Origin of the sequence: Shewanella sp. NKUCC01_JLK (assembly GCF_019345615.1) — a bacterium.
GTDB lineage: Bacteria > Pseudomonadota > Gammaproteobacteria > Enterobacterales > Shewanellaceae > Shewanella > Shewanella oncorhynchi.
In genome coordinates this window covers 1-57,671 of sequence record NZ_JAHKRD010000018.1, presented here as the reverse complement: position 1 = coordinate 57,671, position 57,671 = coordinate 1, and the positions used below count along the sequence as shown (strand labels likewise).

48 protein-coding genes and 1 pseudogene are annotated in these 57,671 nt (G+C 44.2%); 23 read left to right on the top strand and 26 right to left on the bottom strand.

The genetic code is table 11. The features are described 5' to 3' along the window. The first annotated feature begins 49 nt into the window (after positions 1–49). A complete protein-coding gene (astB, locus tag KO537_RS18150; protein WP_173244483.1) occupies positions 50–1,384 on the top strand; it encodes an N-succinylarginine dihydrolase in 1,335 nt (444 codons plus the stop codon). Positions 1,385–1,487: 103 nt separating this feature from the next. Here the strand turns inward: astB and KO537_RS18145 are convergent, their stop codons facing one another. Then, on the bottom strand, positions 1,488–3,929 hold the full coding sequence (locus KO537_RS18145) for a hypothetical protein (protein WP_173244480.1): 2,442 nt from the start codon (positions 3,927–3,929) through the stop codon (positions 1,488–1,490). A 222-nt stretch (positions 3,930–4,151) separates the two neighbouring features. On the opposite strand from KO537_RS18145, the gene KO537_RS18140 reads away from it, so the two are divergent. The 4 genes from KO537_RS18140 to KO537_RS18125 all read left to right on the top strand — a co-directional run bounded on the left by KO537_RS18140 (position 4,152) and on the right by KO537_RS18125 (position 8,203). After that, entirely contained in the window at positions 4,152–5,474 is a 1,323-nt protein-coding gene (locus KO537_RS18140; RefSeq protein ID WP_105252686.1) for a dicarboxylate/amino acid:cation symporter, read from the top strand. A 171-nt stretch (positions 5,475–5,645) separates the two neighbouring features. Next, complete coding sequence (locus KO537_RS18135; RefSeq protein ID WP_105252687.1) at positions 5,646–6,005, top strand: hypothetical protein; 360 nt, start codon at positions 5,646–5,648, stop codon at positions 6,003–6,005. A 183-nt stretch (positions 6,006–6,188) separates the two neighbouring features. Further along, positions 6,189–6,863, top strand: coding sequence for a response regulator (locus KO537_RS18130; RefSeq protein WP_028759714.1), 675 nt, complete (start codon positions 6,189–6,191; stop codon positions 6,861–6,863). Next, positions 6,854–8,203, top strand: a complete 1,350-nt coding sequence (locus tag KO537_RS18125) for a sensor histidine kinase (protein ID WP_028759713.1) — start codon at positions 6,854–6,856, stop codon at positions 8,201–8,203. Before KO537_RS18130 ends, KO537_RS18125 begins: the two co-directional genes overlap by 10 nt. Positions 8,204–8,218: 15 nt before the next feature. On the opposite strand, the gene KO537_RS18120 is transcribed toward KO537_RS18125, so the two are convergent. Further along, positions 8,219–8,914 (bottom strand): 2OG-Fe(II) oxygenase, encoded by a 696-nt coding sequence (locus tag KO537_RS18120; protein WP_173244477.1) that lies wholly within the window; start codon positions 8,912–8,914, stop codon positions 8,219–8,221. Between the two features lie 118 nt (positions 8,915–9,032). On the opposite strand from KO537_RS18120, the gene KO537_RS18115 reads away from it, so the two are divergent. Continuing rightward, on the top strand, positions 9,033–10,295 hold the full coding sequence (locus KO537_RS18115) for an HD-GYP domain-containing protein (protein WP_028759711.1): 1,263 nt from the start codon (positions 9,033–9,035) through the stop codon (positions 10,293–10,295). A 188-nt stretch (positions 10,296–10,483) separates the two neighbouring features. Here the strand turns inward: KO537_RS18115 and corA are convergent, their stop codons facing one another. From corA to cobB, 4 genes are all read right to left on the bottom strand, one after another. Further along, the gene (gene corA, locus KO537_RS18110) at positions 10,484–11,431 is read right to left on the bottom strand and encodes a magnesium/cobalt transporter CorA (RefSeq protein ID WP_028759710.1); all 948 of its coding nucleotides are present in this window, start codon (positions 11,429–11,431) and stop codon (positions 10,484–10,486) included. Positions 11,432–11,558: 127 nt separating this feature from the next. Continuing rightward, entirely contained in the window at positions 11,559–11,930 is a 372-nt protein-coding gene (locus tag KO537_RS18105) for a hypothetical protein (protein ID WP_028759709.1), read from the bottom strand. Positions 11,931–12,250: 320 nt separating this feature from the next. Then, positions 12,251–12,700, bottom strand: a complete 450-nt coding sequence (locus KO537_RS18100; RefSeq protein WP_173244474.1) for an ATP-binding protein — start codon at positions 12,698–12,700, stop codon at positions 12,251–12,253. Then, positions 12,697–13,428, bottom strand: coding sequence for a Sir2 family NAD+-dependent deacetylase (gene cobB, locus KO537_RS18095; protein WP_028759707.1), 732 nt, complete (start codon positions 13,426–13,428; stop codon positions 12,697–12,699). Before cobB ends, KO537_RS18100 begins: the two co-directional genes overlap by 4 nt. A gap of 257 nt (positions 13,429–13,685) precedes the next feature. Between cobB and fur the strand changes: the two genes are divergently transcribed. Further along, positions 13,686–14,117, top strand: a complete 432-nt coding sequence (fur, locus tag KO537_RS18090; protein WP_028759706.1) for a ferric iron uptake transcriptional regulator — start codon at positions 13,686–13,688, stop codon at positions 14,115–14,117. A gap of 83 nt (positions 14,118–14,200) precedes the next feature. Here the strand turns inward: fur and KO537_RS18085 are convergent, their stop codons facing one another. The 10 genes from KO537_RS18085 to sdhC form a co-directional block, all read right to left on the bottom strand. Further along, complete coding sequence (locus tag KO537_RS18085) at positions 14,201–14,698, bottom strand: GNAT family N-acetyltransferase (protein ID WP_028759705.1); 498 nt, start codon at positions 14,696–14,698, stop codon at positions 14,201–14,203. A gap of 95 nt (positions 14,699–14,793) precedes the next feature. Continuing rightward, entirely contained in the window at positions 14,794–15,201 is a 408-nt protein-coding gene (gene rnk, locus KO537_RS18080) for a nucleoside diphosphate kinase regulator (RefSeq protein ID WP_028759704.1), read from the bottom strand. A gap of 400 nt (positions 15,202–15,601) precedes the next feature. Then, a complete protein-coding gene (sucD, locus tag KO537_RS18075) occupies positions 15,602–16,474 on the bottom strand; it encodes a succinate--CoA ligase subunit alpha (RefSeq protein WP_028759703.1) in 873 nt (290 codons plus the stop codon). After that, on the bottom strand, positions 16,474–17,640 hold the full coding sequence (gene sucC / locus KO537_RS18070) for an ADP-forming succinate--CoA ligase subunit beta (protein WP_006081976.1): 1,167 nt from the start codon (positions 17,638–17,640) through the stop codon (positions 16,474–16,476). Before sucC ends, sucD begins: the two co-directional genes overlap by 1 nt. 105 nt (positions 17,641–17,745) lie before the next feature. After that, a complete protein-coding gene (gene odhB, locus KO537_RS18065; protein WP_105252694.1) occupies positions 17,746–18,936 on the bottom strand; it encodes a 2-oxoglutarate dehydrogenase complex dihydrolipoyllysine-residue succinyltransferase in 1,191 nt (396 codons plus the stop codon). Between the two features lie 31 nt (positions 18,937–18,967). Then, the gene (gene sucA / locus KO537_RS18060; RefSeq protein WP_028759702.1) at positions 18,968–21,799 is read right to left on the bottom strand and encodes a 2-oxoglutarate dehydrogenase E1 component; all 2,832 of its coding nucleotides are present in this window, start codon (positions 21,797–21,799) and stop codon (positions 18,968–18,970) included. A gap of 214 nt (positions 21,800–22,013) precedes the next feature. Next, the gene (locus KO537_RS18055) at positions 22,014–22,721 is read right to left on the bottom strand and encodes a succinate dehydrogenase iron-sulfur subunit (RefSeq protein WP_028759701.1); all 708 of its coding nucleotides are present in this window, start codon (positions 22,719–22,721) and stop codon (positions 22,014–22,016) included. Positions 22,722–22,732: 11 nt separating this feature from the next. Beyond that, a complete protein-coding gene (gene sdhA, locus KO537_RS18050) occupies positions 22,733–24,499 on the bottom strand; it encodes a succinate dehydrogenase flavoprotein subunit (protein ID WP_105252695.1) in 1,767 nt (588 codons plus the stop codon). Continuing rightward, on the bottom strand, positions 24,500–24,847 hold the full coding sequence (gene sdhD / locus KO537_RS18045; RefSeq protein ID WP_028759700.1) for a succinate dehydrogenase, hydrophobic membrane anchor protein: 348 nt from the start codon (positions 24,845–24,847) through the stop codon (positions 24,500–24,502). After that, on the bottom strand, positions 24,841–25,236 hold the full coding sequence (sdhC, locus tag KO537_RS18040; protein ID WP_012089416.1) for a succinate dehydrogenase, cytochrome b556 subunit: 396 nt from the start codon (positions 25,234–25,236) through the stop codon (positions 24,841–24,843). The genes sdhD and sdhC overlap by 7 nt, the downstream gene beginning before the upstream one ends. Positions 25,237–25,650: 414 nt before the next feature. On the opposite strand from sdhC, the gene KO537_RS18035 reads away from it, so the two are divergent. The 4 genes from KO537_RS18035 to KO537_RS18020 all read left to right on the top strand — a co-directional run bounded on the left by KO537_RS18035 (position 25,651) and on the right by KO537_RS18020 (position 34,608). Next, complete coding sequence (locus tag KO537_RS18035) at positions 25,651–26,937, top strand: citrate synthase (RefSeq protein WP_105252697.1); 1,287 nt, start codon at positions 25,651–25,653, stop codon at positions 26,935–26,937. Positions 26,938–27,235: 298 nt separating this feature from the next. Next, positions 27,236–28,300 carry an efflux RND transporter periplasmic adaptor subunit gene (locus tag KO537_RS18030; protein WP_105252698.1) on the top strand — a complete coding sequence of 355 codons (1,065 nt, stop codon included), beginning with the start codon at positions 27,236–27,238 and terminating at the stop codon, positions 28,298–28,300. Positions 28,301–28,312: 12 nt separating this feature from the next. Then, a complete protein-coding gene (locus KO537_RS18025) occupies positions 28,313–31,564 on the top strand; it encodes an efflux RND transporter permease subunit (protein WP_219235224.1) in 3,252 nt (1,083 codons plus the stop codon). Next, positions 31,561–34,608, top strand: a complete 3,048-nt coding sequence (locus KO537_RS18020) for an efflux RND transporter permease subunit (protein ID WP_131523310.1) — start codon at positions 31,561–31,563, stop codon at positions 34,606–34,608. Before KO537_RS18025 ends, KO537_RS18020 begins: the two co-directional genes overlap by 4 nt. Before the next feature lie 124 nt (positions 34,609–34,732). Here KO537_RS18020 and yqfB read toward each other — a convergent pair whose 3' ends face one another. Next, positions 34,733–35,050, bottom strand: coding sequence for a N(4)-acetylcytidine aminohydrolase (gene yqfB / locus KO537_RS18015; RefSeq protein ID WP_173244456.1), 318 nt, complete (start codon positions 35,048–35,050; stop codon positions 34,733–34,735). 338 nt (positions 35,051–35,388) lie between these two features. Between yqfB and KO537_RS18010 the strand changes: the two genes are divergently transcribed. Then, on the top strand, positions 35,389–35,586 hold the full coding sequence (locus tag KO537_RS18010) for a DUF2986 domain-containing protein (protein WP_028759693.1): 198 nt from the start codon (positions 35,389–35,391) through the stop codon (positions 35,584–35,586). A gap of 226 nt (positions 35,587–35,812) precedes the next feature. Here the strand turns inward: KO537_RS18010 and KO537_RS18005 are convergent, their stop codons facing one another. Then, a complete protein-coding gene (locus KO537_RS18005; protein ID WP_173244453.1) occupies positions 35,813–37,354 on the bottom strand; it encodes an MATE family efflux transporter in 1,542 nt (513 codons plus the stop codon). Between the two features lie 45 nt (positions 37,355–37,399). Beyond that, a complete protein-coding gene (locus KO537_RS18000) occupies positions 37,400–38,257 on the bottom strand; it encodes an ion transporter (protein ID WP_028759691.1) in 858 nt (285 codons plus the stop codon). A 172-nt stretch (positions 38,258–38,429) separates the two neighbouring features. Between KO537_RS18000 and KO537_RS17995 the strand changes: the two genes are divergently transcribed. The 3 genes from KO537_RS17995 to KO537_RS17985 all read left to right on the top strand — a co-directional run bounded on the left by KO537_RS17995 (position 38,430) and on the right by KO537_RS17985 (position 40,353). Continuing rightward, positions 38,430–38,942 carry a L,D-transpeptidase family protein gene (locus KO537_RS17995; protein WP_028759690.1) on the top strand — a complete coding sequence of 171 codons (513 nt, stop codon included), beginning with the start codon at positions 38,430–38,432 and terminating at the stop codon, positions 38,940–38,942. A gap of 174 nt (positions 38,943–39,116) precedes the next feature. After that, entirely contained in the window at positions 39,117–39,800 is a 684-nt protein-coding gene (locus KO537_RS17990; protein ID WP_173244450.1) for a VOC family protein, read from the top strand. A 292-nt stretch (positions 39,801–40,092) separates the two neighbouring features. Continuing rightward, entirely contained in the window at positions 40,093–40,353 is a 261-nt protein-coding gene (locus KO537_RS17985) for a DUF5062 family protein (protein ID WP_006081993.1), read from the top strand. 154 nt (positions 40,354–40,507) lie between these two features. Here KO537_RS17985 and KO537_RS17980 read toward each other — a convergent pair whose 3' ends face one another. Further along, complete coding sequence (locus KO537_RS17980; RefSeq protein ID WP_173497902.1) at positions 40,508–41,365, bottom strand: M23 family metallopeptidase; 858 nt, start codon at positions 41,363–41,365, stop codon at positions 40,508–40,510. Positions 41,366–41,744: 379 nt separating this feature from the next. Continuing rightward, on the bottom strand, positions 41,745–42,617 hold the full coding sequence (locus tag KO537_RS17975; protein ID WP_105252704.1) for a 6-carboxytetrahydropterin synthase: 873 nt from the start codon (positions 42,615–42,617) through the stop codon (positions 41,745–41,747). Between the two features lie 469 nt (positions 42,618–43,086). On the opposite strand from KO537_RS17975, the gene KO537_RS17970 reads away from it, so the two are divergent. After that, the gene (locus KO537_RS17970) at positions 43,087–44,085 is read left to right on the top strand and encodes a cytochrome-c peroxidase (RefSeq protein ID WP_105252705.1); all 999 of its coding nucleotides are present in this window, start codon (positions 43,087–43,089) and stop codon (positions 44,083–44,085) included. A gap of 156 nt (positions 44,086–44,241) precedes the next feature. Here KO537_RS17970 and yejK read toward each other — a convergent pair whose 3' ends face one another. Further along, positions 44,242–45,270, bottom strand: coding sequence for a nucleoid-associated protein YejK (yejK, locus tag KO537_RS17965; protein ID WP_006081997.1), 1,029 nt, complete (start codon positions 45,268–45,270; stop codon positions 44,242–44,244). Positions 45,271–45,347: 77 nt separating this feature from the next. On the opposite strand from yejK, the gene KO537_RS17960 reads away from it, so the two are divergent. Further along, positions 45,348–45,566 (top strand): YejL family protein, encoded by a 219-nt coding sequence (locus tag KO537_RS17960; RefSeq protein WP_011847036.1) that lies wholly within the window; start codon positions 45,348–45,350, stop codon positions 45,564–45,566. A 66-nt stretch (positions 45,567–45,632) separates the two neighbouring features. Beyond that, on the top strand, positions 45,633–47,420 hold the full coding sequence (locus KO537_RS17955) for a DUF3413 domain-containing protein (RefSeq protein ID WP_219235222.1): 1,788 nt from the start codon (positions 45,633–45,635) through the stop codon (positions 47,418–47,420). 243 nt (positions 47,421–47,663) lie between these two features. Here KO537_RS17955 and KO537_RS17950 read toward each other — a convergent pair whose 3' ends face one another. After that, a complete protein-coding gene (locus KO537_RS17950) occupies positions 47,664–48,770 on the bottom strand; it encodes an NADH:flavin oxidoreductase/NADH oxidase (RefSeq protein ID WP_219235220.1) in 1,107 nt (368 codons plus the stop codon). A 118-nt stretch (positions 48,771–48,888) separates the two neighbouring features. On the opposite strand from KO537_RS17950, the gene KO537_RS17945 reads away from it, so the two are divergent. After that, on the top strand, positions 48,889–49,755 hold the full coding sequence (locus KO537_RS17945) for a LysR family transcriptional regulator (RefSeq protein ID WP_219235218.1): 867 nt from the start codon (positions 48,889–48,891) through the stop codon (positions 49,753–49,755). 82 nt (positions 49,756–49,837) lie between these two features. Here KO537_RS17945 and trmY read toward each other — a convergent pair whose 3' ends face one another. Together trmY and KO537_RS17935 are read right to left on the bottom strand one after the other, a co-directional pair. Beyond that, the gene (gene trmY, locus KO537_RS17940; protein WP_028759682.1) at positions 49,838–50,434 is read right to left on the bottom strand and encodes a tRNA (pseudouridine(54)-N(1))-methyltransferase TrmY; all 597 of its coding nucleotides are present in this window, start codon (positions 50,432–50,434) and stop codon (positions 49,838–49,840) included. A gap of 609 nt (positions 50,435–51,043) precedes the next feature. Next, entirely contained in the window at positions 51,044–51,316 is a 273-nt protein-coding gene (locus KO537_RS17935; protein ID WP_346729637.1) for an ATP-binding protein, read from the bottom strand. 203 nt (positions 51,317–51,519) lie between these two features. Between KO537_RS17935 and KO537_RS17930 the strand changes: the two are divergent. Beyond that, positions 51,520–51,858 (top strand): annotated as a pseudogene (locus KO537_RS17930) (efflux RND transporter permease subunit); the annotation flags it as partial. Between the two features lie 466 nt (positions 51,859–52,324). Here the strand turns inward: KO537_RS17930 and KO537_RS17925 are convergent. Then, positions 52,325–54,094 carry a flavocytochrome c gene (locus KO537_RS17925; protein WP_173496814.1) on the bottom strand — a complete coding sequence of 590 codons (1,770 nt, stop codon included), beginning with the start codon at positions 54,092–54,094 and terminating at the stop codon, positions 52,325–52,327. Positions 54,095–54,320: 226 nt separating this feature from the next. Here KO537_RS17925 and KO537_RS17920 point away from each other — a divergent pair, with 226 nt between their 5' ends. The 3 genes from KO537_RS17920 to KO537_RS17910 all read left to right on the top strand — a co-directional run bounded on the left by KO537_RS17920 (position 54,321) and on the right by KO537_RS17910 (position 57,598). After that, on the top strand, positions 54,321–55,349 hold the full coding sequence (locus KO537_RS17920; RefSeq protein ID WP_219235216.1) for a porin: 1,029 nt from the start codon (positions 54,321–54,323) through the stop codon (positions 55,347–55,349). A gap of 123 nt (positions 55,350–55,472) precedes the next feature. Then, positions 55,473–56,354, top strand: a complete 882-nt coding sequence (locus tag KO537_RS17915) for a LysR family transcriptional regulator (RefSeq protein ID WP_028759678.1) — start codon at positions 55,473–55,475, stop codon at positions 56,352–56,354. 38 nt (positions 56,355–56,392) lie between these two features. Continuing rightward, complete coding sequence (locus KO537_RS17910; protein WP_251071150.1) at positions 56,393–57,598, top strand: DUF819 family protein; 1,206 nt, start codon at positions 56,393–56,395, stop codon at positions 57,596–57,598. Positions 57,599–57,671 lie beyond the last annotated feature (73 nt).

The following is a 57,671-nucleotide window of genomic DNA, read 5'->3' as shown; positions in this document are numbered from 1 at the left end:
CAGGGACCATATGAACAAATAATAACTTTCCCTATCACAAGGATAAGCAATGAAGCACTTTGAAGCGAATTTTGATGGACTCGTTGGACCAACACACAATTACGCAGGGTTGTCTTTTGGCAATGTAGCCTCACTTAGCAATGCCGCCTTAGTTTCCAACCCCAAAGCTGCAGCAAAACAAGGACTCCAAAAAGCCAAAGCACTAGCCGATATGGGCATGGTTCAAGGAATATTAGCTCCTCAAGAGCGCCCAGATCTCTATACATTGCGCCGAATTGGATTTTCCGGCTCTGATGCTAATGTATTAAAACAAGCGGCAAAAGAAGCGCCTATGTTACTTAATGCCTGTTGCAGTGCTTCCAGTATGTGGACAGCCAATGCCGCTACCGTCTCACCAAGTGCAGATACACGTGACGGCAAACTGCATTTCACCCCAGCAAATTTAGTCGACAAACTGCATCGCAGCATCGAGCCTTTGACAACGGGGCGCATATTAACAGCAACTTTCAGTGATCCCCACTATTTTCATCACCATAGTCACTTACCTGAGCATAATAGCTTCGGTGATGAAGGTGCCGCAAACCACACTCGTCTCTGCAATGAATACGGCCATGCTGGTGTTGAGCTGTTTGTTTATGGACAAGAAGCCACTAATCCCAATGCACCTAAACCGCAAAAATATCCAGCAAGACAAACCTTAGAAGCGTCGATGGCAGTCGCACGCTTACATCAGCTGGAAGACGATAATTGCGTCTTCATCCAACAGAATCCTGATGTGATTGATCAAGGTGTATTCCATAACGATGTTATCGCAGTAGGTAATCAAAATGTCCTGTTCTACCACGAACAAGCCTTCTTAAATACCCAGAATAAGATCGATGAAATTAAACGTAAACTCGACACTGAGCTGTATTTCATTGAAGTGCCAACCGCGAAAGTAGCAATTAACGACGCAGTCAAAAGCTATTTATTCAATACTCAAATTATTACGTTGCCATCCGGTGAAATGGCGATTATTGCCCCAACAGATTGCCAAGAAAATCCCGCGGTATTTGCCTATTTGAACGAATTACTCACGTTAAACACGCCGATTAAGCAAGTGCTTTATTTCGACGTAAAACAAAGCATGCAAAACGGTGGCGGTCCTGCTTGTCTTCGTTTACGTGTCGCCATGAATGAAGTGGAAGTCGCAGCGGTAAATCAACACACTCTGATGAATGATGCTTTATTTACTCGTTTAAACCTTTGGGTAGACAAACATTATCGAGACAGATTAACCACCCAAGATCTTGCAGACCCTCAGCTAATCATCGAATCTCGAACAGCTCTGGATGAACTGACACAGATTATGAAACTAGGCAGCGTGTATCAGTTCCAGCGTTAGGAATTATTCCTAACGCTGGAACTACATCATTATAAAATTCGACAGACCTACAATAGAAAAGAGCACCTTAGATGCTCTTTTTATTTGGATAAGGTCCTTAAAACTAGCTGATTCTAATCGGAATAGATAGAACCTGAGTCACTGACCCATTAGGGGTTTCAACCTCAACAATAAGAGTACCTGCATTAGGTTGCTCTTCACCTTTCAGTGTCACACTAAACTCACGTCCCGCGTTATAGTTACTACTTGGCCAAATATATTGAGCACTGCTAGCAACAGAACCTGCGCTTGCTTTAAATCTAACAATACTACCAGCAGGCATTTGTTGGTTATGTAAGTCAGATATAGTGAAATAAACAGTAGCGGCATCTTTACCTATTAAGTCAATACGTTGGTCTTTGCTGATGCTGTAACTATCGTCGATAAGCACATCAGCAATCGGAGTCGCATAAGCAGTACTTCCTGACATGACAATCACTAAACTGCCTCTCACATATAGTGATTTTGAATCTGTAATACCATCAGCACAAGCAGCATGTGCAGGCTCAGAGCAGAGTACACCGTTATATTTACTATCTTTTATATCAAAAACACCATTAGAATTAAAATCAATTAACTCTTCTAATTCCCCACCAATTTGTCCACCCGCTTGCTGAGGATTAAAAATGCCATCTTCATTATAATCATTGAAAGCATCATCCAAATCAAATGGCTTACCACTTACATCTTTTTGAGTTAAAAATGCTGTTGCTTCAGAAGAATCAAAGCGACCATTGCCATTAAGATCTGGGAAGGATTCTTCGCCAATCGCAGTAGCAGTAATAGTTGCTCGACCACCATATTTCTGGCCATAATAATTACCTAAATTAGGCGCAAGTGTCGCAATAGGATTGCGAATTAATGCGCCTGTTGCGTCAATAAGAGACTGCCCTTCAGGCCTAGTTAACTGACTCGTCCAAACAACACTACATGTACCTTTAACAGTCTGACAAGCATCTTCAATAGAGCCACCTTCAGTGGTAAAAGATACTGTTGTGCCATCTGGAACAGGGTTATTGAATGCATCGGCTAGGCGTGCAGTAACGGTCACTTTGGTGCCATCAACGTTCCAACCTTCAGCATTGAGTACTGTTGCAGAAAGTGAAAAACTGTCTTGATCGGGTATCCCTGTCGAGATGATGAGCTGACTTGATTGACTTGAAATAACTGGCGAAGAGCCAGCAATAGTGCCTGTTACTCTTACCGAAGTAGCAACAGTCCCTGTTCTTACAACTGTCTGAACAATGCCTTGATTGTTAGTCGTTGCACTTGATGGGTCAAGCACTATGCCTCCCGTCGTAGTGTTCAAACTAAAGTTAACTAACTGGTTACTTACCGGATTACTATTTGTGTCAAGTACCTTAAATTTAACTTCAGAAGATTCTGAGCCACCTGTACCTAAAATGGCGATATTTTGCGGTGTCGCAGACATAAATATAATGCTTCCCACGTTAGCAGGAAGTACTTTAATAGTGCCCGTAGCTGAAAGATTTAATCCACCTGCGTTAGCAGTAACATTAATAGGATCATCTCCAACGCAGCCCTTTGCAAGGTAAGTCGTTGTAGCTACGCCATTCACAGAGGGTACGGGTGAACTTATTATGGCTTCTGGTGATGATTTAGTTGAACAGGCCGATGAAAACTTAACATCCACAGGTTGGGTAAAAGGCTTACCTTGATCGTCCTGGATAACGACAGAAATAGTCGCGGTGCCACCTGCAGTTAAATCACTTGAACTAACACTTGCTTTACCAGCAACAAAAGGACTTCCACTACCCATGACTACATTTGTAGCACCAACCACCACTACTGTATTACCTTTTTCACCACTAGCTAAAGAGGCAACGATAGTTCCTGCACCTAACGTATTACCAGCATAAATATCAACACTAGCCTTTCCCTGACTATTTGTTACAGCAGTTTTGATAGGAAGGTCCCCAATATCATTGTCAAAGGTCACTATCGTGGGTTTATTAATGCCGGTGATAGTAGCAGTTAACTTACCTGGATTTAAGGATGTAATAGTTTGAATAGGTAAGCCTGTAATATCAGTTAAGGCTAAATTAACTTGTGCACCTCCACCCGCTTCACCGCCATCACCTTTCATCACAAAACCAATTTTCCCAGACTCCCCAGTATCAACTTTGCCAGTGACAGTACCTGCACCCGCAATAGTTGCTGTATTTAAAATAATAGTAGCAACACCTTCGGTATTCGTTAATGCCGTTGCCGTACTAGGATCAAAAGACCCAATATTAGAATTACTCAGAGTAAAAGTAACTAATTCACCAGCCAAGGAACCGAGTTTCGAATCAACAACTTTAGCTGATACTGTGGCAGGTGCTAAAGCAGAAATATCCGTATTAGTAATACTCAGAGTGACAGTGACGACACTTGGCGTCGGCGGAGTACCGGAACCATCATCAGAGATACTGCCCCCACCACCACATGCTGATAATAAAAGCGAACACAATCCTGCGAGAAAAACCTTATACGCTGACTTCATTGTCAGGCTCCCTGTTACTCTGATGATAATACCTAAGCGAGACGCTTATTACTTATAGGCTAACATTACACAATTTTCACGCAACTTTCCCATAACTATCTTATTTTATTTCGCAAATCTGATAAATACTTTAACATTAATTGTCATTTCATCTTCACGATTTTCTTGCTAGTCTTGTGAGCGCCAAAAAATAGAATGTATAAAAAACACACAGGACTCTCTATGGCAATTTCTATAAAAAATAAACTCGGCCTTACAAGTAAAATTCTGATCGGTATGGGAACAGGTATTGCTTTAGGCCTCATTCTCCGCAATGCCTTTCCAGAAAGCGATATAGTAAAAGATTATATTACTGAAGGTTTCTTGCATGTTATCGGTACTATCTTCATCTCCAGCTTAAAAATGTTAGTCGTTCCTTTAGTCTTTATTTCATTAGTTTGCGGAACTTGCTCATTGAGTGAACCTTCAAAATTAGGCCGCTTAGGGGGGAAAACCCTCGCCTTCTATTTATTCACAACCGCCATTGCCTTAGTGATTGCGATTGTCAGCGCAGTCCTTATACATCCTGGAAACGCCTCACTGGCGTCAGAAAAAATGGAGTACGTCGCAAAAGAAGCCCCAAGTCTTGCTGATGTGCTGATAAACATAGTGCCTACCAATCCGATGCAGGCATTGAGCGAAGGTAATATGCTGCAAATTATTATTTTTGCGGTCATTTTTGGCTTTGCTATTGCCCATATTGGTGAGCGCGGCAAACGTATTGCGGCGTTGTTTGAAGATTTAAATGAAGTCATCATGCGTGTCGTGACACTGATCATGCAACTCGCGCCTTATGGTGTGTTTGCGCTGATGGCAAAACTTGCATTAACACTCGGTTTAGAGACCTTTGGTAGTGTGGTTCAATATTTCTTCGTGGTCTTAGGTGTATTACTGGTCCATGCGTTTATCGTTTATCCAATCCTTTTAAAACTTTTCTCAGGCCTCAACCCCTTAATATTCATTCGTAAAATGCGCGATGTGCAGTTGTTTGCTTTTTCAACCGCCAGTTCAAATGCCACTTTACCCATTACCATAGAAGCGTCTGAACATAGATTAGGTGTCGATAATAAAATCGCCGCTTTTACGCTACCGTTAGGCGCTACCATTAATATGGATGGCACAGCAATCATGCAAGGCGTTGCCACTGTGTTTATTGCGCAGGTTTTTGGCATTGAGCTCTCACTAACCGATTATGCCGTTGTTGTTGTGACAGCCACGTTAGCATCAATTGGTACCGCGGGTGTTCCAGGTGTCGGACTTATCATGCTGGCCATGGTGTTAAATCAAGTTGGCTTACCAGTGGAAGGGATTGCCCTGATTATCGGTGTCGATCGCTTACTCGACATGGTACGTACTGCTGTAAACGTCACTGGTGATTGCGTAGCAACTGTAATTATTGCTAAATCAGAGGGCGAATTTAACGAGCAAGTGTTTAACAACACTCAAGCGGGTAAAGTTGCTAGAAGTTTTGATGAGCAAGTTCATCATTTAGATAAATCGAACTAAACCTCACAAAGACCAAAATGACGCCCAGCTTCAGTGTTGGGCGTTTTTGTTTGAACGCAATACAGTTAACATGTCTATTGTTAGCAAAATGTGAACGCACCAATAGTACGGAAGTTTGTTTTTAGATACATTATGTTTACTATTTTAATACGTTTAATGGGAGGGGTATAAATGTGGTGGAGAAGTCTTTGGATCCTGATTGCATGCTGGTTATTGAGTGCCCACTTCGTACGTTACGAACAAATTAACTTTGCTATTCCTTTTGCACTTGCGCCTTTGGTCTTATTTTTTAACTCAGTTTACTTACTTCGTTTATTACAAATTTTATTATTTATAAGTGTCTTTGCCGTATGGGGCGTCACAACCATTGAAGCGATACATCTGCGATTAGCGCAAGAAATGCCTTGGTTGAGATTGTCTTTTATCATGATGGCGGTGATGTTATTTACCTTAGGCGCGATTATGTGTGGCAACGGCATTTTGCGGATCAGAAAACAAAAATCGCCTTGGGGAAATTCCCCGATACGCTAACACTTTAACGGAAAAACCTTCTTATTCAACAATTAATTAGTACTTATTTTGACCACAAGTTCAACTCGGTCAGCAAAGGTTAAGTTCAACTAAGATATGCTGATCCTCTATTTGGTTATCAGTGTGATTTTGCGTAGACTAGTTTGCTAAAGCTTTAGCTCATACACTTTAAGGCATTATATTATGAGAATTTTGGTTGTTGAAGACGATCCTATTTTATCCCACCACTTAAAAGTGCAATTAAGCGATCTCGGCAATCAAGTTCAAGTGGCACTGACTGCCAAAGAAGGTTTTTATCAAGCCACTAATTATCCCATAGATGTCGCCATTGTCGATTTAGGGCTACCCGATCAAGATGGTATTAGCTTAATTCAACAACTCCGTGAAGCGGGTCTTAAAGCACCGATATTAATTCTCACGGCACGAGTTAATTGGCAGGATAAAGTTGAAGGCCTAAACGCCGGAGCCGATGACTATTTAGTGAAACCCTTTCAAAAAGAAGAGCTTGTCGCAAGGCTTGATGCCTTAGTGCGCCGTAGCGCAGGTTTTGTTAAACCCGTGATTTGCAGTGGAGAATTGAAACTCGATCTCGCCGCCAAACAAGTCACTCTGGGTGACGAAGTCATGGAGGTCACTGCCTTTGAATATTTAATCCTCGAATATTTGATGCGCCATTGTCATGAGGTTGTCGCCAAGCAACGTTTACTCGATGTGATTTATGGTGATAAGGAAGGCGATCCCAATACGATTGAAGTCATGGTCAGCCGCCTGCGTAAAAAACTGACCCGCGATGGTATCGATAACCCCATAGTGACCATCCGCGGCCAAGGATATAAATTTAACCTGCCATGCAATTAAGATTAAAATTCAAGAAACGTCTGCTGACACGGATGTTTCTCACCTCGCTATCAATTATTACCTTAGTGGGTTTTGGTCTCGCATGGATGGTTAATATTCTGCATGCGCAAAATAGTTATAACGAAGAAACTGCCCAACTCATTGCCGAAATTCCCCAAGTCGCCGCCGAATTACGGGAGCACGATCTTATCCCCGATACCAGTGCTTGGTTAGAAGAAAATAATAAACAAGAGCGCTATGTAATAGCGAGTTGCGATGACAAATTTAAGCAGGTTTGGACCTCATCCCTCGCAGTAGATCGTGGCTTATTTGATACCTGTGAGCGTTTTAACGAAATCCGTAACGACTCCCCGCCCTACTACCTCACCATGGCTGACGACAGAGGTTATTTCGTCTATTTGCTCGCGGTCGAAATTGCCAGTGTGCATTACAACCTCCTCGTCATGAAAGATGCCGCCAAACTGGAGCAAGAATACAGTAAGTTCAGTAAACGTACTTATATTCGTTTAGCTATGGTATTGGCCTTAGCCTTAATTCTATTGGTCAGCGCCGCCTATTGGGGCATGCGTCCCTTGGTACGGATGCAAAATGAACTGCAATCAATTAACCAAGGTAAGAGTAAATCACTTTCTGAGGGCTATCCTGTTGAACTTGAAGGCGTAACGCAAGCACTCAACCAGATGTTGCAACAATCTAGTGCCCAACAACAGCGCTATCAAAATGCTATGAATGACTTGGCACACAGTCTTAAAACCCGCTTAGCCGCCGTGCATGCCATTACAGATGACGCCAGTTTGAGTAAACAATCGGCAAGCGAAAAGATCATGGAACAAGTCAGCCAGATGGATCAGCTGGTCAAATACCAATTAAAACGGGCCATGTTAGGCCGCCAAGGCCTGAAGCAAGAACAAACTGTTATCGCGCCCTTAGTCGATCAATTAGCACAAATGTTGTTTAAAATTTATCGAGAAAAACAAGTGCAGTTCTCGGCCAACATCTCCCCCTCTTTGATGTTCCCCGGTAACAAGGGTGACTTAATGGAGCTTTGTGGCAACCTTATGGAAAATGCTTTCCGACTGTGTATCAGCCAAGTGCATGTATCGGCTAAAATTAACTCACAAGGTGAGTTTGAACTCATTGTTGAAGATGATGGCCCTGGTGTTGAAGAAAGCTTAAGACAGAAGATTATCCAACGTGGCGTGCGTGCCGATACTCAGTCTCCTGGGCAAGGGATCGGATTAGCTGTCTGTGATGAAATCGTTCACAGCTACGGTGGCAGCTTAAAAATTGAAGAAAGTCGCTTAGAAGGGGCACTCTTTAGGATCCGTATCCCAGTGTAATAAACTGGGATACTATCAGGCAATCACCGCATATAACTGTTCGGCTCGATTAAACATGATCCAAGAAGTGGCAATATATTTGTCACCACTCACAGGTTTATTTCCCCGATGTGAATGAGTAAATCCCGCAGGCGCTATCACCATAGTGCCTTTTTTGGGGGAGATTTTACGCTGTTGATAATAAAATTCGGTTTCGCCGCCCTCTTCCACATCATTTAAATAAAACATATAGAGCACGACGCGATGCAGAGCTTCATTGTGGCCATTCTGCGGGAATTGCTCCGAATGCCAATGGGGATAACCGCCTTTATTTTGCTGATACTTTTGAATATTAATACTGCCACTGCGATACAAATACTTCACTAAGCCATCGGCCCTAGGCGCACCCAGCGTCGCAAAATTAGTCGGAGTTAACGTCACTGGTTGGCCCTGCTCATCACTCACTGACACAGCAACCGCACCCATTAATGCCATTGAATATTTTGTAAAATAATCTACTGCGCCCTTTAAGGTATAACCTAAGAGTTCGTTTCTGATGGGCTGCAGGTCGACGAAACTATCTAAGGTCAAATCGCGGCTGATCTTCTTCTCCAAATCGACGCCATTGCCCGTTTGTCCATCAACAACGCCAGCATGTTGCTCAAATGCCAGAATGAGACGGTCACACAAGTCATTCGGCAACGCATTAGGGTATACTTCAATAAAGTCCATACTTCCTCAATGGAGTGGCTACTTTCTAGGCTTACTATGCTGACATGTTAGTTAAGTAATTGTAAAGCAGCATCATTGAGATAAAATAACCCACATTACGCTTCACGATAACAAGAATATGAAAAAAAGCTGTAAAGTTTCAGTCCATCAACTTCAAGTCGGCAACTTTGTGCGTTTGCCCGTGGCTTGGAAAGATCATCCCTTTTTATTCAGTAGCTTTCATATTAAACAAGCTGCGCAAATTGAGTTGATTAAAAATCTGGGCATCGAACATGTCATCGTCGATTTAGAACGCAGCGACGTCGCCCCGATACATGCTGATGCGGTCAACCCTATCAAATTGCCGCCAAGTGCTGAAATCAATGTGCTTAAAAACGACATGGATCAATACAAGGCTGAGCAAATCGAAGTACAAAAAAAATTACGCCGTGACATTAATAAAACTGAGCAAAATTTTACCCGCTCAGTAGCCATGATGCGCAGCCTCATCTCTAAGCTACGTAATCGCCCCTTAAATGCGGTCGATGACGCCAAAGATTTAGTTCACACCATAGTCGAACAGCTGCTCAACTCAGATAACTTAGTGCTGCATTTGATGAGTGATGCTAAGCAGGATGAAAGCATTTACTACCACTCCTTGAATGTTGCGATCCTCTCTATGCTGATCGCCAAAGAAATGGAATGGGATAGAAGTGAAATCGAAACGGTCGGTCTCAGTGCCCTGTTCCACGACGTGGGTAAATTAAAAATCCCACCACAAATTCTAAAAAAATCGACACCTTGGTCAGCACCAGAGCTTAATTTTATCAAGCAGCATCCATTACTTGGGATTGAACTGCTCAAATTAGCCGATAATTTTCCCCAAGCAGCCTTACCTGCAATCACCAATCACCACGAGTTTCTCGATGGCAGTGGTTATCCCAAAGGCCTAAAGGAAGAGGCTCTCGATAAGGTATCGCAACTGATTGCGGTAGTGAACGAATATGACTCCTTGTGTTACCCAAGCCAACAGGGCAAAGCCAGAATGCCCTACGCCGCACTAGGGCATTTGTATAAGCAATATAAAACTAAGCTAAATCAAGAGTATATTGGCAAGATGATCAAGATGCTGGGCATTTACCCCCCAGGCAGTGTGGTGGAATTATCCAGCGGTCAATATGCCATGGTGATGTCGGTTAACTTAACTAAACTGCTATGTCCAAAAATATTGGTTTACGATGCCTTAGTGCCTAAAGATCAGGCGCCTATCGTTGATCTGGAAATTGAAGGGATCAGCATAGTGCGCTGCTTACCACCTGCGGCGCTTCCTGAAAAAGTCCACGAGTATTTGAATCCGCGCGAGCGAGTGAGTTACTACTTTGGCGGCGATAGTCGTAAGTAGTTGATTAAGAAACTGGCTTAACGATTATGTCTAACGAGCTTCACTCATTTAAGCAAAGTCATCGAGTCTCACTCATTGAATAAAAGTCATTGAATGAACATGATTAATAAAAGTGATAACAATAAGGGTCGAATATTGCATTCGACCCTTATTGTTAATTCAAGAAATAAACACAGCTCGCGCCAGGCTTATAACCAATGCTTACGTTTAAAGAAGAAGTAAGTACCTGCGGCACTGGCTAACATCATCACAATCGCCATAGGATAACCGTATTGCCACTCAAGCTCAGGCATGCTGGTAAAGTTCATCCCATAACTACTGGCAATCAAGGTCGGTGGTAGAAACACCACTGCGGCAACCGAGAAGATTTTGATGATTTTGTTCTGTTGCAGACCACTGAAACCCATGGCCGCATCGAGCAGAAAGTTTAACTTATCGAAAATAAACTGACTGTGGGGCATCAGCGACTCGATATCCGACAACATTTCCCGCAAGTCCTTTAAATGTTCATCGGATAACTGGCCACGATAATAACGCTGCATATAACGCAGTGAACGCTGAGTATCGAGCAAACTTAATCGAATTTTACCATTAGAGTCTTCTTGCAGAGTGATGAGCTTAAATACATCGTCAAGTTCATCGTTATCAAATACTTGCTCACCGACATTTTCAAGTACAGTGTAAACGTCTTCAATTAAGTCAGATAGATAATCCACTTTCAGATTAAATAATTCGAGAAACAATTCCTGCGGTGTCGATACTTCTAACCGCCCTAAACGCAAATAGTTACGCAGCAAACGGATAAGACCTACGTCTTCTTCACGAATTGTCAGTAAAAAATTGCTACGAAGGTTGAAGGAAACGTTAACGCCGCGCACATCTTGGCCGACACGCTGTGGGAATAACGAATTAATATGCAAGCCGTCACTGTTTTGATAAAAACGTGCTGAGGCCTCAATTTCATTGATATCTTCTTCGTCAGGCACTTCTTCAACAGAAAAATGACTTAACCACTCTCGCTCCTCATCATCGGGTTTATACAGATCTAACCAAATGGTCGACGCGGGAATACTGTCCAGTATGCCGAGCTCTGTCACAGTAAGGTGACGATTATCATAGACATAAGCAGTAATCATTTGTCCTCCTGAAAAAAAACTTAAGTTAACGATTCCACTTAAGTGCAGGCTAAAAAATTGTCGCTAGTTTACCGCATAAGTTGGCAATGAAAAGGCGTGCAAGGTAATTTAGTAAAATAAATATGCCTTAATCGGTTTCGATAATTGCCAACCGTTCTTGGGTCGAAAAGCGAATATGGATGCCATCGATAGTGACCATTTTCGAGTCTGAGATATCCCCTTTTCGCACACGATACTCGCCGTTATTGTCGGCATTCGGTGACACAATTCTCACAGTGACAATTCTATGCTGATCGCGCCAATACCAAACACTGTAACTCAGCAGGCTAAATCCAATCACCACAAACACACCCGTCAACAGGTATCGGCGCCACAGCGGTTCACTAAAACGCTTTGAACTGAGATTAACAGCCTGAGGTTCAATCTGACGCTTGCGTTTCACCAGCAAAAACCAAGCGCCAGCAATAACTAAGACTGTTAGTAAAATTTTAATGAGCATGGCTCTTTCCTCTGATAAACGTCCGCTTGTGCTCAATGGTATCGATCAAGCCAGCAGCAATCTTGCATTGGCCCTTCAATGCCACACAAGTTAGCGCATTATACGCAGACTTATATGGATAAACTGTCTTTGGGATCAAGCTTAAAGTGCACAGTCAAATAGATAAGGCGAATGTATGAGCCACACACATGCACATAGACAAAGCAGAACGTTGAAACAGAGTACAACAGACTTATGACAGGGCGAAAACACTGCGGGACCCATGCTTAAAATTGATTGCTACAGATCACAATACTCAACAATTAAGTAAGTACCTGACATTAAAAATCTTCAAATCCCTTCGCCATCCGCTGAATTTGTGCCAAAGGAACGCCATGGCGATTACGTTTCGCGCATTCCTGCTGATGAGCCAGACTGCTTAGTTCACCCACAAGCACAATTCTAACTTGATAACCTAAGGCTTTTGCCGCCGCTTCATAGGCCATGTATTCCCAGTGGCACAGATTGGTATTATCACAAATCACCACAGGCTCGCTTGAAGAAAGTGCCTGAATAAACCCCGTCAAATTACATTGATGAAACTCAGGTAATTTCTTGGCATCGAAACGGTATTCATCTTCATGGTAGAAAAAACTATCGGTCGAAAATACGCCACGTTGCCGCACGCCAATGGCTTTTTCTAAAGGAAGGGAAAGAATGTAAGTTTCAACCCAGTGTGACTTACCACTGCCCGGTAAGCCACGCATTATAATCGCAACTTTTTCGCTCATGTGTTCGACTCACTGCCAATCACTCGACCCGCTAAAATGGTATCAACCAACTGAGGCACTAACTCCCCCGCTTTTCCTGTGAGGTGATATTGAAACTGACTGTGTCTATCGGGTGCCATCATATTCACTTCGACTGTTTGAGCCCCATGATGGTTAGCAGTATCCACAAAGCCCGCGGCAGGATACACAGTGCCAGAGGTGCCAATGGCAATAAACAAGTCACAGTTATCGAGCGCATCGTGAATTCGATCCATCCCTAAGGGCATTTCACCAAACCACACCACATGGGGGCGTAATCGCTGAGCCGGAATACAACAAGTACAGCAATTATCGGCACCAAAGGGCTCACGTAAAATAAAGGTCTGACGTGAGCGCGGACAACGGCCTTTGGATAATTCACCGTGCATATGCAATAGACGGCGCGAGCCCGCACGCTCATGCAGATCATCAATATTTTGTGTGATGATAAGTAATTGACCTTTAAAGTCCGCTTCCAACTTTGCCAAGGCCACATGCGCTGCATTGGGTTCAACCGTGCCACTGTGCAGTTGCAACCAACGACTATTGTAAAATCGCTCTACCAATTCAGCATCACGCTCATAACCTTCTGGTGTAGCAACGTCTTCAATATGATGCTCTTCCCACAGACCATCTTGATCGCGAAAGGTGCGTAAACCCGACTCAGCAGAGATCCCTGCGCCGGTTAACACCACAATTTGCTGGTACATGCCGATTCCTTATTATTTTATTTATTTGAATTATTCTCACTGACTTTGGCAGCCGTGAATATTATTCCTTGGTATAACCATACAAAAACTATGCTTGAATTGCCGCAAAATATTGTGATTTAACGCCTATTGACACAATTTATCTGCATATCGCCCTAGAAAGCCAGAACAAAGGTTTAAGTTTTCAACCTGAGCACCTATAATGGCAAACACTATCCACGGATGAACCTATTGGTTCTGCAATCAAGAGATTAGCAATGACAGATGGAAATCAAGCGCTAAAAAAAGCGGGTTTGAAAATTACCCTGCCACGAGTCAAGATCCTAGAACTGATGCAAGGACCTGAAAACCAACATATCAGTGCAGAAGATTTGTACAAGAAGCTGCTCGATATCGGTGAAGAAATTGGTCTAGCCACCGTCTACCGTGTGTTAAACCAATTTGATGATGCAGGTATTGTCAGTCGCCATCATTTTGAGAGCGGTAAAGCCGTTTTCGAACTATCGACTCAGCATCATCATGATCACTTAGTTTGCCTATCGTGTGGCAAAGTGATTGAGTTTTCAGATGAAGTCATCGAACGTCGTCAAGATGAAATTGCCATGAAACACAACATTAAGCTGACTAATCATAGCTTATATTTGTACGGCACTTGCACCAACGATACCTGTGAGCATAACGACGCCTAAGTCGGCCATTGTGTTTATAAAGCATTAAGCAAAAAACCAGCCTAAGGCTGGTTTTTTATTGGATGATGTTTACGGGTAAACCGCTATAACACCTTGGCGTAGATATTCACTTTATGGCCCATAAACTCATTTTGCTCACGCCAATGCATGCCCACACGCTTAGCCACACCTTCAGAACCGAGATTCCCTGCTAAGATAAGTGCAATCGTCTGATCAATACCAAAACGTTTAAATTCGGCTAATGCAGCAAATGCGGCCTCAGTACCAATTCCTGTTCCCCAATACTCAGGGAAATAACGATAACCTAGTTCGACTTCGCTGAATTCTGGAATAAATTTCGGACCACAAAAACCAATCACACGCTTATCGGCTTTATGCTCTACCGCCCAACGACCAAAACCATGTTGCTGATAATCGACTTGGATCACCTTGTGAAACAACTCAACCGCCTGCTCGCGAGCTGTAAATGCCGCGGTGGGAATGTACTTCAGCATCGCGGCATTACTGTTCATCAAATAAAGCGCTTCACAATCTTGCTCAGTAAATGGTCGAATAATTAACCGTTCAGTTTGGGTTATCATCTTTGCTCCTTCAAAAATGGCACTTAAAAATCAACCAATGGTTCGCTTAAAGTGCACTGGCGTAACGTCAACGACACTACGCCAATACCTCAAGCTTAACGGTGGAAATCACCACTGCGTTCAGGCTGATACAGGATTTCTTCAATACGCACTTTTACCATAGAACCACCCGGACCTGGCCATTCAATTTCATCACCTTGAGAGAGCCCTAATAATGCGCTGCCCACTGGCGCCAAAATAGAAATCGTGCCCGCGCCGTTCACGTCTTTTGGATACACTAAACGTAAACAGAAAGTCTCATTACTGGATGAAACGCTAAACTTCACTTCTGAATTCATGGTCACCACATTCGCGGGCACCTGTGATGCAGGCACAATATCGGCTCTGTCTAATTCAGCCTCCAATGCCGCTTTGCCCGGAAACGCATTTGCCGGCAGTGACTCCAATAATCGCTCTAGTCTTTCTAAGTCAATTTCCGAAATAATGATTTTAGGTGTTTTCACAGTTTTTCCCTCGTAAAAAAATGTGATGTTTAAGCCGTTACTGTGGCTAACATCGACTCTGTTGCTTACCCTCCCCCAATGCGATAAGCCCCATAAAACAAATACGCTCGCAACGATAGACTGCAACCGTGTTAAATAAATTTGAGTTCAAGATTTTTTGCAGAACAGCACTGAAGCCATAAGCACTTAGCTCATGGTTAATGGCTCTACTCACATTATCCTCGCCAATGACACAGACGAGCGCGTAGTAGAGAAGCATCAATCTAACCCGTAGAAGAAAAAATATCTAGTCTTCATGGTGTTAGCTCAATCCCATTCCTGTCATTTACAGCGATTCGCTGCCGAAATTACAGCCAATAAAAAAGGCGCCTTAGGCGCCTTTTTTATTCGAAAGGTTAGCTTACCAACCTGTACGAATACGCAGCGCTTTGCCGATATCAGCAAGCGAGCGGACAGTTGTTACGCCCGCTGCTTCTAATGCAGCAAATTTGTCTTCTGCAGTACCTTTACCGCCAGCGATAATCGCGCCAGCATGGCCCATACGCTTACCAGCAGGTGCAGTGACACCCGCAATATAAGACACAACAGGTTTAGTCACGTGTGCTTTAATGAAAGCCGCCGCATCTTCCTCAGCGTTACCACCGATTTCACCGATCATAACGATCGCTTCAGTCTGTGGATCGTTTTGGAACATTTCCAGTACATCAATGAAGCTAGTACCTGGAATTGGGTCACCACCAATACCTACGCAAGTAGATTGGCCAAAACCTTCATCCGTTGTTTGCTTAACCGCTTCATAAGTCAGAGTACCTGAACGAGAAACGATACCCACTTTGCCTTTTAAGTGGATGTGACCTGGCATGATGCCGATCTTACATTCACCTGGGGTGATAACACCTGGGCAGTTAGGGCCGATCATGCGAACGCCAGTTTCTTCAAGCTTCACTTTAACTTGCAGCATGTCCAGTGTAGGAATGCCTTCAGTGATACAAACGATAAGCTCGATGCCACCGTCGATAGCTTCAAGAATGGCATCCTTACAGAACGGAGCCGGAACATAGATCACAGAAGCAGTCGCACCAGTCGCAGCCACAGCGTCTTTCACAGTGTTGAACACTGGCAGACCTAAGTGAGTTTGACCACCTTTACCAGGAGACACACCGCCCACCATTTGCGTACCGTAATCGATAGCTTGTTGTGAGTGGAATGTACCTTGACCGCCAGTGAAACCTTGGCAAATTACCTTGGTATCTTTATTGATTAAGACAGACATTATTTGCCCTCCGCAGCTTTAACTACTTGCTCAGCCGCGTCAGTTAGACTGGTAGCTGCAATGATATCTAGACCTGATTTAGCTAATACTTCACGGCCAAGTTCAGCGTTAGTACCTTCTAAACGAACCACAACAGGTACTTTAACGCCCACTTCTTTAACAGCGCCGATAATACCTTCTGCGATCATGTCACAACGTACGATACCGCCGAAAATGTTAACCAGAACCGCTTTCACATTGCTGTCAGACAGAATGATTTTGAATGCTTCTGCTACACGTTCTTTCGTCGCGCCGCCGCCTACGTCTAAGAAGTTCGCTGGCTTGCCACCGTGCAAGTTAACGATATCCATAGTACCCATAGCAAGACCAGCACCGTTCACCATACAGCCAACGTTACCGTCTAATGCAACGTAGTTCAGCTCGAACTTAGCAGCGTGAGCTTCGCGGGCATCATCCTGTGATGGATCGTGCATGCCTTTGATTTTTGGTTGACGGTAAAGTGCGTTACCGTCGATACCGATTTTACCGTCTAGGCAGTGTAGGTTGCCTTCAGTGGTAATAACCAGTGGGTTGATTTCAAGCAATGCGAAATCATGATCAACGAACATAGTCGCCAGACCCATGAAAATCTTAGTGAACTGCTTCATTTGAGTTGGGTTTAAACCTAACTTGAAGCCAAGATCACGTGCTTGATAACCTTGTGGGCCAGTCAAAGGATCGATAATTGCAGTGTGGATGAGTTCTGGCGTTTCTTCTGCCACTTTCTCAATTTCAACACCACCTTCAGTCGACGCCATGAACACAACGCGACGAGTCGCGCGGTCAACAACGGCACCTAAGTACAGTTCGTTAGCGATGTCGGTACAGCTTTCTACTAAAATTTTAGCAACCGGCTGGCCTTTCTCATCAGTTTGATAAGTCACCAGATTTTTGCCTAACCAGTGTTCGGCAAAGGCTCTGATTTCTTCTTTATCGCCAGTGACTTTAACGCCACCTGCTTTACCGCGGCCGCCTGCGTGTACTTGACACTTAACAACCCATAAATTTCCGCCAATATGGCCTGCCGCTTCTACAGCTTCTTGGGCTGTATCACATGCAAAACCTTCTGACACTGGTAAACCATATTCGGCAAATAAGGATTTTGCCTGATACTCATGCAAATTCATGATGATCTATCCGTATACTTCTAATCAAATCCAACTGGCCCGTTTGGGCCAGTCACGAGGGTATGTCTGGCTATTTCTTTAAGCGCAATCTCTTATCGAGTTGTGTTACAGATCAAGCAGCAGACGAGTTGGGTCTTCTAGGAAGTCTTTAATCGCAACCAAGAAACCAACAGACTCACGGCCATCAACAATACGATGGTCATATGAGAGTGCTAGGTACATCATGGGCAGGATTTCAACCTGACCATTGACTGCCATTGGGCGATCTTTAATGGCATGCATGCCTAAAATCGCACTTTGTGGCAGGTTAAGGATCGGTGTAGACATCAGTGAACCGAAAACACCACCGTTAGTCACAGTGAAGTTACCGCCAGTCATGTCAGCCACAGTCAGCTTACCGTCACGGCCTTTAAGGGCTAAGTCACGAACTGCTTTTTCGATTTCAGCTAAGTTCATGGTATCTGTGTCACGTAACACTGGTGTTACCAGACCACGTGGTGTTGATACTGCAATGCTGATGTCGAAGTAGTTGTGATAGACGATATCATCGCCATCAATAGACGCGTTGACTTCTGGGAAACGTTTCAGCGCTTCAGTCACGGCTTTGATGTAGAAAGACATAAAGCCTAAACGGATACCGTGGCGCTTTTCAAAGATATCTTGGTATTGCTTACGGATATCCATGATGGGCTTCATGTTCACTTCGTTAAACGTCGTGAGCATAGCGGTAGAGTTTTTCGCTTCTAACAAGCGGTTTGCGATTGTCTTACGCAGACGTGTCATTGGCACGCGCTTCTCGCTACGGCCAGCCGCTAACGGAGCTACAGCAGGTGCTGCTGGTGCCGCTGCTTTAGGCGCAGACTTAACAAAGGCTTCAACGTCTTCTTTAGTAATACGACCACCCACACCAGTGCCTTTTACTTTGCTGGCATCAACATTGTGCTCAGCCAGTAAACGGCGTACAGATGGGCTTAACGCATCACTGCTTTCATCGCTGGTTTCAGCTACAGGCGTTGCCGCTTCAGCTTGCGCTTTAGTGACTTCTTTGCCCGATACAGCACCGGCGATGAATTTAGCGATCACTTGTTCACCCAGAACAGTGGCGCCTTCTTCAAACAAAAACTCGCCAATGTGGCCATCTTCTGGCGCAACCACTTCAAGAACCACTTTATCGGTTTCAATATCAACCAGGTTTTGATCACGAGAAACTTGCTCGCCCACTTTCACATGCCAAGTGGCAATCGTGGCATCGGCAACAGATTCTGGTAGTACGGGTACCTTGATTTCGATACTCATGAAAAACTATCCTTTTATAAAATGTCTATTACTACAGTGTGATTGTAAGTTTCAGGGCACTGTTCACTAAAGATTCTTGCTGATGCGTGTGCAACTCAGGGTAACCACACGCTGGTGCAGCTGACGCTTCACGACCAGCATAAGTTAACTGTGCACCTGCAGGAACCGCGGCCCAGAAATGGTGTTGACTAGAGTACCAAGCACCTTGGTTCTGTGGCTCTTCCTGACACCAAACAAAATCTTTCACATGTTGGTAATCAGCCAAAGCAACGATCATTTCATCATGTGGGAACGGATATAACTGTTCGACACGGATTAACGCTACGTTAGTGATATTTTCTTTACGACGTTTTTCCAGCAGTTCGAAGTAAACCTTACCACTGCAGAAGACAACTCGGTCCACCTTGCTTGCTTCCAACGTATCGATTTCACCGATCACATTTTGGAAACTGCCATTGGCTAATTCTTCCAAGCTTGAAACCGCTAATGGATGACGTAGTAATGACTTAGGCGACATAACGATAAGTGGACGACGCATAGGACGCACCACTTGGCGGCGCAACATATGGTAGACCTGTGCAGGTGTTGAAGGCACACACACTTGCATATTGTGGTTAGCACACATCTGCAAGAAACGCTCTAAACGGGCGCTTGAATGCTCAGGGCCTTGACCTTCATAGCCATGGGGTAACAGCATAGTCAGACCACATAAACGGCCCCACTTCTGCTCACCCGATGACAAGAACTGATCGATTACCACTTGGGCACAGTTGGCAAAGTCACCAAACTGGGCTTCCCAAATAGTCAATCCGCCGGGTTCTGCTGTGGCATAACCATACTCAAACGCCAGTACTGAGGCTTCAGATAATACTGAGTCAGTAATATCAATTGGGCCTTGTTCATCAGCAATATTGCGCAGTGGCATGTAAGTCGTGCCATCGTTTTGATTGTGCAATACAGCATGACGATGGAAGAAAGTACCGCGGCCAGAATCCTGACCTGTAATACGTACACGCTTGTTGTCTTCCAGAATCGAGGCATAAGCCAGCGTTTCTGCAAAACCCCAATCGAGTGGCTTCTCGCCTTTTGCCATAGCTAAACGGTCGCTATAAATCTTAGCCACCCGTGATTGCAATGGATGACTTTCAGGTACATAGCTCAGTTTGTCAGCCAGACTTTGTAAACGCTCAGCCGACATAGAGGCTTGATACGCTTCGTCCCACTCACGACCGATATACGGTGTCCAATCAACAGAATGCAGCGTCATTGGGCGCCATTCTTTAACCACACAATCACCTTGATCTAATGCATCACGGTAATTATTGATAAGACCAGTCACATCATCAGCAGCCATCACGTTTTCAGCGATTAGCTTGTCTGCATAAATCTTACGTGGCGTTGGGTGTTTCTTGATCTTGGCATACATCAACGGCTGAGTCGCACTTGGCTCATCGGCTTCGTTATGACCATGACGGCGATAACACACTAATTCAACCACCACATCACGTTTGAACTCGTTACGATAATCAACGGCTAACTGCGACACAAAAGCAACGGCTTCGGGATCATCAGAGTTAACGTGGAAAATCGGTGCCTGAACCATCTTAGCGATGTCAGTACAGTATTCCGTCGAACGAGTGTCCGCATGGTTAGACGTCGTGAAACCCACTTGGTTGTTCACTACGATGCGAATACTGCCGCCGACTTTAAAGCCACGGGTTTGAGACATGTTGAATGTCTCTTGTACTATCCCTTGACCTGCAATTGCAGAGTCACCGTGGATAGTAATAGGCATGACTTGTAGGCCATCCTTACAACCGCGACGATCTTGACGGGCACGTACAGAGCCAATCACCACAGGGTTAACGATTTCAAGGTGCGATGGGTTAAAGGCCAGTGCTAAATGCACATTGCCGCCCGGCGTTTCAAAATCAGAGGAGAAACCTTGGTGGTACTTAACGTCACCAGAACCGTGGGTATCAGCATGCTTACCCGCGAACTCGTCAAACAGTTCAGCTGGACGCTTACCTAATACGTTCACTAATACGTTCAGACGACCACGGTGAGCCATACCGACGACGATTTCTTTAGTACCGGCTTCACCTGCACGATAAATAATTTCGCGCATCATAGGCACTAACGCATCACCGCCTTCTAACGAAAAACGTTTCGCACCAGGGAATTTAGCACCTAAGTATTTTTCAATACCTTCTGCGGCGTTAAGGCCTTCAAGAATGCGTGTCTTAACACTTTTATCGTAGTTAGCTTTACCTAAGGAAGGTTCGAGACGTTGTTGGATCCAGCGTTTCTCATCGGTATCGGTAATGTGCATATATTCAGCACCGATAGAACCACAGTAGGTGGCTTTCAGCGCTTTTACCAAATCCGCGAGCTTCATGGTTTCGCCACCATGAGCAAAAGAACCTGTATTAAACTCACGTTCCATGTCTTCTTTAGTCAAGCCGTGGAAGGCAGGATCTAAATCAGCTACGGGTTCACGTTTCCACAATTCGAGGGGATCAAGATTAGCACCTTGGTGACCACGGAAACGATGGGCGTTAATTAATTGCAGGACTTTAACTTGTTTAGCATCCATTTCAGGATCCGTCACACGAGCAGAGCTCTTATGGCGTCCTTCTAACGCTAAACTGCGAAAATAATCACGTACTTTTGAGTGAGCAGCTTCAGGCGCATCAACAGAGGCACCGTTCACAGGAGGGAGATTATCAAATACCGCACGCCAATCATCAGCGACTGACTGTGGGTCTTCTTGATAGGCTTCATACATCTCTTCTACGTAGGTCGAATTTGCACCACTTAAGTGAGATGATTCGAGCCAGGCTTTCATGATGCCTTGGTGCATTTCTATTCCTTTCAAACTTTATACACGTGCTTAGCCATAGTATTAAATATGCAGTCTGTAGAGATTACCTTCGACGCATAATTTCTGCCGCCCCTAGATGTCCAGATATACGGCGCGTTGTCTTCCATTACATACGCAAAAGAGTCACCTTCTGCTACCAGAAAGTGACTCTTCAAGAGCTATATTATTATTGGTTTCAGCTCGGGTTCTCGCATTACACTGCTCGCTTCAACAGCATGGACTTAATATGACCAATTGCTTTAGTCGGATTAAGACCTTTTGGACAAACGTCAACGCAGTTCATGATGCCATGGCAACGGAACACGCTATAGGCGTCGTCCAGCTCAGATAAACGTTCTTCTGTAGCTGTATCGCGACTGTCGATCAAGAAACGATATGCATGAAGCAGACCGCTTGGACCGATAAACTTATCAGGATTCCACCAGAATGATGGGCAAGCCGTAGAACAACAGGCACACATGATACATTCGTACAAACCATCTAAATGAGCACGCTCTTCAGGGGATTGTAAGTGTTCACGAGCAGGTTGTTTCTCATCATTGATGAGGTAAGGCTTGATCTTCTCATACTGCTTATAGAACTGAGTTAAATCAACAACTAAGTCACGAACAACTGGCATACCTGGTAATGGACGTATTTCTAATTTCTTACCTTTAAAGGTTGAAATTGGGGTAATACACGCCAGACCATTCTTACCATTCATGTTCACGCCGTCTGAACCACACACGCCTTCACGGCATGAGCGACGGAATGACAAAGTCGGATCTTGCTCTTTCAACTTGATCAGTGCATCGAGCACCATCATGTCAGAGCCTTCAGCCACTTCTAAGCTGTAATCCTGCATATACGGTTTAGTATCTACGTCAGGATTGTAGCGATAAACTGCAAATGTCAATTTCATCTTTGCAACTCCTAGTAGGTACGTTTCTTCGGCGGGAATGCTTCACGTAACTTAGGTGCCATGTTCACTGCACGACGATCCATCGTTTCAGTGATTGGGTCAAATAAGCTGTGGCATAACCAGTTCTCATCATCACGCTCTAAATAATCTTCACGTGAGTGAGCACCGCGACTTTCGGTACGGAAGTTAGCCGCATAAGCCGTGGCGATTGCCGTTGCCATCAAGTTATCTAACTCTAAACATTCAATACGTTGAGTATTGAATTCACGAGAGTTATCAGACAATTTAGCATTTGCAAGACGTTCACGAATCACTTTCAACTGCTCTAACCCTTCAGCCATAGCATCGCCACGACGGAATACAGAGAAGTTTAATTGCATACACAGTTGCAGATCCTTACGGATTTGCGCTGGGTCTTCGCCATCTTTGTTGCTTTCCCAACGATTCAGACGCGCCAGAGAGGCAGCAATATCCGCATCACTTGCGTCTTTTGGATCGTCAGTCTCATCCAAAGCTTTACCTAAATGCTGACCCGCTGCGCGGCCAAAGACCACTAAGTCAAGCAGTGAGTTACCACCTAAACGGTTTGCACCATGTACAGATACACAGGCAATCTCACCCACAGCAAACAGACCAATAACATCTTGTTCAGTGCCGTCTTCATTCTTACGAATAACTTGACCACTGACCTTAGTTGGTAGACCGCCCATCATATAGTGACAGGTTGGTAGTACTGGAATTGGACCATCGGCTGGATCGATATGGGCAAAAGTACGAGACAATTCACACACGCCTGGTAAACGTGCTTCTAATGTTTCTTTACCTAAGTGATCAAGCTTGAGCAAACAGTGTGGGCCTAATGGACCGTCTAAACCACGACCTTCGCGGATTTCAGTCATCATAGAACGTGCTACCACGTCGCGTGATGCCAAATCTTTCGCGTTAGGGGCATAACGCTCCATGAAACGCTCGCCGTCTTTGTTCAGCAAATAACCGCCTTCACCACGACAACCTTCAGTCACAAGTACACCCGCGCCGGCGATGCCAGTTGGGTGGAATTGCCACATTTCCATGTCTTGCATTTGCACGCCAGCACGCATTGCCATACCGACGCCGTCACCGGTGTTGATATGTGCGTTAGTGGTCGAAGCATAAATACGCCCTGCACCACCTGTCGCTAGAATCGTTGCCTTAGCTTTGAAATAAACGATATCGCCCGTTTCAATTTCAATCGCAGTACAACCCACAACGGCGCCATCATCGTTTTTAACGAGATCTAATGCATACCATTCTGAGAAGACTTGCGTCTTATGCTTAACGTTTTGTTGATATAAACAGTGAAGCAAAGCATGACCAGTACGGTCGGCAGCTGCCGCAGTACGCGCAGCCTGCTCGCCACCAAAGTTCTTAGATTGACCACCAAATGGACGTTGGTAAATCGTACCATTTTCGAAACGAGAGAAAGGCAAACCCATTTGCTCAAGTTCAATCACGGCTTCAGGACCGGTTTTACACATGAACTCGATCGCTTCTTGGTCACCGATAAAATCGGAACCTTTCACGGTATCGTACATGTGTTGTTCCCAATGATCTTCATGGGCGTTACCTAACGCAACAGTGATACCACCCTGCGCAGATACGGTATGAGAACGGGTTGGGAATACTTTTGATAAAAGCGCACAGCTTTTACCTTCTTTGGAAATCTGCAGCGCTGCACGCATACCAGCGCCACCGGCACCGATCACTACAGCATCAAATTCGCGTACTGGAATACTCACTTAGACACCCCACACAATAACAATGCCGGCCGCTAAATAACAAAATACGGTAACGACAAAGGTGAACTGTAAAACACCACGTAACGACGTGCACTTAACGTAATCTGTCAGCACTTGCCATACACCAATCCAAGCATGTACTAATAAGGCTACCAGCGTCAGAAGTGTAAACACTTTCATTGGCAGAGCACTAAATAGGCCATGCCAGACGTCGTAGGTGAGAGGGGAACTACATGCAATAAAGCCAACCAAGAAAATGGTGTAACAGGCGAGGATCACTGCACTAGCGCGTAGTAGAATATAGTCATGAACACCACTGCGTCCAAAACTTGCTGCATTGGTTACCATACCCAGATCCCCGCTATGATTGAAAAGGCTACCGTTAAGGCAAATACAGCTTTCGCTGATGCGGCACCCGATGACAATTCTTCCCAACGACCGGTATCCATTACTAAGTGGCGCAGGCCACCAAACAAGTGATACGCCAGTGCAGTCATAATGCCCCACAGGATAAACTTCATCACGAAGTTATCGAATAGAGACTGTACGCCAGCGAAACTTTCAGCTGATGCTAAAGATGAATTTAGCAACCAAATGAGAATGCCAACTGCGAACAGCATGATGACACCGGAAACACGGTGAAGAATTGACACAATCGCTGTTGCAGGAAAGCGAATGGTCTGCAGATCTAAATGGACAGGTCTTTGCTTTTTCACGTTCTGCTCACTCAGCTCCATTGAGCATTTTTTTTGTTATGTGAACCGCTTTTGTACAAACTTTAAACAGGAGGTTGATCACTGCAAAAGTAAACACAAAAGCAAAGTTTAAACAAACAGTTAACTATCTGAGCACGCACTCATTTAACATGTAAACAAAGGGTGCTTTATAATCGTTGTTTGCGGCCCTTATTGGGCGAGGCAAGTATACTCGCGGCAAATGTCAAATACAAACATCACAGAATGCAAATTATGTTTTTTTGACTATTTTTTACTGTAAGTGCCAGTTACAAATAGAAAAGTAAAGGCTTTTATACCATGGTCTAACAAATTTAAACGCTTATTTAAATTGAAATGTGATCTAGAATGGCTGTAAAGTAATGGCGGTTTGACATGCCGCACTCACAGATAAGAACTAAGTAAGGAGAACGGGGTATGGCTGATTTAAAAGCCAAATTAGAATTACCAGGGAACGACTCGATAGAATTGCCAGTAAAGCAGGGAACCGCTGGTTTTGACGTAATCGATATCAGTAAACTTGGCAGCAAAGGTTACTTTACTTTTGATCCAGGTTTTCTTGCGACTGCCTCCTGTGAATCTGCAATTACCTATATTGATGGTGATCTGGGTATATTGTTACACCGTGGCTATCCAATCGATCAACTTGCCGTTGACTCCGATTACCTAGACCTGTGTTATTTGCTGCTTTACGGTGAACTACCGACCAAAGCGCAATATACTGAGTTTGTACATACAGTTAAAACCCACACTATGGTTCACGAGCAGCTAGCCTTCTTCTTTAGAGGTTTCCGTCGTGATGCTCATCCTATGGCCATGTTATGTGGTGTGACGGGTGCATTATCTGCATTTTACCAAGACTCTCTGGATGTTAACGATCCACGTCACCGCGAAATCGCCGCTTATCGCTTAGTCTCAAAAATGCCTACGATAGCAGCCATGTGCTACAAGTATTCTTCAGGCCAGCCATTCGTGTACCCACGTAATGACTTAAGCTATGCAGGCAACTTCTTAAGCATGATGTTTGCTGTACCGTGCGAAGAATACGTCGTGAACCCTATTGTTGAACGTGCAATGGACAGGATCTTCATTTTACATGCAGATCATGAACAAAACGCATCGACTTCAACAGTACGTTTAGCCGGTTCTTCAGGTGCAAACCCATTTGCGTGTATCGCAGCGGGTATCGCATCTCTTTGGGGCCCTGCACACGGCGGCGCTAACGAAGCCTGTTTGCAAATGTTAGAAGAAATCGGTTCAGTAGACCGTATTCCTGAATTCATTGAACGCGCTAAAGATAAAAATGATCCTTTCCGTCTGATGGGCTTTGGACACCGTGTTTACAAAAACTTTGACCCACGAGCCAAAGTGATGCGTGAAACTTGTCATGAAGTGCTAAAAGAACTGAAAGTACAAGATCCACTCTTGGATGTGGCAATGGAGCTTGAGCGCATTGCACTTGAAGACGAATACTTCATTTCTAAAAAGCTGTATCCAAACGTCGACTTCTACTCTGGCATCATTATGAAAGCCATTGGTATTCCAACCAGTATGTTCACTGTGCTGTTCGCACTGGCACGTACTGTAGGCTGGATTGCTCACTGGAAAGAAATGTTAGATCAACCAGGCCACAAAATCAGCCGTCCACGTCAGTTATATACTGGTGAAACTGCGCGTGATTTCGTCGCACAAGACAAACGCTAAGTCCCACGACTTACGCATTAAAAAGCGCCTAAGGGCGCTTTTTTCATTTCAAATAATCCTCTTTTAAACTTCCTTCTCCTGACAAAATACATTGTTGCAATTGTGCACTTGTGTAATCTTAATTAACCACGTTTAGTTATTCTCATCATTTTTTAAACCTTTTGGCTACATTTGGTAAGAATCACAAATCACACTTAGCCAAAAATACGACTAATAGACTGAAGTTAAACAAATTTAAACATTGGCATGGTTTCTGCTATCAACTGACATCACAATAAAGACAACAGGTAACATTCTTATGGAAAAGTCAAAAATTGCTCAATTCACCCTGCCACTGCTAATGATTTCGATGCTAGCAGCCTGTGGTGAGGAAGAAGTGGTCAAAAAAGAAGAAAAATATGCCATTCCCGTCGAAACCACTACAGTGATGCAAGGAAACGTTTCTTCTTTTTACAGTACAACTGCCACCTTAGAAGCGCCACAGGAAGCCAATGTAGTGAGTCGTATATCAGGGCTCATTGAATCTCTCGCTGTTGAAGAAGGTGACCGCGTTCAAAAGGGCCAAGTGCTGGCTGTTATTGATGCCAAGAGGCAGCAATATGATTTAGACCGCTCAGAAGCCGAAGTCAAAATCATCGAGCAGGAATTGAATCGTCTGAAGAAAATGAGCAACAGAGAATTTATCAGCGCGGATTCAATGGCCAAACTTGAATATAACTTGCAAGCCGCTATCGCTAAGAAAGATCTCGCCGAACTGCAAGTAAAAGAAAGCCGCGTACTGTCCCCTATTAGCGGTGTAGTTGCTAAACGCTATGTGAAAGCTGGCAATATGGCGAAGGAATTTGGCGACTTGTTTTATATAGTCAACCAAGATGAACTCCACGGTATAGTTCATTTGCCAGAGCAACAGCTTGCGAGCTTAAAACTCGGCCAAGAAGCACAAGTGTTTAGTAATCAACATAGCAAGAATGCTATCCACGCCAAAGTGTTGCGCATAAGCCCGATTGTGGACCCACAAAGTGGCACCTTTAAGGTGACACTTGCTGTGCCGAATCAAGAGGCGCGCCTTAAAGCTGGCATGTTTACCCGGGTTGAGCTCAAATACGATACCCACGAGAACGTGATTACTGTTCCCTACAGCGCCTTGATTAACCAAGACAACAAACAAGCGCTTTATGTTATTGATGGTACCAATGCGAACCGTCGTGAAGTCGAAATTGGCTACCGTGAAGGTGATTCGGTAGAAGTGATTACAGGTATTAACCCCGGTGAACAAGTCGTGACCCGTGGCCAGCAAAACTTGAAAGACCAATCCTTAGTCGAAGTGATCACCCCACTCGATCTTGCTTCCGCTAAGAACTGATAGGAGCCTTTCATGTCAATTATCAGCACTTCCGTTAAACGGCCAGTCACGGTATGGATGTTCATGCTGGCAGTGATTTTATTCGGTATGGTGGGATTTTCCCGCCTAGCGGTGAAGTTACTGCCAGACTTAAGCTATCCCACGTTAACCATTCGCACTATGTATGACGGTGCGGCGCCAGTAGAAGTTGAACAGCTCGTCTCTAAACCGATTGAAGAAGCCGTTGGCGTGGTCAAAGGCTTACGTAAAATCAGTTCTATCTCGCGCTCAGGCATGTCAGATGTGGTGCTCGAGTTTGAATGGGGCACAACAATGGATATGGCGAGTTTAGATGTACGTGAAAAACTCGACACTATCGCTCTGCCGCTCGATGTTAAAAAGCCCTTATTACTGCGTTTTAACCCCAACCTTGACCCTATTATGCGTCTTGCGCTGTCGGTGTCTAATGCATCTGAAGCCGATCTCAAACAAATGCGCACCTATGCAGAGGAAGAACTTAAGCGTCGTTTAGAGGCGCTATCTGGGGTCGCCGCCGTGCGTTTATCTGGCGGCCTAGAGCAAGAAGTGCATATTCAGCTCAATCAAGAAAAACTGTCGCAGCTCAATCTCAATGCCGATGATATTAAACGTCGTATTAATGAGGAAAACATCAACCTCTCTGCGGGTAAAGTGATCCAAGGTGATCGCGAATACTTAGTACGAACGCTAAACCAATTCAACTCATTAGATGAACTCGGCCAAGTGATCGTCTATCGCGATGAGCAAGCTTTAGTCCGTTTATTCGAAGTTGCTACCATCACAGATGCCTACAAGGAGCGTAGTGACATCACCCGCATCGGCAGTCAAGAATCGATTGAACTGGCCATTTATAAAGAAGGTGATGCAAATACTGTCGCTGTCGCCAAAAAACTGCGCGATGAACTCGTCAAAATCAATCAAGACCCTAAGCAAAATAAGCTCGAAGTGATTTACGATCAGTCTGAGTTTATCGAAAGTGCGGTCAGCGAAGTCACCTCTTCTGCGCTGATGGGCAGCTTGTTATCTATGCTAGTGATTTACCTGTTCTTGCGTAATATCATCCCGACACTGATTATTTCTATCTCGATTCCCTTCTCAGTGATCGCCACCTTTAACATGATGTATTTTGCCGATATTAGCTTAAATATTATGTCATTAGGTGGTATTGCCCTTGCCATCGGTCTCTTGGTCGATAACGCCATTGTGGTATTAGAGAACATAGACCGCTGCCGTAGCGAAGGCATGAGTAAATTAGAAGCCGCTGTGACGGGAACTAAAGAAGTGGCAGGCGCGATTTTTGCCTCAACACTCACCACTCTTGCGGTGTTTGTGCCGCTAGTATTTGTGGATGGGATTGCTGGCGCCCTCTTCTCAGACCAAGCGCTAACGGTCACTTTTGCGCTGTTAGCATCGCTATTAGTCGCGTTAACGTCCATTCCAATGCTGGCATCACGTGAAGGCTTTAAAACCTTACCCGCGCTGATAAAAACGACACCTAAGGATAAACCCACCACTAAAATGGGCAAGCTTAAACACTATAGCGCGACTGTGTTTTCCTTTCCTATTCTATTAATTGTTAGTTACTTACCCAGTGCACTACTGACCTTAGTGTTGATTTTAGGCCGCTTCTTCTCATGGCTTATTGGTCTAGTGATGCGCCCGTTAAGCTCAGCATTTAACTTTGTCTACCACAGTATTGAGAAGGTTTATTACAAACTTCTGGCCTCGGCGCTGCGCCAACAAAAAGCAACGCTGTTACTCACGATTGCAATAACAGGCGCTTGTATTAGCTTGTTACCGCGACTTGGTATGGAGCTTATTCCGCCAATGAATCAGGGTGAGTTTTATGTGGAGATCTTGCTACCGCCGGGTACGGCAGTGAGCGAAACCGACAAGATATTACAGCAACTTGCACTGTCCATTAAAGACAGAGCCGAAGTTAAACATGCTTATAGCCAAGCCGGTAGTGGCGGTTTGATGACTTCGGATACTGCCCGCGGGGGTGAAAACTGGGGCCGCTTGCAAGTGGTGCTTAACGACCACAGTGCCTATAACGCAGTCACTCAAGTATTACGTGATACTGCGCGCCGCATTCCTGAACTTGAAGCGAAAATTGAGCAACCTGAGTTATTCAGCTTTAAAACGCCACTGGAGATTGAGCTCACAGGTTACGATTTAAACTTACTCAAACGCAGCGCAGATAGTCTAGTCAAAGCATTATCCGCATCGGAGCGTTTTGCCGACGTGAATACCAGTCTACGTGATGGTCAACCTGAGCTAAGTATCCGTTTCGATCATGCAAGGTTAGCGGCTCTAGGAATGGATGCGCCAACGGTTGCAAACCGTATTGCCCAACGTGTTGGTGGTACTGTTGCCAGTCAATACACAGTGCGTGACCGTAAGATTGATATTCTGGTGCGCAGTGAACTCGCGGAGCGGGATCAAATCAGCGATATCGATGCCTTAATTATCAACCCGAACAGCAACCAACCTATTGCATTAAGCGCAGTTGCAGAAGTTTCATTGCAATTAGGCCCATCGGCGATTAACCGTATCAGCCAACAACGTGTGGCTCTCGTATCAGCTAACCTCGCCTATGGTGATTTAAGCGATGCGGTTGCACAGGCGCAGCAGATACTATCGCAACAAGTGTTACCCGCATCGGTTCAGGCCCGTTTTGGTGGTCAAAATGAGGAAATGGAGCACTCATTCCAATCACTCAAAATTGCCCTTATCTTAGCGATTTTCTTAGTGTATTTAGTCATGGCGAGTCAGTTTGAATCACTACTGCACCCCTTGCTTATCCTTTTTGCCGTACCTATGGCATTAGGTGGCAGTGTACTTGGGCTTTATATCACCCAAACTAACTTGAGTGTGGTGGTATTTATTGGCCTTATCATGTTGGCGGGGATCGTCGTGAACAACGCGATTGTGCTTGTGGATCGGATCAATCAACTGCGTAGCGAAGGTGCTCAAAAACTTGATGCCATTCGCGATGCAGCTAAATCGCGCCTACGCCCGATTATGATGACAACCCTCACCACGACCTTAGGCTTATTGCCGATGGCGCTAGGTCTAGGTGATGGCTCAGAGGTGCGCGCACCGATGGCGATTACGGTGATCTTTGGTCTGAGTTTATCAACACTACTGACCTTAATAGTGCTCCCAGTGCTCTATGCCCTATTCGACCGTAAAGAATACGCAGTAACTGGCTCAAATGTAAACGTAGAGGAGGCTCGCCCATGAACCTCACCCGTTTAGCCATTAAGCGCCCCGTAACCACCAGCATGTTCTTCTTTGCTATCTTGCTGTTTGGTCTCGCCTCGAGTCGCCTATTACCGCTGGAAATGTTCCCCGGTATCGATATCCCACAGATAGTGGTGGAAGTGCCTTACAAAGGCTCGACCCCTGCTGAAGTGGAACGCGATATTACCAAAGTGCTGGAGGAATCCCTCGCGACTATGGGGGGGATTGATGAGCTTGAATCAGAATCCTCCCAAGAAGGCGCCGAAATCGAAATCAACATGAAGTGGGGGGAAAACGTTGCCACTAAGAGCTTAGAAGCGCGGGAAAAAATCGATGCAGTGCGGCATTTACTGCCCAAGGATGTGGAGCGGGTCTTTATCCGCCAATTCTCCACCGCCGACATGCCTGTGCTCACCATACGCATCTCAAGTGATCGTGAGCTTTCAGGTGCATTCGATCTACTCGATAAACAGCTCAAGCGTCCACTTGAACGTGTTGAAGGTGTCTCTAAGGTCAGCCTGTACGGCGTTGAGCAAAAGCAAATTGAGGTACGCATCAATGCCGACCGCCTTGCCGCCAGTGGATTTTCAGCCACAGATTTGCAACAACGTCTCGGCAGAGAGAACTTTGTGCTGAGCGCAGGTACACTCAGGGCCAGTAATATCGTTTATCAAGTTTCACCTAAGGGTGAGTTTAGAAACCTTGAAGATATCAAAGCACTAGTACTGATCCCCGGATTGACCTTAGGCGATATCGCCGATGTGCAATTTGCCCTACCTGAACGTATCGAAGGTCGACATTTAGATAAGCACTATGCCGTGGGTTTGGATGTTTTTAAGGAATCTGGCGCTAACTTAGTCGAAGTGTCAGACCGTGTCATGAAGGTGATTGAGCTTGCGAAGCAGGACCAACAGTTCCAAGGTATTCGCCTATTTATCATGGAAGATCAAGCCTCTGGAGTAAAATCTTCACTAATGGATTTGCTGCTTTCAGGGTTAATCGGTGCACTGCTATCCTTTGTAGTGCTGTACTTATTCCTGCGTAATTTGAAAATGACTTTAGTGGTTGTGTCATCCGTGCCTATTTCAATCGGTATGACGCTCGCCGCTATGTATCTACTCGGTTACAGCTTGAATATTCTGTCTATGATGGGACTCCTGCTCGCCGTCGGTATGTTGATTGATAACGCTGTGGTTGTCACTGAGAGCGTACTGCAGGAAAAACAGGGTAAACACCCTAAGGACAATGAAGAGTCCGTCATGACGGGGGTTGATAAAGTGTCTCTGGCGGTATTGGCAGGCACAATGACAACCGCCATTGTATTTTTACCTAATATTTTTGGCGTAAAAGTCGAGATCACCATTTTTCTAGAGCATGTTGCTATTGCGATTTGTATTTCACTCGCCGCGTCGCTATTGGTCGCAAAAACCTTAATCCCTTTGATGTTGACTAAGTTTCACTTCGACATCGCACCCGAAAAGGATGCGGGTAAATTACAACGTTTTTACAATAATACCCTAGATTGGGTATTGCTCAGACCTTGGCGTTCAGGCGTGATTGCTGTAGCGATACTCGCATCCACCGCCCTGCCGCTATCTATGGTTAAACAGGATCAAGAAGACAGCGAGAGCAATGAACGAATCTACATTAACTACCAAGTAGAAGGTCGACATAATCTCAATGTCACTGAGGCGATGATCAACCAAATGGAAGAGTATCTTTATAACAATAAAGAGGAATTCCATATTGATTCTGTCTACAGCTATTATGCCTCTGACGATGGCTCATCAGTGATCCTCCTAAAGAAAGATTTGCCTATGTCAGTGGATGAGTTAAAAAAGAAAATCCGTAGCGGCTTCCCTAAGTATTCCATCGCCAAACCGCAATTTGGCTGGGGTAATGACAACTCTGGCGTGCGAGTCACACTGACAGGACGTTCAACCTCTGAGCTAATTAACTTGAGCGAGCAAGTTATTCCTTTATTGCAAAATATCAAAGGATTGCAAGATGTTCGCTCCGAGCTTAACGGCGCTCAGCAAGAAGTGATTATCCGCATTGATAGACAAATGGCGGCGCGGTTAGATTTAAAACTCAATGAAATTGCCTCAAGTATCTCCATGGCACTGCGCGGTTCACCGCTGCGATCCTTCCGCCACGATCCTAATGGCGAGCTACGCATCGAAATGGCCTACGAGAAAGAATGGCAAAAGTCACTTGAGAAACTCAAACAGTTACCCATAGTACGCCTCGACCAAAGAGTGTACACCTTAGATAATCTGGCGAAGATTGAGATCCAACCCCGCTTCGATACTATCAAACACTTCAATCGCCAAACCTCGCTGTCGATTGGGGCTAACTTAGAAAACCTCACCACAGAAGAGGCGCAAACTAAGATTAAGCAAGTGATGGAAAATATCCGTTTCCCCGATGGTTACGACTATTCACTCCGTGGTGGCTTCGAGCGCCAAGATGAAGATCAGAACGTGATGGTGACTAATATGCTCTTGGCTGTCGCGATGATTTATATTGTTATGGCGGCGTTGTTTGAATCTCTACTGTTACCAACGGCGATTATTACCTCGATCCTATTTTCCATCACAGGTGTATTCTGGGCGCTGTTTATCACAGGCACCCCTATTTCTGTGATGGCAATGATAGGTATCTTGATTTTAATGGGGATAGTGGTGAACAACGGTATCGTTCTGGTGGATCAAATCAATCAGATGACACCGGATCTCGACAAATTGTCTGACACCATTCGGGAGGTGTGTATCACCCGTTTGCGGCCAGTGTTAATGACAGTAGGTACAACAGTACTGGGATTAGTCCCACTGGCGATGGGTGATACCCAAATCGGTGGCGGCGGCCCGCCATATTACCCCATGGCAATCGCCATTATCGGTGGCTTATCGTTCTCGACAGTGACTAGCTTGTACTTAGTCCCCCTGTGCTATCAAGCTTTTTATCGGATGCGTCACCGCGCAGCGATTCGCTTAGGCCAAGCCGATCACTTTGCCAAAAAACTGTTACCTTGGACGGTTTAGTTGTCTTGGATAGCTTATGTTCTTGAACAGTTCAGCAATCTTCGGCAACTTAATATGCCATTGAATTTGTAATAAAAAGGCTGCTGTGCGGCCTTTTTTGTTTTACGAATTACGCTCTATACTTTTACTGCGGTAAAACCCTAAACTGGATCATAAACAATTGCTCAAGACCGGGATAAATTTCTGCAATCACATTACGTAGCTGCGGCAACGTCATATTCTCTTGCTTAGCATGAATGTCTGAGAGCTCAGTTAAGGTCAATGGCACGACATCAATAATATGGATATCACAAAACCAGCGGTCGGTTTCGAAGGTTGAAACGGGAAGCGTTTGACCTGCAATCACATGGGATTCCGTTTCATCACGCAATGTAATGGTTTTAGTGCCACTTAATATATCGTGCTCAAAGCGCTCAAAAAAAGTGATTTTAGTTAATAACACACATCTTCCTCGGCTCAGAATATGAGCAATAAAATAACATTAGAGTCAATTTTTCAAACTCATAATGCTAGGCAATATAATGGCTTTTGATCCACACTGACAGCATACACCGCAGAATTTGCAGCATTTGTCGTGTGAAATACTAACAGCGCCGTTTGAGTTAAATTGTTATGCTAACGTCATATAGCAAAACTAGTTCCCAAAGAGTAGCCGTTGTTTTCGACAAAATTCAGCAAAACATGGTCAGTTCGTTCAGATTGAGTTAGAATCCCGCCTCAATTGAGCCCTTGGCCTCATATACCTGCGCGTAGCGGGTGCGAAACGAAATTAGAGACGTCATGAACAAGAAACAAAAGATCATCAAGAAAATAGCTAAACGCGCTAAGGCCAGACTGAATAAAGTCGACCCAGTGACTATCGGCTCACCTGCAAAATCAGGTTACATCTCTAAGGCTGATCGCGCAAAAATGGCGGCATCAGAAGCCGCGACTGAACAAGTCGAAGGCCAACAAGACACGCCAAGTATTGAAGAATAAGCAGTTCAGCAGAATAGTCTTTTAGCGGCGTATTTTGGCATTGTTAGCTTAATTAAATGAAGTGCAAACGCCGTTTCAAACAAAATGCCACAAGCAATCTTGTGGCATTTTGTTTTTCAGCATTCCTATCATTAGCAGTTTTCTGACTTCTCCTCGTTATTAAGAGCTCATTTTTATCTGCGTTCTTGCCCACAGCTTCTACACGGCGCAGCTAAGCCACATAACGTCAATTAGGCTTTTTCCCCTCGTCTAAATAGGGTAATACGGGCTCATTCTCTTGCTCCTCCGTTAATTGCGCCATCTGCACGCAAGAGGATGAAAGCGGATTGGTCGCACTCGGTAAGTTCTGTGCAACACAATTAGCGATTTCCTCTTCCTCACTCAGTACGACATTGCGGGGGATAGCATTCGCAGCATCAAGATTAGGCGCCGCTGAAAACTGTGCCTGCGCCGCCACTTTATCCACTAAACGATAGGCAACCCACACACCTAATGTACCAAACAAAATAGACCCTAAAATTTGCCCAATCAATACACCGTAAACACCACCCCAAAGTGCACCAAAATACACAAAAGGCACAGTGCCTAAAGTGGCTTTACCTACGTTAAATAGCGTGGAATATTTGGCCTTGCCAAGGTTATTAAAGGACGCATTCGCCACGAATAAAATCCCCGAAAAGATAAAGAATACTGCGATATAACTGCAGAAAAAGTGAATAAGATCAGCGCTGTCACCCTTCATATCAAACATACTGACCAAATGTGACTTAAGCATAAACAGCAGCAAAGACATTACCAGCACATACACAGTACAAAACTGAATCGCCCGCGTTAAACTCTCACGTACTCGGTCAAACTGACCTGCGCCAAAGTTTTGCCCAACAATAGGTCCAATCGCGCCGGACAGTGCAAAGATCATCCCAAAAGCCACAGGGATTAAACGCCCTAATACTGCCCAGCCTGCCACATAAGCGTCACCGAAATCGGCGATCGCTCGGGTCACAAAGGCATTTCCGATGGGAGTTGCCACATTGGTTAACATCGCAGGGCCTGCAATGGCAAAGATGGGCTTAAGATCGGCGATAAAATGTGCCTTATCGAAATGGCCTAACAACTTATGCTTAACCACCACACCGCGAGCGGCAATCACAAATACCGCCACCCGCGCTAAAACGGATGCCAATGCAGCGCCTTCAATCCCCATGGCGAACATGAAGATAAAAATCGGATCGAGTACCGCATTAACGCCGCCCCCCGCTAAGGTCGACATCATAGATAACTTTGCATCACCCACGGCGCGCAAAGCTCCGCCGAGCGCCATTGCAAGACAGATAAAAGGCAAGGAAGGCACGAGAATATACAAATAGCTCGCAGCAAGCTCTGCCGTATGACCATTCGCGCCCACTAAGGCAACTAGCTCAGGAATGAAGATGGTGACCACAGCCGCCACCAGCACACTGATCAGTGTCGTCACAACCGCGCTATTGAGTAATAAGCGCTTTGCCAACACCACCTCTTTTGCGCCAATCGAGCGAGACACTAAAGCCCCTAATGCAATCGATAAACCAATTCCAATCGATGTGGTAAAAAACGAAATACTCCCCGCATAGCCCACAGCCGCCGCGAGTTCATGCTCTCCCAATAGGCTCAGGAAAAAGATATCCAGTAAATCCACGACAAATAAGGCAGAAATCCCTACCGCGGCGGTCGAACTCATCACTAAGATATGGCGTAATATGGGGCCTTCAACAAACTTGGCTTGCGTCATACGTGTCTTTTACCTACAAAAAATAAAAAGTGTTCGCCGAAGTCATCATGAAACGCCTTTATCAACGGGCACATCCAAGCTATCTAACTCACATCCGCAACGACTACAATACATGGCATCAATATCATGACCTGTCTTATGACATTGATTACACGAGCGTAAATCTCGATGACGCCCTACTTCTTGGGATATCTCGGCGGTTAAAATCCCCGTTGGGATTGCGATAATCGAGTAACCAATCAGCATAGTAAAAGCCGCAATCGCCTGACCTAATCCGGTTTTCGGGGTAATGTCGCCATAACCGACTGTAGTAATAGTCACAATTGTCCAGTACACAGATTTAGGGATTGAACTGAAACCATTATCAGGCCCTTCAACCACATACATTACTGAACTCAGTACCATAACGATCAAACTGACCGAGAAGAAAAACAAAAAAACCTTACGACTCGACTGCATCATCGCCCTAAGTAGAACATTTCCTTCACTTAAATAGCGCAGTAATTTGAGTACGCGGAAAATCCTAAACAGCCTAAGTATCCGGATGACTAAGGTAAAGTTAGCCCCAGGGATCAGCAACGCCAGATAACTTGGCAATACCGATAACAAATCCACTAAACCATAAAAGCTGCGAGCATATAACACAGGATGAGTCGCGCAGTACAAACGTAGGCCATATTCAATCGTAAAAATAATGGTAAATACCCATTCCAACACAGAAATAAGCTGGCCGTATTCGCGATGGAATATCTCTACTGTGTCGAGGAACACTAAGCCGACACTCAACACAATACACACCATGAGGGCGATATCAAAATAGCGGCCAGCGGGAGTATCAGTGCCAAAAATAATGGTACGTAATTGACGTTTTAACGGACTTTCGGATTCGATATTCTCAGACATACAAACTTTTACTTCCTTGCAACAAACTGACTAACACAGGGATTACAGCATAAATATGCCACGAGTCTGCCATGCAATTGCACCTAGCTCAAAATTATCTACTCACAGTAGGATAAAATTGCGGTATGATGCCGAAAAAAGCCAACAACCTGTGTTTATTTTCGAGGACTTCATGCGCGCCACCCTACTTTCCACATTGACATCTCTCACTGTGACTATCGCGGCTCTCGTTTCACCCGAATTACATGCCTCTGGCATGGGTAAAGTGGATCTGGTGGTGATCACTAAATCCGAATCCAGTATGGCTTTATTGCGCGATGGCAAAGTGCTCAAACAATATCGCATCGCCATGGGTGACCTACCCGCTGGACATAAATTAAAGGAAGGCGATCAACGCACACCACAGGGGCGTTATACCCTAGATTATAAAAAGCCAGATAGTGCTTATTATAAATCGATCCATATTTCCTATCCTAATGAAGAGGATAAACTCAGAGCCAAAGCCTTAGGCATTAGACCCGGAGGCATGATCATGATCCACGGCCAAAACCCTAAATCATCACTGCCGCCAGAACAAGCCCAGCAATACAACTGGACTGACGGCTGTATCGCGATTACCAACGCCGAAATGGATGAAGTGTGGAAAGTGGTCGATGAAGGAACACCAATTGAGATTTGGCCTTAACCTTAGCCAATATCCAGATGGCAAAATGCCAAATAGATCATTGAACGATATCAAACACGCCCAGCTTAATGGGCGTTTTTATTTAACCATTAAAAGCATGATGTTAGTTGTAATAGTCTCAGTCATTTACTTAAGGGATAAAACTAACGCCAATAGAAATGCCTTGGAGTATTTATGCCTAAATTCAACGAGCCTGTTGCGCCGCACAGTGCAAACCTCAGCTATGAGCAATTAATCCAAAGCTGGGCAGCCTTCGAAGCGCAGATTTTAGCCTTGCTTGAAACCTTAGACTTAGCAGATAAAGCACTGGTTTGCGACCATGTCGCGCTGCGCGTCAATTCCATCGCCAGTGCCGATGCCCTGCGCGACGCCTTTAGCCGCATAGGAAAAATCATTTCAGACAACATCATCAATGGCCGTACGATTCTGATCATCGAGCTAGACACGCCACTCACACTCGGTCAATTTAGCATTGCCTGCGTCGAGCTTCCCTATCCTAGTGATAAAGTTTATCCACAGGAAGGCTGGGAGCACATAGAATTAGTTATTGATTCTAAAGCTAAAGATTGCGATACCTTGAGCCAAGATTTACTGGTCTTATGTCCAACACTCCGCCCTTTACTCAACCTAGGACTGAGTCCATTGCCGCAATCTGAGCAGACAGCTGAATCAGAGCAGTCAAGATTACCAGACTTGCCATCCCTTGCTGAGATTAAGGTCAAGATGAGCTCGCCCAAAGGCGATAAAGAACGTTTAGCCAATCCAACTATCGCCTTTAAACGCGGCAATGTGTGCATTAAAGTGCATCCCCATGGCATAAAAGCGGTCATCGCGAGCGAACAAGTATCTGAATGTTAAGTCAGGCTTAAACTCAGGCAGATAAAACTGAGCTTAGATTTTCATCGGCACTTACCTTAGCTAAAACCTACGACAGTAACTGAGTTAACATCTGAGTTGATGACAATTTAATCAGATTCAATATTCTCGTTATTTTTAGGTCATTTTTTTGGTGGTTTTATCAAAAATCGCCAAAATTAAATCTAAAAAACAGCATATTTAGCGTAACTTAGGACGTATAACTCGCAGATGCCATCAGGCACAAATTATCGTGTCCAGTAGATGGATGCTATGTGCAAACAGAGGATCGCCAATGAAGCCACACAAGAACGAAGCACAAATATTGAAGTTCGCCATGGAAATCGGCGTGGGCTATGCCAAAAAACGCGGATATGCAGACTTCGACAAAGGCATCTCACCCAAAGACAAAGTGGAATGTATTTACCGTTTATTGGTCACCGACAACTTGATTCAGCCACTGGCCAAAGATAAAGAAGATGGGCCAAACATGAAACACAAACTGATTTTATGGATCACCCGCCAACTGCCAGCTGATCATCCACTGTTGAAATAATCTTTTTAGGCGACTCGGTTAAAAATAATTATTGGCAAGCGGACATTTGAAGCTAGCCTAGAAAGAAGCCAACTCGCTAAGTGTTCACGATAAGGATCACCATTAAATGGCGCATCATTGCGCCATTTAAGTGAGCCAGAACTGGATATCAAACCTAGCCCTTTTTGGCCGCTTTGTTAGCTTTCTCATTCGCTAGCACTGTTGCCATTGGCGGCACTATGGTCGTAGGGTCGAGGCGCATTTGATACCAGTTCACTCGCCAATCTAAGTGTGGACCATTTGCACGGCCTGTTGCGCCTACCTCTGCAACAGCTTGTCCTTGCTTAACCGCTTCACCCGCGTTGACGTACAGCTTACTCAAGTGCAAAAAACTCGAACTCACGCCATAACCATGGTCGATCACCATAGTCCCGCCCGAATAAAACATGTCAGGCACAGAAAGACTAATAACACCATCGGCGGGGGCGACCACTATAGTGCCAGTTTTCGCCGCCACATCCACCCCAAAGTGTGGATTACCGGGTACATCGTTATAGATACGCTGGCTACCGTAAACACCTGAAATACGCCCCGTCAAAGGCCAAATAAACGCCTGTAAAAATGCAGTTTGCTCGCTAAATGTTGCCCGCGCCGCTTTCACCTGCGCCGTGTCTTTCGCCGCTCTTTCCTGCGCGACAGGATCGGGCTTCATAATCTTCGAGCTAATGCCCTTTACACTTTGAATATCGTACTCTCGCTTGGTTAAGGTTAAAGGCTTAACCTCAGTCAAACCATCGGGATAAACCAAGGTTAGCTGCTGGCTCAATTCACCGTCGCGATCAAAACCAAAGGCAAAATGACCGTCAGGCGTGACCTTGATGGCTTCACCATTTAAGCTAATCTGAGTGCCCGCTGGCGCTTGACCCCGCATTAATGCGCCTTGCTCTAACTTACCCTGTAAACTCACCTCAGCTTGTACCTGAGGCGCAATGAGCACTAGGCCCAAAGTGAATAATGCCGATAAGCAGCGCATTGGATTTGAACTTAGGGGGGCTCCACCGTGAGATAAAAATTGCGATACTTTATTTCTCAACATCTTATTATTTTCCAGCATCTTAGTTTCCAATATCCTAGTTTCCAACATCTTCAAAAAATCCTTATCGATGGGCAATAGGGATCAAGACCCACTAAATACATTCATCGCGACACAAAACGCAGCCGAATTCAATCAATGCCACGTTAACCTAACGCACCATAAAAATCGATTCTGCAAACCCACATCCCTGTCGTAATCTCAGTTCAGCCTATCCTCAAAACAAACAAAAAAGCCCCGATAATCTACCGAGGCCTATTAAATCCGTGATTAAAAGGTGAATAGTTTAAGTCCATTCACTTATATCAGCTCGTAGTGCCTATCCCTTAACGACGATCGCGCCCTTGCCAACACCTTCAAACGCCACCACTTTAAACTGACTTCCTGGCACTTTAGCGACTAATGTCGTGGCAATATAATCGGCTAACAACTCAACCGTCGTGTCGTGGGGAATTAAATCACAGCATTCCTTTGGCATTGCCAATTGGAAATCCCCTTGGGGGGCTTGGTAATGAAAGCCATAGTGGCTGTCATCGGTTATCCGCGTTTGCGGCGAAAGATTAAGGGTCTTAACTGAAACCAAGTCCTCTTCACTGCCTAAATAAATATCGTGCCAACGTTTGGCCCAATACTCATCCCACTTAGCTGCTGGACTGCCATTTTCATAAACGTGAATAGGGCTACGATGTCCATGGGCGATACGCTGACAATTACCATCGTGTTTACGTAAACCATGGCTGTAATGGTAATAAGGCGTATCGAGGATTTCGTGTCTTAAGGTGAGCGTGATCCCTTCGACATTCTTAGGTAAAGCTTCGCGCAATGCTTTCTGTAAAAAGGCATTCACGCTGGGAATATCAATCTCTTCGGTCGGCACTAAGGCAAAGGCTTGTGAAGGACAGGCCAAATGAATTTCACCTAACTGACTATCAAAATCCATCCATACTCTATCGCCCTGCTGTTGCCATCGCACACTACTGCAGGCCGTAGGCACTAATAAACGATGATCGGCCACCGCATCTATGGTCTGCTTAATCGTACGTTTGACTTTAGCAAAATCGAGTACCATGTTTTGCTCGTCTAATCCGCCCTCTAGCAGAACATCAACAATCCAACTCTCCCCCACCATGCCGCGCTTTGGGCACAAATAGGAAAAATCGATCACAGTTAAATCTTTGACAAACAATTGCATTAACGCTCCTCGGCAGAAAAACAGTCCGCCTATGTAATTTTATAGCACCGCTTGGCGATGGCCGAGCATGCTAACTTGAGGCACTCAACACGAGTTAACTCAACATGAACAGAGATTCTAATCAATTCCGTCTGTTGTCGCGACAAATGAATCCACTCGGCCTAATATTTTGTATCAGATGTGTGTATCAGGTAGTCGAAAATCCAGCAATGCAACTCATTGCAACCATCAGGTACCGATAGGCAGAAAGCAACAATGCATCGACCTTGTCGATTAACAGATAAAGCCTTAACAGAAATACCACTCAACCTAGCAAAATAACAACGTAAAAACAGCGAATTAGATCGCAAAAGCTTAATCCGCAACAACGATAGACCCAATCGAAACAAAGCATTATCACTCAGCATTATTAACCGCTAGCATCCCTGTTAAACCATACAAAACCCAAGGTTATATAGGGAGAAATAAGATGACCAAACTTACATCTATCGCAATCTTCATCGCAGGTATGTTAGCCAGTACCCATGCTATCAGTGCAGAACCCATCGAAGTCATTACAGCAGCCAAGATCACTGAGCCTGAAAAAGTTGAATTAGGTAAAATGCTGTTCTTCGAACCCAGACTGTCTAAATCTGGCTTTATCTCTTGTAACTCTTGCCATAATTTATCCACTGGTGGTGTCGATGCTCTGCCAACGTCCATTGGTCATCATTGGCAGGAAGGCCCAATTAACTCGCCCACAGTGCTTAATGCCGACTTTATGCTGGCTCAATTTTGGGACGGTCGTGCCAGTGATTTGAAAGAACAAGCCGCGGGCCCTATCGCCAACCCGAAAGAGATGGGCTTTACCCATGAACTCGCAACTGAAACTATCGCCTCTATGCCCGCCTACCGAGCGCACTTCGCCAAGGTCTATGGCGATGAAAAAGTCACAATTGACCGTTTAACCGATGCGATTGCCACCTTTGAAAAAACCTTAGTCACCCCTAATAGCCCCTTTGATCAATATCTTCTGGGCAAGCAAGAGGCCATCAGCGCGAATGCCAAAGCGGGTTACCAACTCTTCAAGGATAAAGGTTGCGTGAGTTGCCATAACGGCCCCGCAGTCGGTGGAACCATGTATATGAAAATGGGACTCATCAAACCGTTCCACACCAATAACCCAGCAGAAGGTCGTAAGGGCGTCACTGGTAAAGAAGCTGATAAATATGTGTTTAAAGTGCCGACACTACGCAATATTGAACTCACCTACCCCTACTTCCATGATGGCAGCGTCTGGACCTTGGAAGAAGCGGTGAATACCATGGCAGACATTCAATTAGGGCAAAAACTCTCTGACCAAGAAGTGAAAGAAATGGTCGCCTTCCTTGAGTCCTTAACGGGCGATCAGCCGCAAATCACGCTACCTATTTTGCCACCATCGAATAAAGATACGCCACGTCCAGTGCCATTTAGCTCCAATAATTAACATAGGCGACGAGCCACTGACTAAGAAGTACTCACTTAGCTGTACTCACTTAGCATAGACACTAAGTCAGCGCGACTTAGTTAGCAAAAAGGCCGAGAGTAAAAACTCTCGGCCTTTGGTTATTCTTTCGCTTAAAAACGATGGATGAATTAAGTGCTATTCGCCTTTAAGACGACGATCAAGCTGATCTTTTAAGTTTGCTGGCACACCTTTGATTAAAATCGTGTCAGAGATGGGATCGTAAATCACCCGTTGGCCTAAGTGGCCGCCATCAAAACTTAACGTTACGCCGCCACCTGTACCAGAAAACTTCTTCAATTGGCGCAGGGTTGATTTGTCGGCCGGAAACTCTTCATCAAGATCATAACTGCCGCCACGAGCAAAATCATAGAAGGAGTCCATGCCTTGATCGGCTAACTCATCGGCCAAGTCTTTGATCTCAATGTCAGCGCCTTCATCGAAACGCTCACTACAGTATTCAAACACTTTATTGCGGCACTGCTGACGCTCGTCTTTCGTCAACTCACTACTGGCAACAAAATCTTCAACCGCATTCATTAAGGTTTTGTTTTGCGCCTTAGTGTTGACGCCTTCTACGCAGCCCATAAAGTCGAGGAAAAAGTCAGCGACTTTACGTCCCGCACGGCCACGGATAAAGGAGATATACTTGCGAGAATCCTTATCGGCTTGCCACTCAGTTAAATCGATACGCGCCGCGAGTTGGATGTTATTTAAATCCAAATGGTTATTTTGCGACAGTTCCATATCGTCTAATACTGTCATTGACGACTTCGCACTTAATAAAGCGACAAACAAATAATCGCTGGTGATGCTGGTATAGCAAGACATCAACAGGAAACCGCCTTGGCTAAAATCATACTTTGACAATTCTTCTTGCAGTAATTTACTGGCTTGACCGGAAAACTCCACAAACCCTAAATCACCGCCACGGTATTGAGTTAGCGCATTGGCAAAGGCGGGGTTCGCCTCACCGTCGTCACCATGGATACCAAAATAGCCAAAACCTTTACCGGCCTTTCCCGTATATGTCTGATGCAACTCGTCGAGCATCACCTCGACCGCCTGACCGTTCAGCAGAGGTTGAGGACGTAAACGGCAGCGTAATTGCCCCTGACTGTCCTGAGAAATCTCGTGAATAATTGCGTGTTCGATGTTAATACTCATAAGCCCTGATAGTGATACTGGGATAAATCCGCTATTATATGCCGCTAATCCATTCCAAAGTGAAACATTTTTTGATTATGGCAATCCAATCGAAATACTCAAACACCCAAGTTGAATCATTAATCGCCGAAATATTGGCTGTGTTAGAAAAGCATAAAGCACCGACTGACCTGAGCCTGATGGCATTGGGTAACTGCGTGACTAACCTGCTAGAACGTAAAGTGCCCAGCGAATCGCGCCAAGCCGTGGCCGAACAATTTGCAAAAGCACTCGCACAATCGGTTAAATCCCAGTAAGTTAACTGGGTAATAATCATCAAAAGAATATAAGATACAAGGCCTTTTAGGAATAAGCGGATCACTATGGTCGAGCGAAAAAAGCAAATGAGCCGCGATCGGGTTTCCCGGCTCATCAACTGGGGGCATTGGTTCGCCTTCTTCAATGGCTTATTAGCCATGATAGTCGGAAGCCGATACCTTGGCAGCGTGGGTTATCCAGAAACTTGGTATGGCTGGTTTTATCTGAGCGTCAGCACTATTGGTCAGTTTAGCTTTCTCGCCTTTATCGCCTATTTGATCTGCCTATTTCCACTAACCTTGATATTGCCCTATTCAAAGATATTAAGAGGTGTCGCGGCGGTGATCGCGACCCTAAGTCTTTGTATCTTATTGTACGATACCATTGTTTACGCCGATTACGGCATGCACTTGAGCCCCTTCGCCTTCGATTTAGCTTGGGCGGATCTCAATGCCCTGCTCCGTGGTACTTCTTATATCGTCACCCCGTTGGCCATCATCGCCATTGAACTGACCATGGCGAACTTTTTGTGGAAACGCATAGAGAAAATCCAAAAACTCAATTTAGGCAATAAAGTTATCACCTTAGTGTGTATCTGTTTTATCAGCAGCCACTTGATCCACATTTGGGCAGATGCCGCCGATATCACAGAAATTACCCGTTTCGACGATACTTATCCTTTATCTTATCCCGCGACTGCTCGCTCCTTTATGGAAAGTCACGGTATCGATGGTTCATACCAAGGCGATGACGTCAATCACAACACCAGTGTACTCAGTTATCCAGAGCAGCCACTCACCTGCCAAGCCGACACGAAAATCAACGTGTTGATGATTACCATCGACAGTTTACGGGCGGATATGGTCGATGGCAAAAGCATGCCATTCCTACACCAATACACTGAAAATAATCAATCTTTTACCCAGCATTTCAGCGGCGGCAACCAATTTAGAACGGGCATGTTTTCGCTACTCTATGGCCTGCAAGGCAGTTATGGTGATGCGCGAATTTTTAATAGCACCAGTCCTTTACTGACCAGAAGCTTTCAACAAGCAGGCTATGAATTGGGGCTTTTCCTCCCTGAAACCAATCTCAATTTGCGTTCATCACAGGCGATGTTTAATGACTTTAATCCTGTCGTAGCCAAAGAAACCAATGGCAGTGCCGATGCCGATTTGCACACAGTGGCCAGTTTTAACGAGTGGCACAGCATCCAACATAAACCTTGGTTGGCGCTCGTTAACTTAAAAGCGCCAGAAAATTTTGATACTCCCGTGGGTTTTCTGGGTATCGAAACAGTGAAAGCCAATACCAACCTGATGCCAGCGCAAAAAGTACTGTTTAATCAATATCGCCAATCTCTGTATTTTGTCGATCAACAACTCAAGGCGATGCTGGCCAATGTGTCCAACGACACCTTAGTGATTATCACTGGGGTCAATGGCAAAATGTTCACCAGCAATAGTGATGAAGCTAATCGCAACCTGTCACCACTGAGTGTCAAAGTGCCATTAGTGATCCACTGGCCGAATACGGGCGCTTCTAAGGTCAAATACCGCACCAGCCATTACGGCATTGCGCCGACTTTAATGACCCACGTGCTAGGTTGCACCAATAACACGACAGATTACAGCGCTGGCCGCAGCCTATTACAACCTGACAAAGAAACGTGGATCTATATAGGTGATAGCCGTATTTTTGCTATCTATCAAGAAGCAGAAGTGACAGTGATTGACCGCCACGGTAAATATCGTATTTACGATGAAAACTATGAACATAGGCTCAATAAAAAAATGAGCGCACCTGAATTAATTGAAGTGATGCGTGAAGGTCGACGTTTCTATAACCACTGAGCTTCATCATATTAGTAAAAAAAGCCCTATTCCTACAGGATTGGGGCTTTTTTTATTCTCTGGGGACTGGATGAATACGAAATGCACGAAGCTTGGATTTAACTGCGTGGGTTGAAGGGCTGCGTGGCCAGTATCTTGAATCTAGTCTCTTGTAGCTAGCCTCTTAATGCCACTAAAGCCAAAAGCCGCTATCTCTAGATAACGGCTTTTTAAGGCTTAGGCTTAAATCTACTCACTCTACAATCAATCGGCTTTAACCGTAGAGTAGCGTGCTAACCAATGGGCGTAGGAAGCGGGTAATACCCAAGATGGGCGCGCAATTTTCAAGGTTTGCGCCGCTTGATATGGCCAATGTGGATTCGCTAAAAACGCTTTACCTATCATCACTAAATCCATTTGTTCATCTTCAATGGCCGCATTGGCTTGATGTGGATCATCCATACCCCAAGAAGTCGCAACGGGGAAACCCACTTCTTGACGAACCCGCGCTGCAATAGGCGCCAAAAATGCAGGACTCCATGGAATATTTGCCGTTGGGGTCGAGAAGCAAATGCTGACGTTTAACATATCGAGCCCAGCTTGCTTAAATTGCTTCACCAAGGTTATCGATTCCGTCAGTGTTTCTTCATCTTTATTGTCAAATTCAATCACGCCAAATCGCGCCGTTAAGGGTAAATGCGATGGCCAAACGTCTCTTACCGCGGCAATGGTTTCTAACAAAAAGCGCCCCCGCCCTTCGGCACTGCCACCATATTGGTCGGTGCGTTGATTGGCATAGGTTGAAAAGAAACTTTGGGCTAAATAACCGTGGGCGAAATGCAGTTCTAACCATTCAAATCCTGCGGCTAAAGCACGCTTTGCTGCCGCCACAAAGTCTGCTTTAACGCGCTCAATGTCTTCAATCGTCATAGCAGTTGGCACTTTAGGTAAGTTTGCGCCAAATGCGACAGCTGATGGTGCAATCGGTTGCCAACCTCGCGTGTCATCATCGGCAATATGGTCATCCCCTTCCCACGGGATATTGGCACTCGCTTTACGGCCTGCATGACCAATCTGAATGCCTGCAACAGCACCCGCATTTTTAATCGCACTAGCCACTTTTGCTAAGCCTTGTGCTTGTTCGTCATTCCATAACCCAAGGCATTTGGGGGTGATACGGCCTTCGGGAGAAACCGCAGTGGCTTCAACCACAACAAGACCCGCTCCGCCACGGGCAAGGCCAGTGTAATGCACCTGATGCCAGTCGTTGATGAGTCCATCAGTGGCTTGGTATTGGCACATGGGTGCAACGGCAATACGGTTTTTGAGTGTGATGTCTTTAAGTTTGAAGGATGAAAATAGATCGGCCATGGTGTTTCCTGTGTCAAATAGAATCAAAAAGGTATTTGAATACTGAATGACGACAGACTAGTCTTATCGTGCCATAATTAAAAGCACATACAGATTATAAATTTGATAAATTTTACTTATGATAAATCCACAGTGGTTACACACCTTTAGCGTGCTAGTCGAGAAAGGGAATTTCACCCGCACCGCCGAAGCCATAGGTATCACCCAAGCGGCCGTGAGTCAGCATATCAGTCGCTTAGAAGAAACCTACGGCACACTGTTTTTACGCCGCACCCGCCAGCTTGAAATCACTCCCATTGGGGAAAACCTGCTGACCTACGTCAAAGAAGTTGAATGTGCGCAAAAGCGCTTACAGCAAAAACTGATCCATGATGATGCCAATGTCGGTGATATTAGCCTTATCACTCCAGGTAGCATTGGTTTAACGCTCTTTCCATTATTAATCGAATTACAACAAGCCTTTCCGGCGTTAAGCATTCGCCACCGTTTTGCACCTGACAGTGAGATAGTGGCCTCAGTGTTGGCCAATGAACATGAAATCGGCATGGTCACCTTAAAACCTTCCGATCCTCGTATTCACAGCACACATTTTACTGAAGAGCCGCTTGAACTTGTGGTACCGGCGAGCCATAAACAACATGAATGGACTGATTTACAACGGCTAGGGTTTATCTCCCATCCCGATGGTGAGGCTATGGCGACTCGGCTGCTTAGCCGTAAATATCCAACCCATCCCGGCATTCAAGAGATCCCCTGCAAGGGATTTACCAACCAAATCAGCCTCATTCTCGAGCCTGTAGCAAAAGGGCTAGGATTTACGGTTATACCGCAATACGCCCGCAAAGCCTTTGAACGACAAGAAGATATCTATGTTGTGGAATGTGGCAGCCAAGTTGTAGACACCATTTGGCTTATTCACCGCGCGGAATGGCCCTTGTCACGCAGAGCCCAAAAAGCGATTACATTTTTAAAGGGGAAAATATAAAACCCCATTAAAAAATGGGGCTCGACACACACGTTACCACAGGAATAGTCAGCGTTAGCAACGGATACATAAGACTCAGAGGCTATTGATTGATATCCAATTCATTATGGATCAATACCACGCACTGAGAAGCAAACAACATCTTAGGCCCTAGGCTAATCTTTTGCGCGCCGAGTCGTTTCAAGGTATTAAAACTTTTCTTCGGCATAGGAATATGATCGGTCAGCAAAAAGCACGGATTCCCCACAAATTCTTGCTCACGGATTGAAGTGCCCTTCTTATCCATCATAAACAATTGATAATCCACCGCGAGGTCCTGCACCAGCTTTTCAAAACTGATGGTACTGACACTGATGCCCTCGTCAACAACACGGGTTTGCTCCTTGGTCATGCCCCGAGAAATATCTAAGGCTTTGGCAATTTTAGTGAGCAAAGCTTGCTCGTGAAAACCACCAATATGGCAAATATTTCGAGTATCGAAGCAGATAGTGCGGGAAAAATCATGGGTACTTTCTAGCACCAAATAAACGACAACATCATTTCGATGGGACTGAGCCACAAAGATAGTGTTCATCAGGGTATGAGCTAAAATCTCGGTATGCGCCTCTTGGCCGACAGAAGCCAAAAACAACTGACTGTCAGTAGGGGCTGATCTTGCTCGTAAAACAAACGCGCGCATAGGTAAATATCCTACTCAATAATGTCTTAAATGCTAAATGGCGGATGCATATAATTTGTGAAATTGACGATTTCGCCTTGGAAATTTTTGCCTTTTGCTGTGCCAAAGCCAGCCTAATCACTCGAACTTGAACCTTAGTCGCAAGCAGCGTTAGTCATATCGGCAGCGAAAAGGTATAAAAAACAAAACCCGTATAGCAATGCTAACACGGGGTTTTGTTTAACTTAACTGCTGATTATTTTAATGATTAAAACAAACTAACAATTAAGCATCTAATTTAGTCGGTATGAGAGGATTCGAACCTCCGCCCTCTGACACTCTATAGCAGTGAACCGTTTAATCATAACCTGCTAAATTTAAACATAAATCATGTAATTTTGCACGTTTTAATTACCTCAACAATTTATGTACAGTTACACGCAAATGCGATATCAAGACTACAAGTACAACAAATTGAGCGTATTCAAACAAAATAACATCCCATTAGTTGTAATCAATATCGGATAACAACCAAAGGGATCTAGGGAATACCTACAATCCCTGCATTTTCCCGATTCAGCAATGTGCTCTGGCGTGGTGACCATACGTGCAGGAATCACCAGGACATAGTTAAGGAGGTCCTAAACCAGCTTTGACAGGCCAAGAAAGGATGAATATTGTTCCTCCACGACCCGATGGCTGGCAGACCACGTGGCCGCCGTGAGCTTCAGCAATTGTTTTAACCACTGCGAGGCCGAGCCCACTGCCACCACTTTTTCGAGAGCGAGACGGATCAACTCGGCGAAATGCCTCGAATATGTAGCTTGCGGCTTCATCAGGAATACCAGGGCCTTCATCTTCTACGGTTAGATAACAACTTGCCCCCGAGCAGTAGAGTCGCACAGTCAAAGTGCCAGGTTCTGCATGCTGGCGCGTATTTTGAACTCGGTCAAGGTCAGATCCAGTGCCTCCTGCTGACCGTTACAGATTACGCTAGCCTCGTGACGGTCTAAGTCGATTTGGAACGGACCAACGCGCAACATTTGGGTATTTATGAGCGTGTTAGTGCGGGCGCGTCGCAGTACCGCCTGCACCCTAGCCACCACCTCGGCCTATCGGCAAAAAATGCTATCCTCATCGTCGAGTTCGCCCGCCAATTGCATGCCGAGGACCATACGCTGATAGATGCTGCAGTGACCGCAGCACGCCTGCGTCTACGGCCAATTCTGATGACGTCGCTGGCATTTACTCTCGGAGTGGTACCCTTAATGCTGGCGAGCGGTGCCTGCGCCGAAACTCAGCATGCAATCGGTACTGGCGTATTCGGTGGCATGCTCAGTGTTACCTTGCTGGCAATATTCTTCGTACCGGCGTTCTTTGTCTTTGTCATCGGCACACAAGAGCGCTTGAGTGCCTGGCTTGCGCGGCATAATACTGCCAAATAGTCTCACCCGCTTTGATGCTCTGTAGGAAAGTCTACCAACACAATCCTATTGAGCATTAAAGCTGATCAATATATGTGTAATAATTTTAAACGCTGGAAATGTAGGTTCAGTGATAGTCATCGTTACTGCGTATCCGGCTTAAGGTTCAGACGTTCAAATCTGTAATTGGTTCTCTAAGAAGTGGTGCGATGCTGGACTCGCCTACAGTGTATTATTCGATTCATGGAAAGAGTAAGTACATTTCGCCAATATTCCCGCGCTATCTAAAAAGATGAAGCCATCGAAAAGTGAGCAAAATCCATCGAATCTAATTCTGCCGACAAATAAAAAAGAGAGACTACATTAGCCTCTCAAAAAATAGCAGGGGAGTACTTTAACTCAAGCAATAATTTTATTGCTAATATTTACGATGAATAAAACTTGAGATGTTGTGAGAGACAATAACGAGTCTCTCACTGATTTAGCGTTACTTTGTATTTAGAGCATGTTTGGCAGCATTTGTCCCTGCGATTTTACCGAAAATCACAGTATCAGCGACAGCATTCCCACCCAGTCGATTATACCCATGAACACCACCAGTCACCTCTCCCGCCGCAAATAAACCTTTGAGCGGTTGGCTTTGTATATCGAGTACTTCAGCTTTAGTGTCAATGGCAACTCCCCCCATAGTATGATGGATGCCAGGAGCAACTTTTACGGCATAATAAGGAGATTTTTCTATTGATAGCGGCATCTGCTCACGGTTAAATGCCTCATCTTTACCCTGTTTGAAATAATGGTTGTAGTTTGTGATAGTTTTGTCTAAAACACTTGGGGTCATTCCTGTTATTTTTGCAAGCTCTGCAACAGTATTGGCCTTTTCAAGCATTTCTAAATGATCATACCCCTGAACCATTTTAGCTTTTTTATATAATTCATTATCAAATACTAGCCAAGCATATTGTTCAGGTTGTTTTAGAATGGCATCGGAGGCTTTATCTCGAGTCGTTAATTCATTGATAAAGCGATTGCCTTCTTTATTAACCATTATAGCCCCGACACCTCGAACCGTTTCTGAAATTAATATACGGCTATCTTTTCCTACTGTTGGATGTGTCTGGATCCAATCAATATCAGTCATACTTGCACCGACTGCTTTAGCAAGTTCAATACCATCCCCAGTTGAAGTGATATTATTTGAACTTGTCATGCCTTTAAATGTAGGACGATAAAAAGCAATCATTTCTTTGTTAAACCCATAACCACCTGTGGCTAAAACAACTGACTTAGCTGCAACCATATAGTGACCAGAGTGTTTACCGTGGATGACAACACCCACAATTTTTTGTTCATCATCAACAACCAGTTTAACAACTTTGGAGTTGAGTCTTGTATCAACCCCTTCTTTATCCGATGCTTTTCTTAGTACATCAATAATATGTGGACCAACACTTAACCCACCAGATGGACGATGTGTTCTATCGACTCTAGCACCGCCAGAGCGTTTTAAATCATCCATATTGGCGCCCAAAGATTCTAACCATTTAATGCCATCAGCCGATTGCTCCGCTAATATTTGTACCAATTTAGGGTCGTTAGCATATCGACCGCCTTTCATTGTATCTTCGACATACCATTCGATTTTATCATCGACTTTATGATCTTTTTGCTGAACTGTACCCACAGCATTATACCCGCCTGCGGCGAGCATAGAGTTACCACCACTAAATGGTGCTTTATCAAGCAATATAACGTTAGCCCCCGCCTTTTTAGCTGCAATCGCAGCATTAAACCCAGCACTACCGGCTCCAACAACAATCACATCCGTTGTTTCTTTAGGACCTGCAGCTATCGCTTTATTTATGGCTTCATTATCCCAACCTTTGTCCCACGGTTCTTTGGATTTTGCTTTATTAAAAGGCATGTCGAGCCCTTTAAATGAATGACATTCATTACAATATAACTTTGGTTGTTCATGTCCTTTATGACAAGACGTACAATTAATATCACCTAAGTGTGAAGAATGTGGGTCAATTTCTAGTTTGGGATTTGCTAGTTTTCCATAATCACCATGGCAGGATTTACATTGTTTATTTTCAAATGTCTCGCTATCGCTCACTTTATTGGGTGCTGTATGGCAGGTTTTACAACCATTAACATCTTTATGGAATGATGCTAAATCATTTTTATTATCAGCAGCCCATGATGACGCCGTTAAAATCGAACAGACAATAATACTCAAGTATTTTATCTTCATGCAATTCTCCAGTTTTTATTTTGGTAAGATTTGGCGTGATGATAGTTTCTTAATTTTTTTAAATAGTGACATTGAGCAATAAATTGAAATTGTTAAATATAACTTAACACACTTTAAGTTATGCTTAACTCGATATTTTTGTTGATTAGATGTGATCTAAAGCGGAGATGTGTTTGCTTAAATCTCTAATATGGCATTGCTTTTACATTCTAAAAAGGTGATGTCGATGAAAAACACTAAATATATTGGTTTTAGTTTTATTTTAATTTGTTCAACTCCAGCTTTATCTGAGCCACTAGATTTTTATGGAAGACTGTGGCTTGGTGTGGCCAACTCAAGTAATGGTCTTTCTGGTAACGAAAAAGTTGATGGATTTTCCCTTGAAAATTATGCATCATATTTAGGCGTTAAAGGAGAGTATAGTGTATATGATAATTTTAGCTTGTTATATAAATTTGAAGCAGGGATAGAAAGCTTTGATAACGATGATTCTAATATTTTCAAACCGAGAAACTCATACTTAGGTTTTAAAACTAACTATGGTTCAGCTGTTTTCGGAAGAAATGATACCGTTTTTAAAAGTGCTGAAGGTAAAGTGGATTTATTTAATATTACCTCAAGCGATATGAATATGATCATTGCAGGTAACGATAGATTAGGCGATTCGGTAACATTAAATAGCGCTAAGGTCGCAGGTGTTACTATGGGTATTAGTTATGTTTTTGAAAAGGATTTTAATCAAAAAAATCCAGAACTTTCTGATAAACAAAACAATTATGCAATTAGTTTTTCCCTAGGCGATGCTGCATTTAAAAAGAATAGTCACTATATTTCAATAGCCTATGCTGATGGATTGAACCAGTTAGAGGCAACAAGACTGGTGGGTGGTGTTGCTATTTCATCCGTAAAATTGGGGGCTATGTACCAGCGCTCTGAGTCAAGTATTTATGATAATATTAAAGGTAACTCCTACCTGTTAAGTATGGTTGTTCCTATTAATAAATATGATATAAAATTTCAATATTTAAAAGATGATGCTGGGCTGGGTAAAGTGACAAAAAATGCCGGAGCAGATCTAAAAACACTAAGAGAGAGTGATGCAAGTCAATATTCAGTAGGCGTTGATTTTAAGGCTCAAAAGGATTTGACTTTTGGGGTAGGTATTTCCTATTTTGATGGTGACTATACTGACGTCAAAGGACATACTGAGTTTGATGACACTCTCATTTTTGTATCTACAAGATATCTATTTTAACCTCTATAGATAAAGCGGCTAAATAGCCGCTTTATAAAAATCAGATATTTATCATGTTAATTATTTATCGTTTTAAACTATTATACTGTTAGTATAACTGATTTCCCCCTCGCGGAGCATTTGATGCGGATAACATTAAGACAATTGATGATCTTTAAAGCCATACATTCTGAGAGGCAGATCTCAAAAGCGGCAAAAGTACTTCATATGTCAACGCCTGCTGTAAGTATGGCACTTAAAGAATTAGAAAGTTCTTTAGGCTGCAGATTATTTGAGCGAGTGGCGGGAGGTTTGGTTGTAAATGCGCATGGAGAAATAATATTACCTTATGCTAATGAAATGCTATCCAAGGGAAAAGAGTTAGAAAATATATTTTCATTCCCTGAACATGGCATTAAGGGGACGTTAACCATTGGGAGCAGTAAGACTGCTGGTAACTATGTATTATCTAAAAAAATTCCATTATTTAAGAACCAATATCCCGATGTAAAAATAAAACTAGTCATTGATAATAGTTTAGTTATTGAAAAAATGGTTTCAGAAAAAGAACTAGACTTAGGCTTTATTGATGCTAAACCCGCGAGTAAAAATCTCATTTGTGAGCATTGGTTACAAGATAATCTTTGCATTGTGAGTGGCGTAACTCATCCTGCTGCAAATGGTTTAAATACAAAATCTTGGCTTAGTGAACAATTGTGGATATTCGACCATGAATCATCGTTCTCTCGAATTCGTGCAATTCAGTTATTAAAAAGCTTAAATATCCACGTTCGTGATGAAATCTGCATGTCAACCATTGGCTCTATTAAAAGGGCAATTGGAACAGGTATAGGTTTGAGTGTATTACCCCTATTAGCGATTGACGCTGAATTAGCAAGAAAAGACCTTATTTTATTACCTGTGGATGGGTGGGATTATAAACGAACTTATTGGTCAATTCAGCGTGAAGGAGAAGAATTATCTGCATTAAGCATGAGTTTCCTAGCCTTTAGTAAGCTACTGTAAAATAATGTATACCAGCTATTCTTACTAGGTGAATTTAATTGATATCATCAGATCTTGGAATAGGATTTTTTTTAGTCTTTTTACTATGTGGTTTATTTTATACACACACATCCTCTATTACACTTTTTAAGCAATTTTATCGTATTTTTCCACTGATGCTAATGTGCTACACCTTACCTGCCATCTTTAGCTCGCTAAATATTATTGATGCAAGTCATAGTCAACTTAGCGAAATGGCAAAAACACACTTAATGCCCGGTTGTTTATTTTTGCTGATTTTAGGTACCGATTTCTTTGCTCTCAGTTTAGTGGGAAAAAAACTTCTCAGTATGTACGTGCTAGGTGCTGTGAGCATCTGTATTGGCGGTCCATTAAGCCTATGGTTAGGCTCTATATTTTTTCCGAACGAACTCGTCTGGCAGGGAGATAATGCTGCCTGGAAAGGCATGTCAACACTGATGGCAAACTGGCTTGGCGGAACCGCCAATCAATTGGCTGTAAAAGAAATCCACAGTGTCGGTGATGCCGTATTTGCGGTAATGATGGCTATTAATATTCTTTTTTCCGGTATATGGATGGTTATATTACTTTTCATTGCAGAACGCCAAGATAAAATCGATGATTTCTTGAAAGCTGATAAAAGCTATAGACCGATATTTTGCACTGACATCAAACGTAAAGTGATAGGAAAACAAACAAGCTATTATTGGATTCTGATATTGAGCTTGACTTTTTTCATTGTAATTTTCTTCAGTGAAAAATTATCATCCTTCCTTGCAACAAGAATCGCTAATAGTTTCCCACACTTATTTAAATACAATCTTACTTCTGAATTTTTTTGGTCAGTATTAATTGCAACTTTTTTAGGATTATTATTTTCATTAACAAATGCAAGACATGTGTTAGTCAAGGAAACTCAGCAGGCAGCTCTTTTTTTTATCTATATCATGATAATGTTGATGGGGTTGAACTTTGATATTAGCGCATTGAGCGCCGCGCCCTATTACGTTTGTATCGCTCTTATTTGGTTCTCTATACACATTATTATCTTATTTATTTTTACTGTATTTTTTCGATTACCTATCATGTACTTCGCGATCGCGAGTCAGTGTAATATTGGTGGTGCGGCTTCTGCACCAGTTATCGCCAGCGCTTCACCCAAGGCTGGCTTCCGCTGCTTTATTGATGGCAGTTTGGGGTTATACTCTGAAGAATCCCCTGATGATTTACATATAAATCATTAGATTGGAGTGAACTTACACCTTGAAGTGTGATCTGATGGAAGTGCGAACAAACATCAATCACAGGGCTTCAAGG

Coding starts and splice junctions, on each gene's coding strand:
- astB (WP_173244483.1), top strand. CDS start 50: ATGAAGCACTTTGAAGCGAATTTTGATGGACTCGTTGGACCAACACAC.
- KO537_RS18145 (WP_173244480.1), bottom strand. CDS start 3,929: ATGAAGTCAGCGTATAAGGTTTTTCTCGCAGGATTGTGTTCGCTTTTA.
- KO537_RS18140 (WP_105252686.1), top strand. CDS start 4,152: ATGGCAATTTCTATAAAAAATAAACTCGGCCTTACAAGTAAAATTCTG.
- KO537_RS18135 (WP_105252687.1), top strand. CDS start 5,646: ATGTGGTGGAGAAGTCTTTGGATCCTGATTGCATGCTGGTTATTGAGT.
- KO537_RS18130 (WP_028759714.1), top strand. CDS start 6,189: ATGAGAATTTTGGTTGTTGAAGACGATCCTATTTTATCCCACCACTTA.
- KO537_RS18125 (WP_028759713.1), top strand. CDS start 6,854: ATGCAATTAAGATTAAAATTCAAGAAACGTCTGCTGACACGGATGTTT.
- KO537_RS18120 (WP_173244477.1), bottom strand. CDS start 8,914: ATGGACTTTATTGAAGTATACCCTAATGCGTTGCCGAATGACTTGTGT.
- KO537_RS18115 (WP_028759711.1), top strand. CDS start 9,033: ATGAAAAAAAGCTGTAAAGTTTCAGTCCATCAACTTCAAGTCGGCAAC.
- corA (WP_028759710.1), bottom strand. CDS start 11,431: ATGATTACTGCTTATGTCTATGATAATCGTCACCTTACTGTGACAGAG.
- KO537_RS18105 (WP_028759709.1), bottom strand. CDS start 11,930: ATGCTCATTAAAATTTTACTAACAGTCTTAGTTATTGCTGGCGCTTGG.
- KO537_RS18100 (WP_173244474.1), bottom strand. CDS start 12,700: ATGAGCGAAAAAGTTGCGATTATAATGCGTGGCTTACCGGGCAGTGGT.
- cobB (WP_028759707.1), bottom strand. CDS start 13,428: ATGTACCAGCAAATTGTGGTGTTAACCGGCGCAGGGATCTCTGCTGAG.
- fur (WP_028759706.1), top strand. CDS start 13,686: ATGACAGATGGAAATCAAGCGCTAAAAAAAGCGGGTTTGAAAATTACC.
- KO537_RS18085 (WP_028759705.1), bottom strand. CDS start 14,698: ATGATAACCCAAACTGAACGGTTAATTATTCGACCATTTACTGAGCAA.
- sucD (WP_028759703.1), bottom strand. CDS start 16,474: ATGTCTGTCTTAATCAATAAAGATACCAAGGTAATTTGCCAAGGTTTC.
- sucC (WP_006081976.1), bottom strand. CDS start 17,640: ATGAATTTGCATGAGTATCAGGCAAAATCCTTATTTGCCGAATATGGT.
- odhB (WP_105252694.1), bottom strand. CDS start 18,936: ATGAGTATCGAAATCAAGGTACCCGTACTACCAGAATCTGTTGCCGAT.
- sucA (WP_028759702.1), bottom strand. CDS start 21,799: ATGCACCAAGGCATCATGAAAGCCTGGCTCGAATCATCTCACTTAAGT.
- KO537_RS18055 (WP_028759701.1), bottom strand. CDS start 22,721: ATGAAATTGACATTTGCAGTTTATCGCTACAATCCTGACGTAGATACT.
- sdhD (WP_028759700.1), bottom strand. CDS start 24,847: ATGGTAACCAATGCAGCAAGTTTTGGACGCAGTGGTGTTCATGACTAT.
- sdhC (WP_012089416.1), bottom strand. CDS start 25,236: ATGGAGCTGAGTGAGCAGAACGTGAAAAAGCAAAGACCTGTCCATTTA.
- KO537_RS18035 (WP_105252697.1), top strand. CDS start 25,651: ATGGCTGATTTAAAAGCCAAATTAGAATTACCAGGGAACGACTCGATA.
- KO537_RS18030 (WP_105252698.1), top strand. CDS start 27,236: ATGGAAAAGTCAAAAATTGCTCAATTCACCCTGCCACTGCTAATGATT.
- KO537_RS18025 (WP_219235224.1), top strand. CDS start 28,313: ATGTCAATTATCAGCACTTCCGTTAAACGGCCAGTCACGGTATGGATG.
- KO537_RS18020 (WP_131523310.1), top strand. CDS start 31,561: ATGAACCTCACCCGTTTAGCCATTAAGCGCCCCGTAACCACCAGCATG.
- KO537_RS18010 (WP_028759693.1), top strand. CDS start 35,389: ATGAACAAGAAACAAAAGATCATCAAGAAAATAGCTAAACGCGCTAAG.
- KO537_RS18005 (WP_173244453.1), bottom strand. CDS start 37,354: ATGACGCAAGCCAAGTTTGTTGAAGGCCCCATATTACGCCATATCTTA.
- KO537_RS18000 (WP_028759691.1), bottom strand. CDS start 38,257: ATGTCTGAGAATATCGAATCCGAAAGTCCGTTAAAACGTCAATTACGT.
- KO537_RS17995 (WP_028759690.1), top strand. CDS start 38,430: ATGCGCGCCACCCTACTTTCCACATTGACATCTCTCACTGTGACTATC.
- KO537_RS17990 (WP_173244450.1), top strand. CDS start 39,117: ATGCCTAAATTCAACGAGCCTGTTGCGCCGCACAGTGCAAACCTCAGC.
- KO537_RS17985 (WP_006081993.1), top strand. CDS start 40,093: ATGAAGCCACACAAGAACGAAGCACAAATATTGAAGTTCGCCATGGAA.
- KO537_RS17980 (WP_173497902.1), bottom strand. CDS start 41,365: ATGCGCTGCTTATCGGCATTATTCACTTTGGGCCTAGTGCTCATTGCG.
- KO537_RS17975 (WP_105252704.1), bottom strand. CDS start 42,617: ATGCAATTGTTTGTCAAAGATTTAACTGTGATCGATTTTTCCTATTTG.
- KO537_RS17970 (WP_105252705.1), top strand. CDS start 43,087: ATGACCAAACTTACATCTATCGCAATCTTCATCGCAGGTATGTTAGCC.
- yejK (WP_006081997.1), bottom strand. CDS start 45,270: ATGAGTATTAACATCGAACACGCAATTATTCACGAGATTTCTCAGGAC.
- KO537_RS17960 (WP_011847036.1), top strand. CDS start 45,348: ATGGCAATCCAATCGAAATACTCAAACACCCAAGTTGAATCATTAATC.
- KO537_RS17955 (WP_219235222.1), top strand. CDS start 45,633: ATGGTCGAGCGAAAAAAGCAAATGAGCCGCGATCGGGTTTCCCGGCTC.
- KO537_RS17950 (WP_219235220.1), bottom strand. CDS start 48,770: ATGGCCGATCTATTTTCATCCTTCAAACTTAAAGACATCACACTCAAA.
- KO537_RS17945 (WP_219235218.1), top strand. CDS start 48,889: ATGATAAATCCACAGTGGTTACACACCTTTAGCGTGCTAGTCGAGAAA.
- trmY (WP_028759682.1), bottom strand. CDS start 50,434: ATGCGCGCGTTTGTTTTACGAGCAAGATCAGCCCCTACTGACAGTCAG.
- KO537_RS17925 (WP_173496814.1), bottom strand. CDS start 54,094: ATGAAGATAAAATACTTGAGTATTATTGTCTGTTCGATTTTAACGGCG.
- KO537_RS17920 (WP_219235216.1), top strand. CDS start 54,321: ATGAAAAACACTAAATATATTGGTTTTAGTTTTATTTTAATTTGTTCA.
- KO537_RS17915 (WP_028759678.1), top strand. CDS start 55,473: ATGCGGATAACATTAAGACAATTGATGATCTTTAAAGCCATACATTCT.